This is a genomic window from Streptomyces sp. NPDC052687, assembly GCF_040678395.1.
GTDB lineage: Bacteria > Actinomycetota > Actinomycetes > Streptomycetales > Streptomycetaceae > Streptomyces.
Genome location: NZ_JBFATR010000001.1, coordinates 526,396 through 582,246 on the forward strand (window position 1 = coordinate 526,396; position 55,851 = coordinate 582,246).

Here is a 55,851-nt window from a genome sequence, read left to right on the forward strand (position 1 = left end):
CCACGTCGTCGTCGCGCCGGTCGGGGTCGTGCGGCCGGTGCGGCGGCCCAGGGCGTCGTACGTGTACGTCAGTGTCCTGCCGTCGACCGTTTCCGACAGCAGGCGGCCGAACTCGTCGCGTGACAGGGTGAGATTCGCACCCTCGGGGCCCGTGGCCTCGGCGAGTTGGTCCGCCGGGTCGTACGAGAACGTCGCGACCCGGCCCGCCGCGTTCTTGCGGATCACCTGCCCCAGTGCGTTGCGCTCGAAGGAGATCGTCTCGCCGAGCGCATTCGTCCGGGAGGTCAGGCGGCCCGCCGCGTCGTAGGCGTACGCCAGGGTGCGGTCGTCGAAGTCCGTCTCCGCCACCAGACGCCCGGCCGCGTCGTACTCGTACGTCCACGTCAGACCCTGTGGGTTCGTGACCTGCGTCAGCCGCAGTTCCAGGTCGTGGTCGAAGTCGTAGCGGACACCGTCCGGGCCCGTGCGGGACGTCAGCAGGTCGAAGTGGCTGTACGCGAAGTGGGTGACGCCGCCCAACGGGTCGGTGTGGGTGGTGCAGTTGCCCTCGCCGTCGTACGTCCAGGTCTCGGTGGTGCCGTCCGACGCCGTGCGGCGGGTCAGGCGGCCCTCCACCGTCCACTTTCGCGTCGGGCGGCGGCGGCCGCTTCCTCGACCTCCCCTTTGGCCTTCTGGATCCTGCCGACCAGTTCGGTCATCAGGGTCCTGCCCGGGTCGGCCTCCGGCGGCTTGGTGGCCGGCTTGTCCCCGGACCTCGCCGCCGCGTTGTAGTCGTCCACGGCCTTCTCGTACGTACGCGACAACTCGCGGGCCACCGGGGCGTCGTGGTCAATGATCTGCTGGGTGAGGCGCTGGGCCGCATCGAGGACGTTCCGGTAGGACAGCACCGCCAGACTCGCCGCGACGAAGGCGTCCAGCGCGGTGTCGAGTTCCTTCGGCAGCCGCTTGACGGTGTCGCGGAAGACCTCGGCCGCCTCCCCCTGCCAGGGGTCGGTGTTGAGCTTGCGCAACTGCTCCGCGCCCTGGCCGAAGTCCGCGGCCGCGCCGGCCAGTTTTTCGACCAGCGTGTCGAGTTCGGGCGGCTTGCCGGGCACCCAGTCCTGGACGGTGTCCTCCGCGGTGATCCACATCCGGCGGAAGAGAATTCTGTCGGTCATGTTGGGGGTGCCTGCTCCTCGCCGTTGCCCGGCTGCCCAGGGGGGTCGGTACGGCGTGCGAAGACGGCCTTCTTCTCCGTGATGCCGTATCCCTCCAGCCACGTCGTGACCGGATGGTCGTCCTCGTACTGCTGCTGCAGGCGGACCTGGCGTGCCTCGTAGGCCACCTTCGTGTCGGTGACGAGGAAGGTGTTGATCGCCGAGCTGAGCGAGGCCACGATCACCTCGGCGTCGTCGGCGATGCAGCCGAGGCCGTGGCTCCACTTGTCGAGGAACGTGTTCACGGCGTCCGTGATGTCGTCCGCGCCCGTCTTGTCGAGCGTGTTCAGCGCGAGGACGTCCATGCGCCGCTCCGCGCTTTCGCCGGCGAACGACCGCGCCGCCGCCGTCGATTCCCCCAGCGGACGCGCGATGGACTGGAGGAACCGGACCTCGTACCTGAACTCGCCGCCGTCGGCCCCCCTGGGGATCAGCCAGGCCTCACCGCCCACGTCGTCACTCCCCCCGGTTCCGGTACGAGATGCGCAGCACCGGCTCGGTGCCTACGGCTGCCGAGTTCAGTCGCACCGCGTGCTCGGCGGCCGGGTCCAGCCATATGTCCAGTCCGGGCGGCAGCAGATCGAGTACGTCGGCACCGGTCGTCGAGAACCAGGGGCCTTCGCCGAGAAACAGGGCGAACTGCCCCAGGGAGGAGAAGACGGGGACCAGGCCGTCCGCCGGGTTGCTCGCCGGTGCTCCGTCGACGAGGTCCGAGAGGCCGGAACGCGGCCCGGTGCCCTCATGCCCCACCGGGGGCGCGGGCACCGTCAGGAAACCTGGTTCCTCCGGGCGCTCGCAGTACACGCGCGCCCTGATGAACGCCTCGAAGACGGCCTGCGGCGGGGCCAGTCCTTCCCGTGCCCGCCGCACGACGTCGACCAGGTCTTCGGTCGTGTCCCCCGTACTCATGTTCACAAAGATCGCATGGGCCGTTCACGGAGAGCAAACGGCCCACGCGGTGGTGTCGTCGGTGGAGTGGCTACGGCAGCGCGTGCACGTGGGGGCCGACCGTGTTGGACCAGGCGTTGCCCGCCGTGGCGTCCCAGTTGGTGGACCAGGTCATCGCGCCCCGCAGGTCGGGGTAGGTCCGGGAGGGCTTGAAGGAGCCGCAGTTCGTGCCCTTCGTCAGGCAGTCCAGGGCGCTGTTGACGACCGACGGCGAGACGTAGCCGCCGCCCGCCGCCCGGGTCGAGGCCGGAAGGCCGAGGCCCACCTGGGACGGGGCCAGGCCGCCCTCCAGCTGGATGCAGGCCAGGGCGGTGAGGAAGTCGACCGAGCCCTGGCTGTAGACCTTGCCGTCGCAGCCCAGCATGGAACCGCTGTTGTAGTACTGCATGTTGACGACCGTGAGGATGTCCTTCACGTTCAGCGCTGTCTGGAAGTAGGAGTTCGACGTCGACTGCATGTCGATGGTCTGCGGCGCCATCGTGAGGATCATCGACGGGCCCGCCTTCGCGGACAGCGCCCGCAGCGCCTGCGTCATGTATGTCGCGTTGAGGCCGTTCTCCAGGTCGATGTCGACGCCGTCGAAGCCGTACTCCTGCATCAGCGCGTACACCGAGTCGGCGAAGTTCCTGGCCGAGGCCGCGTCGTTGACCGTGACCGTGCCGCGCTCGCCGCCCACCGAGATGATGACCTTCTTGCCGGCCGCCTGCTTGGCCCGGATGTCGGCCTTGAACTGGTCCACGGTGTAGCCGCCGAGCCCGGCCGAGTCCAGGGTGAAGGTCACGGCGCCCGGCGTGCCGGTCGCGTCCGCGAAGGCCACCGCGATGATGTCGTACTGGGACGGGACGTCCGACAGCTTCTGCACGGTCGCGCCGTTGTTGAAGTTCTGCCAGTAGCCGGTCACCACGTGCTTCGGGAGCGCGGGTCCGTTCCCGCCGCCGGAGGGCGCCGTGGTCGCCGTCACCGTGGCCGACTTCGGCGACTCGCCCGCCGCGTTCGTCGCCGTGACCTGGAAGGAGTACGACGTGGCGGCGGCGAGGCCGGTCACCGTCGCCGACGTGCCGGTCACCGCCGTGGCCTTGGTGCCGTTGCGGTAGACCGTGTAGCCGGTCGCGCCCGACACCGTGTTCCAGGTGAGGGAGACGGACGAGGAGGTCGTGCCGGAGACCCGGAGGCCGCCGGGGGCGCCCGGGATGGTCGGGGCCGGGTCGCCGCCTCCGCCGCCGTCGGGGCCGTGGACGGAGATGTCGTCCGCGTAGTACGCGGCCTGGCCGTACCAGCCGTGGGTGTACACCGTCACCGAGGTGGTCGAGGCCCCGGTGGTGAACGTCGTCCTCAGTTCCTTCCACGTCGTGGAGTCGGGGGTCCAGGTCGAGACGTCCGTCGTGCCGGTGCCGGTCGCGCCCAGGTAGGCGTAGCCGCCCTGGACCCACGCGCTCAGCGTGTACGTCGAGTTGGGCTTCACGGCCACCGTCTGCGTACAGCGGGCGTTGTCCTGTCCGGCGGGCGTGGCCTTCAGCGCGGCCGCGCCGCCGTGCACGGGGGAGGAGACGGCCGCACCGCTGCCGGCCGAGCAGGTCCAGTCGGCCAGGCCCGACTCGAACCCGGCGTTCCTGACGTTGTTGACGTCGGCCGCGGACGCCTCGGTGGCGGTCAGGAGGGAGAAGGGCAGGGCGAGGCCGAGGGCGGTGGTGACGGCACCGGACCAGAGGCGGATGCCGCGGTCACGGCGGATGCGGCGGATAGCGCGGTCGTCGCGCGGGGAGCGTGCGGGGCCGGTGCGGGATGACCGCCTGCCGCGTCTGCGTACGAGGTCCACTGGGGCCTCCGGTGGGGAGTGGGGGTCGTTCGGGACGACGGTGGCCACCGCTGGCCTCAAAGTTGGTCCAGACCAATTGGGTTGTCAAGAGGGGCGGATCAAGACGGGCGTCAGCGCGGCGGGCCGGCCGGGTCACCCGAAGGGGGCGGCTCCGCGCCGGTGCGTGCACAACCTGCCCCGATTTGACGCGACTTGCGCGAAGGCAGTTGCTCCCGAGCTACACAAACGCTGTTCTCCGGTCACAGAGCCGTGGATACAGTGCTGAGGTAGTCACGCAATGAAGTCACCTCGGTGTGCCGGAGTAACGCCGGCGGACCGACCGGCGTGAGACGGGGAGCTGCGCGTGCCAACTGCCATTGCCGTGACCAGCGCCGACCTGGCGCTGCCGCCGCAGGACCAGCGGACCCTGCCCGCCGTCGTCCTCGGCGACCTGGACCGGCGCCCGCTGGAGCAGGTCCTCACCGAGGTCACCGGCCTGCTGGAGACCCACGGTCATCTCGTCGTCGTCTACTCCTCCGCCGTCCCCGCCGCCGTCGAACGCCGGCTGCACACCGTCCGCTCCCTGCTGGAGAGCGACCGGATCGCCCTGTTCAGACCGGACCTGCCGCCGCTCGGCGTCGCCGTCCTCGCCCGGCAGCTGCGCCAGCTCGCCTCCTGCGACCTCGGCCCCGGCGTCCTCGCCTCCGCGGGCCGGCTGCTCACCCACTACGTCCACGCCGGCGCCCTGCTCGGCTCGGTCGCCCGCCTCGACCGCGTCCCCGTCGACCTCAAGGCGCACGCCAGGTCCTGGCTGCCGGGCAGTCAGTTCGCCGTCGTCGCGCATCCGCAGCCGCAGCTCGTCCGGCTCGGCGGACCCGGCGGCCACGGCCGGCAGAACGGCACGGGCCGGCAGAGCGGCACAGGCCGGCAGAGCGGCACAGGCCGGCAGAACGGGACCGGCGGGCACATCGGCACCGGGGGGCACAGCGGCGCCGGCCGGCAGAGCGCGCCCGGTCAGCCGGGTGGGCCGGAGGCCGCCCTCACCGGACCCGAGTTCGCCACCTGGATGCTCACCGCCAAGGGCCAGCTCCCATCCGACTGGGTCACCTCCACCCTCGCCCCGGCCTGGCAGGTGCAGGGGATGCGCGAGACACCGCTGCCCGCGGAGTCCGCCGTCTGGTGGGGGACCGGGAAGCTCGTCGAGTTCTGCTCCTACCTGCCCGACCTGTCCGTCCTCTACCAGCTGGTCGGCTCGGTCCGGCAGGGCGTATGCCACTGGTGCGGCATCGACGTCATCGGCGACCGCTGTGTCTTCTGCTCCGCCACCGCGCCGCCCCCGCCCGCCCAGCACCACCGGCTCACCGCCGGATAGGGCACAGCGCCCGAGAAGCCCCGACCGCCACCCCCCGATGAGGTTGCCCGCTTCATGAACTCCCGTCAGCGCCGCGGCGTGATACTGCTGCTCCTGTCCGTCCTGTGCGCCCTCGGCGCGTTCGCGGGCGTCCTGTCCGTCGTCAACGACGCGAAGTCCAAGGTCGGCCCCGAGGTCACCGCCTACCGGCTCCGGCAGAGGATCGAGCCGTACACCCCGCTGACCGCCGGGCAGTTCGAGAAGATCGCGATGCCCGAGCGCTGGCTGTCGCCCAACGCGGTCCGCGACCTGTCGGAGATCCGCGGCAAGATCGCCGTCACCACCCTCCAGAAGGGCTCCCTGCTCCAAACCGACATGATCGTCGCGCGGCCCGCCCTGCGCCCCGGCGAGCAGGAGGTCGCCATCATGATCGACGCGGCGACCGGCGTCGCCGGGAAGATCACCGCGGGTGCCCGGGTCAACGTCTACGCCACCTTCGAGGGCGAGCGGGAAGGCGACCCGGACCAGTCGAAGATCATCGTCACCGGCGCCCGGGTCCTCGACGTCGGCGAACTGACCGCCCTGCGGCCGGACGAGGACGACCGCGGCCGCGAGCCCACCGACGCCGTGCCCATCACCTTCGCCCTGTCCGCCCTCGACGCCCAGCGCCTCACCTACGCCGAGTCCTTCGCCGAGCGGGTCCGGCTCGCCCTGGTCGCGCCCGGCGGTGACTCCACGGTCCCCGAGAAGGACCGGACGTACGAACTCGCGAAGGACAAGTGAGACCCGCATGCCCACGAGGATCCTGCCGGCGGTCGGCGACGCGGACGCGGCCCGCTCCGTCACCACCCTGCTCAGCCAGCTCCCGGACGCCGAGCCGGTGGCCCCGGTGACGGACTCCACCCAGCTCGTCGACACCCTCGCCCGGCTCGCCGCCGACTCCGTCGACGAACTCCCCGAGGTCGTGGTCGTACACGAGCGGATCGGCCCCGTCCCCGCCCTCGAACTGATCCGCGAGGTCGCCCTGCGCTTCCCCGCGGTCGGCGTCATCCTCGTCACCTCCGACGCGAGCCCCGGCCTCTTCCAGGCCGCCATGGACTCCGGCGCCCGCGGCCTGGTCACCCTCCCGCTCGGCTACGAGGAACTCGCCAGCCGGGTGCAGGCGGTCTCGCAGTGGTCGGTCGGCGTCCGCCGCCATCTCGGGCACGGCGGGGACGTGTTCACCGGCGCCGGCGGCACCGTCGTCACCGTCAGCGGCGCCAAGGGCGGCGTCGGCACCACGGTCACCGCCATCCAGCTGGCCCTCGCCGCCCAGGCCTCCGGCCGCGCCACCGCCCTCGTCGACCTGGACCTCCAGGCCGGCGACATCGCCTCCTACCTCGACGTCCAGTTCCGCCGCTCGGTGGTGGACCTCGCCGCCATCACCGACATCTCGCCACGCGTCCTCGCCGACGCCGTCTTCCGCCACGACACCGGCCTCGCCCTGCTGCTCGCCCCCGGCGAGGGCGAACGCGGCGAGGAGGTCACCGACCGCGCCGCCCGCCAGGTCGTCAGCGCCCTGCGCTCCCGCTACGAGACGGTCGTCATCGACTGCGGCGCCCAGCTCACCGGCGCCGGCGCGGCCGCCGTCGAGATGGCCGACACCGCGCTGCTGGTCACCACCCCGGACGTGGTCGCCGTCCGCGGCGCCAAACGCGTGATGCGCATGTGGGACCGGCTCCAGATCCGCAAGGCGGAGGAGACCACCGTCGTCGTCAACCGTCACACGCGCGCCACGGAGATCCAGCCCGCCCTCATCCGCAAGATCACCGGTACGGCGGTGGCGGCCACCACCGTCCCCGCCCACTTCAAGGAACTCCAGGCCGCCGTGGACGCGGGCCGCCTGCACGAACTGGACAACCGCGGCACCGTCAAACAGGCCCTGTGGGCCCTCGCGGGCGAACTCGGCCTGGTGAAACCGGCGGCGGCGGACCGCCGGGCCGGCGGACGCCCGCGCGGCGACCGGGGCTCGGTGAGCTTCCGCAGGCGCAGGGACTCGGGGGGATGAGCATGCGGCGCGCGCGGTTACGCGAACGGATGTGCGAACGGATGCGTGAGCGGATGCGCGAGCGGGACAGCGGCCAGGTCACCATCGAGTTCCTCGGCATGACCCCGCTGATCCTCATCACGCTGGTCCTGCTGTGGCAGTTCGTGCTCCTGGGATACACCTACGTGCTCGCGGGTAACGCTGCCGACGAGGCGGTACGGGCCGCCACGGCGGCGGCACCGGGCGAACGCCAGGGCGTCTGCGAGACGGCCGGCCGGGACAAGCTGCCGGGGGCCTGGGAGGGGGACGCGAGCGTGGAGTGCGCAGGCGCGGGCTATGTCACGGCCCGCGTGACGCTGAGGGTGCCGGTCCTCTTCCCCGGCGCGGTCGGCTTCCCCTTCGAGGTACGCGGCCAGGCGGGCGCCGTCGAGGAGGAACGGGACTGACATGCCGTACGACGGGAAGCCACGCGATCGCGGCCAGGTCGCCCTCGAATACCTCGGATTCATCCCGGTCCTCGTCCTCGTCGCCCTGGCCGGCGTCCAGCTCGGGCTGATCGCGTACGCCGCCCAGCAGGCCGGCACGGCGGCCAGGGCCGGCGCGCGGGCCGCCTCCCTCGACCTGAGCGCCCAGGACGGCTGCGCGCGGGCGGTCAGCGGCTGGCTGGCCGACGGCACCGCGTGCGGGGAGGCACGGGGAGCCGACGAGGTGACCGTCACCGCCACCGTCGAGATCCCCTCCGTCGTCTTCGGCTGGGACTTCGACCCCGCCCGGAAGTCCGCCACCATGCCGCTCGACTCGACCACCGACGAAGACTGACGCGGGAACCGGGAGCACCGACCATGAGCCTGCGCGCACGCATCAACTCGCCCGAGGAACACGGCAGCCGGGGCGAGGACGGCCACCTCGTCGCCTCCTACCGCGCCAAGCTGCTGGAGGAGATCGACCTCGCCGAGATGAGCGCGCTGGCCGCCGCCGAGCGCCGGGCGCGCCTGGAGCGGGTGCTCGGGCACATCATCAGCCGCGAGGGCCCCGTACTGTCCACGGTGGAGCGGTCGCAGCTGATCCGCCGGGTGGTCGACGAGGCCCTCGGCCTCGGCATCCTCGAACCCCTCCTCGAAGACGCCTCGATCACCGAGATCATGGTCAACGGCCCCGACGCGATCTTCGTCGAACGCGGCGGCCGGGTGGAACAACTCCCGCTGCGCTTCGCCTCGAACGACCAGCTGATGCAGACGATCGAGCGGATCGTGTCCACCGTGAACCGGCGGGTCGACGAGTCCAACCCCATGGTCGACGCCCGCCTGCCCTCCGGCGAGCGCGTCAACGTCATCATCCCCCCGCTCTCCCTGACCGGCCCGACCCTCACCATCCGCCGCTTCCCGCGCTCCTTCACCCTCCACGAGCTGATCGGCTTCGGCTCCCTCGACGAGCACATGCTCTACCTGCTGGCCGGCCTGGTGCAGGCCCGGTTCAACATCATCGTCTCGGGCGCCACCGGCACCGGGAAGACGACCCTGCTCAACGCCCTCTCCGGCCTGATCCCCGAGACCGAGCGGATCATCACCATCGAGGACTCCGCCGAACTCCAGCTCCAGCAGCAGCACGTCATCCGCCTGGAGTCGCGCCCGCCGAACGTCGAGGGCAAGGGCCAGGTCACCATCCGCGACCTGGTCCGCAACTCGCTGCGGATGCGCCCCGACCGGATCGTCGTCGGCGAGGTGCGCGGCGGGGAGTCCCTGGACATGCTCCAGGCCATGTCCACCGGCCACGACGGATCGCTGGCGACCGTCCACGCCAACAGCGCCGAGGACGCCCTGATGCGGCTCCAGACCCTCGCCTCCATGTCGGACGTCGAGGTGCCCTTCGTGGCGCTCCACGACCAGATCAACAGCGCCGTCGACGTCGTCGTCCAGCTCACCCGCTTCGCCGACGGCGCGCGCCGCGTCACCGAGATCGCCGTCCTCGACAGCCACGGCGGGGAGCCGTACCGCCTGGCCACCGTCGCCCGCTTCGACGCCCGGCCGATGACGCCCGACGGCCGGGTCCACGGCGCGTTCCGGTACTTCCCGCTGCCCCGCCGCACCGCCGACCGCCTCTACATGGCGAGCCAGCCGATCCCGCAGGCCTTCGGCGTCGCCCACACCGAGGACCAGCTCGCCACCCGGACATGGAACTGAGGACGTGGGAGTGAGGACGCCGAACCGAGGACCTGGAACCGAGGACGTGGGAGTGAGCACGCCGAACCGAGGACCTGGAACCGAGGACGCGGGACTGAGGACATGGAACCGGACGCGGGACTGAGGACATGGAACTGAGGACATGGAACTGAACACCCTCGTTGCCCTGACGACCGGCGTCGCCCTGCTGACCTGCGTCCTCGCGGTCGCCGGCGTTCACGCCTACGCCTCGGGCCGGGCCCAGCGCCAGGCCCTGGTCGACCGCCTCACGGCCGCCGGCCAGGTCCCGTCCACCGGCCGCAGGCGCCGCTTCCGCACCCTGGACCGCCGCCTGCGCCGTACGGCGTTCGGGCGGCGCCTGGAACTGCGGCTCGCGGCGACCGGCCTGGACGTCACGCCCGGCGAGTTCTTCGCCGCGATGCTCGCCACCGTCGCGGGCCTGTGGCTGATCGGCCAGGCCACCCTCGCGCCCTTCTTCGGCCCGATCGCGGGCCTGACCGGCGTCTGGGCGGCGACCCAGTTCCTCAACTGGCAGCGCCAGAAGCGCATCGAGCGGTTCATCAACCAGCTTCCCGAACTGGCCCGCATCCTCGCCAACGCCACCCACGCCGGGCTCGCGCTGCGTACGGCCATCGGCATGGCGGCGGAGGAGCTGGAGGCCCCGGCGGGCGAGGAACTGGCCAAGGTGGCGAACCAGCTGGCGGTCGGCGCGTCCATGGACGACGCGCTCGGCGAACTCGCCGAACGGCTCCCGTCCCGCGAACTCGGGGTCCTCGTGACGACCCTCGTGCTCGCCAACCGCGCGGGCGGCCAGCTCGTCGGCGCGCTGCGCAACCTGACCGAGACGCTGGAGGAGCGCAAGGAGACCCGGCGTGAGATCCGCACCCAGCTCTCCCAGGTGAACATGACCTCGTACGCCGTCCCGGTCATGGGCATCGGCTCCCTCTTCCTGATGAACGGCGTGAAGGACGGCGCCCTGGACCGGATGACCGGCTCACCCGTCGGCCAGGCCTGCGTGATCATCGCGTTCGCGCTCTACGCGGTCGGCTTCGTCCTGATCCGCCGGATGTCCCGGATCGACGTCTGACGGCGCCGCAGGGAAGCCGAGGGACCGGGGAGCCCGAGGAAGTCAAGGAAGTCACGGAAGTCACGGAAGTCACGAGAGTCAAGGAACTGAGGGAGAGGAAAGGGGGTCCGAATCATGGCATTACTGCTGGCTCTGCTGATGGGCGTGGCCGTCTGGGGCGTCTTCGCCGGCATCCGCATGTACCGCGCGGACGCCAAACTGCCCACCGACCTGGCGCTCGCCCTGGAGGTCGGCGCCACCCGCACCGGCGCGGTCGACTCGCTCGTCGACCGCCTCGGCATGCGCTACGCGCCCGCCGTCCTGCGCCTCATGGGCCCCAGGCAGGTCGCGAAGTACCGCCGCAAGATCGACCTCGCGGGCAACCCGGGCGGCCTGACCATCGACCGCTACGCCGCCCGCCGCGCGGTCTACGGCGCGCTGGGCGCCGCGGGCGGCCTGGTCTTCCTGCTCCAGGGCAACGTCCTCATGACCGTGCTCCTGCTCGCCTTCGGCGCGTTCTGGACGGAGGTCGGGATCTGGTCGGCGATCCGGGTCCGCCGGGACGTCATCGAGCGCACCCTGCCGGACTTCCTGGACGTCCTCGCCGTCGTGGTCAGCGCCGGCCTCGGCTTCCGCCAGGCCCTGGACCGCGTGGCGTCGCGCTACGAGGGCCCCTGGGCGGACGAGATCCGCATCACCCTCCGCCAGATGGACCTCGGCATGAGCCGCCGCCAGGCCTTCGCGGAACTGCGCCGGCGCAACGACTCGGAACAGGTCGCCATGTTCGTGACCGCGCTCCAGCAGGGCGAGGAACTGGGTGCCCCGATCGTCGACACGCTCGTCGCCCTCGCCAAGGACATGCGGCGCACCGACGCCCAGAACGCCCGCCGCAAGGCGGCCCGGGCCGTCCCCAAGGCCACCATGATGATCACCACGTTCATGGTCCCGGCGACGATGCTGCTGCTGGGCGCGGGCCTGCTGCTGGGGTCCGGGACGGACTTCGGCACGATCACGGGTGAGTGAGCGGTGGCGACGATGTCGACGTGGACGGGGCGGGGTGGCCCGGCGGGGCGAGGCGGTCCGGCGGGGCGAGGCGGTCCGGCGGGGCGAGGCGGTCCGGCGGAGTGGGGCGGCCGGGTGCGGCGGGCCTTGCAGAAGGCACCGTCGGCCCCCGCGCACCCCTCGGCACACCCTTCGGCCCTCACCCACCCCCCGGCGCACCCCTCGTCCCTCACCCACCCCCCGGCGCACCCCTCGTCCCTCACCCACCCCTCGGCCCCCACCGCGCCCTCGACCCCCGCCGAGCGATCAGCCGCCCCCACCCTCTCCCTCCAGGTCAACGCCCTCCAGGCGCTGTGCCGCCAGGTCTTCGGCTTCCGCCTGGCCATGATCGCCCTGGCTGCCCCCGCCGCACTCCTGAACGCCTCGCCCGGCCTCGGCCAGAACCTGGTGGGCGCGGCGGTCGTGGTCACCTTCATGGGGTCGTACGCCCTCTTCCGGGACTGGGAACGCTTCGGCCCGCTGCTCCTGCGCCACCCCACCCTGCTCGCGGCGGACACCCTGTTCGGCTCACTGCTGCTGGTCTCGGCGGGCCCGGACACCACGCTGGCGTACGTCAGCGTCTGCACGCCCCTCCTCGCCGGCCTGGCCTACAGCTGGCGCGGGGCCGCCTGTTTCGCCTCGCTGCAGTCGCTGATCCTGCTCCTGGTGCAGGCGACCCTGGCCCGGACCGGGGACCGTACCCCGGCGGAGGCCCTGCTGGTCCCCGGCCTGTGTGTGATCACGGGGGCGGCCGGTTCGCTGTTGCGCAACCTCATGCTGCGCTTCGGCGAGGCGACGCGGGCCCTGACGGCCGTACAGGCCCGCCTCGCGGCGACGGAGGCGGTGGCGGAGGAACGCGCGCGGCTGGCCCGCGAACTGCACGACTCGGTGGCCAAGACGCTGCACGGCGTGGCGCTGGCCGCGGAGGGCCTGGCGGCCTCGGCGAACGCGCCGGCCCCGGACGCGGCGGTACTGCGCCGGCAGGCCGACCTGGTGGCCCGCGCGGCCCGCAGAGCGGCGACCGAGTCCCGCGAACTCCTCACGGACCTGCGCCGCGATCCCGGCGGCCCGGCGAGTGCGCTGGACCTGGAGGCGGAACTGAGGACCCGTACGCGCGACTTCACCGCCCGCACCGGCATCCCGGCGACGTACGAACCGACGGACGCGGACCGCCCCCTGCCCCCCGTCCCGCCCGCGGTGGGCCGCCAGCTCCTCACCATCACCGACGAGGCCCTGGAGAACGCCCACCGGCACGCTTCCCCCGCCTCGGTGCGGGTGACGGCGGGCGTGGCGGACGACCACCTGCTCCTGGCCGTGTACGACGACGGCCGCGGCCTCCCCCACGACGCCACGCTCGACCACCTGCGCGAGACGGGCCACTTCGGCCTCCTGGGCATGGTGGAGCGGGCCGCGTCCGTGGGCGCCCGCATCAGCATCGGCCGGGGCGCCCACCCGAGGGGCACGGAAGTCCGCCTGGAGCTCCCCCTGACGGCGCTGACGGCGCTGACGGTCCCCACGGCCCCCGACGACCCCGACCCAGGTGACGCAGCATGAGCGATGACGAGACGCCGTCCCCCTTCCGGGAGCCCCCGCCGCCACCGCCCCTGCGGGTGGTGGTCGCCGACGACAACCCGGTCGTCCGCGCCGGCCTGACCGCCCTCCTCACCGGCCGCCCCGACATCACGGTCGTGGCGGAGGCGGCCGACGGCCGCGAGGCGTACGAGGCGGCGCGCACCCACCACCCCGACGTGATCCTCCTCGACGTCCGCATGCCGGGCGTGGACGGCCTGTCGGCACTCCCGCACCTCGTCCGGCTCGCCCCGGTCATGATGCTGACCTACAGCCGCGAGTCGGACATCGTCCACGAGGCCCTGCGCCGCGGCGCGGGCGGCTACCTGGTCCACGGCGAGTTCACCGCGGACCAGCTGGTGACGGCCGTACGGGACATCAAGGAGGGCAGAGCGCACTTCACCGCCTCGGCGGCAGGCGCACTCCTGGCGCGGCTCCGGCAAGGCTCGCCCGTGCCCCTGCCTGCGGATGCAAACACTCCGGACACTCCAACGCGCCCTCCGATAGCGCCATTTTCCCCGGAACCGCTTTCGCAACTGCAACGAACTATGGCACAGTCGCGGTACCAACTCAGCGCAAGGGAGGCGGAGATCATGGACCTCATCGCGTCCGGCATGAACAACCAGCAGATCGCCGCCGCCTGCTTCATCAGCGAGAAGACGGTCAAGAACCACATCAACCGCATCTTCGCCAAGCTCCACAGCACCACCCGCGCCGAAGCCACCGCCAGGTGGCTGGGCACGGCCCCCGGCACCCCGGGAGGCCCCCGATGACCCCACTCCCTTGGGCCCGCCTTTGGGCCCCCGGACCCTCGGCCCCCACCCCCGCCCCGCCCTACCCTCCCGCCACCGACAGCGCGCCTTCCGGAGGGAACCCCCATGCACAAGTGGAACGACGACAAGGGCCAGACCGCGGTCGAGTACCTGGGCATCATCGCGGTGGTGGTGGCGATCGTGCTGGCCATCACGGGGACGGACATCGGGCAGTCGATCTACGACGCCATCGTGGAGAAGATCGACGAAGTCACCGGCTGATGAGACGCCGCAGGTACGGCGACGCAGGGCAGGCCTTCCCCATCTACATCACGGTGGTGGCGGGCCTGCTTTTCCTTGCGTTCGCCTACCTCGCGGTCGGCCAGGCCGCGGCCACCAGGAATGAGGCACAGACGGCCGCTGACGCTTCGGCTCTCGCGGCGGCGCTGGACGCCCGGGACCAGTTGGCGGGGGACTGGCTGGAGAACGTGCAGGATCCCGACCAGTGGCAGGACATCTTCGAAGGCGCCGTACCGGTGGAAGATCCCTGCTGGCGCGCCGACCAACTCGCGGCGCAGAACGACGCTCATGTCGACAGCTGTGTGCCGGACGGTCCCCTTGGCTACACGGTCGAGGTCACGACCGACGAGCCTGTCGGAGACACCATCATCCCCGAGACAGAGGCCATTTACGCGGAAGCGTCGGCCAAAGCTGTCATCGAGCCCCGCTGCACGTTCGAGCCGCTGGGAGAGGACGCGGGCGACGAAGAGTTGCCCACTCTCACCTGCGAGGACGAGAACTGGGAACTGTCTCCGGACGACCTCACCGACCTGCCGGATCCCGAGGATCTTTTCGACGTCCATCTGGCCGACTGACAAGCGAACGACGAGTGATGAAGGAAGACGCAGGCATGAGCATTCGGTTCACAGCGAAGGCCCGCAGGGGGATGGCCGCGTTGTCCGTGGTGGCCGGTCTGGCCCTCGGCGTGGCCGGATGCGGCGGCGGGGACGGCGAGGACAAGAAGCCGCAGCGTTCGGCGTCTGCGTCCCAGGACAGTGACTCCCAACCGACGGCCCAAGAGAAGACGAACGAAGTCCTGGCGGAGCTGAAAGGGGAGGACGGGCTGCTGCTGAGGATCACTTCGGCCACCCGAGACGCCGGCGGTTTCGTGACCGTGAGCGGAGAGCTGAAGAACGATGGAGACGAAGCCACCCGTGTGTCCGTCCGCACGGCCGGAGACGAGACGGAAATCATCAGGCACGGGTCTTCGCTCGGTGGGGCGACACTCGTCGACTCGGCGGGGAAGAAGCGCTACTACGTGCTCCGGGACACAGACGGCCGCCCCCTGACGACCACAGGCATGCCCAGGATCAAGGCCGGCGCTACCATCCCCGTCTTCATGCAGTTCCCCGCCCCACCGTCCGACACCACCGAAGTCACCTTCCAACTCCCCACGTTCGCCAGCGCCACCATTTCCCTCGCCGGGTGAGGCCACCGATGACCCGAACCCGACGCCTCCCCCTGACCCTCGCGACCACCGTCCTCCTCCTCACCGCCACCACCGCCCACGCCGACGACAACCCCAGCGTCCCGCCCGGCACCGAGGCCACCGCCGCCGCCCCGGTGGAACTCGACGCCAACGACCCGGACCTCAAACTCCCCGAAGGCGCCACGCTGGCCGAGCCGAAGGTCCTGGACATCAAGCAGGTGGTGGAGGACGAAAGCGGTGAGGAACGCCGGGAGGACACCAACGCGGACGTGAAGTTCGCCCTTCAGGCGGAGGTGCTGTTCCCGAGGGACAGCGCCAAACTCGGCGCGGAGTCCAAGGCCCGCATCCGGTCGATCGCCGAGGAGATCAAGGCCCAGAACGCCACCCGCATCCGCGTCTTCGGCTTCACCGACAACCTCGGCTCCTCAGCCCACGGCGACATCCTCTCCAAGCAACGAGCCAACGCCGTCCACGAAATCCTGTCCGCCGAACTCAACGACCCCGGCGTCACCTTCGAGGTCCGCGGCTACGGCGAGGACTACCCGATCGCCACCAACACCACGGAGGAGGGACGCAAGAAGAACCGACGGGTGGAGGTGTCGTTCCCGCGGGGGGAGAGCTGAGACCGACGCTCCTCTCAGTCGCCGGACTCATCGGCCTCGGAGTCGGCTCCCTGTCCGAAGCGGTCACCGGAGGGGCCAGTGGTGCCGATGGACAGAAGCGACGACGACCGTAGGCAAACGCCGGCGTGCGATGCGTAGGTTCGCCCTGATGGTTGGCTCAGAAACCAAGCGCGATGGCTGAATGCCTACTCTGTGGTGCCTGCCCCGAACGGTCAGTCACGGCCGACCAGTAAAGTGACGGGTGCGGTCTCGTCCGGTCTGGGGGCCGGACGGGAAAACGGGGAGGCACCAGTGCTGCCGAGCGATGTCGCGGTTCGGGGAGCGCGTCGACGGGCGCGACGGGCTCCTTCCGGCTGCCCGGTGTGTTCGACGCGGCGAGGGACACGGTTCAGGACCTTGCCACCGAGCTGTCGTCGTTCACGAAGTTCCGGCAGCGGGTCGACGAACTCAAATCCCGGCGACCCCGGGCCCGCGGATGTCTATCGGCTGCCCGACCTCCCGGCGGCGGCCTCCGCCTCGCCGTCCCCGGCGGCCGGCGCCCCCGGCATCACCGGAAGCGGGATCGGCGGCGGAGGACCACGACACGACCGGAGCGAACGCCACGGGGCACAGGACGACGACAAGTTGGCACGGGGAGGACACGCGTATGGCGTGGGAGGAGTGGGAACAGCTCAAGGCCTCGGCGGCGGAGCATCGTCCCACACGGATGCAGCTCAATCAGTACCCCGCCGACCAGGGGAGCACCCAGGGAGACCTCAAGGTCGGCAACCAGGATCTGGAAGCCGTGGGGAAGGCAGCCCGCGACCTGTTCAACGACTTCACCACCTACAGCGGACACGCACGAGTCGCCTCCGAGACGGCTGCGGACCGCCTCAAGAGTGAGGGGTTCGCTCTCGGCGGCGCACTCGAACATGTGACGGCGCGCTGGAGCGAGCAGACCAAGACACTCCTGGACGCCTGTGCCCACATCTCGAACCACCTCCGGTTCACGAAGAACCAGCACGCTGCCGACGACACCTACATCGCCGGCGCGGTCAGCAGCATCGCCACGCTCGACGAGGGATTCGACGACCGGAAGGGCCACTGACGCCGATGGACCTCGACGCCCTGCGCTACGGCAACTTCTCCCAGCTCGGTGAAGCGATCACCGATTGGGAACAGATGGCGAAGAAACTTGCCGATCTGAAGAAAGATGCCGAGGACAACTTAAAAGCCAGGGCCGACAAGGCCGCGTGGACGGGCGTCAACGCCACCGTCAGCCGTGAGTTCATCACGAAGACCGCCGCTGAGTTCGCTGACGCGCATGCCCAGGCGAACACGGTCGCCAAGATCCTCAAGGACACCCGACAGGAACTCATCGACTACCGGACCCAACTCAACGACGCCATCGACCGTGCCGCCAAGAAGCACCTGACCGTTGCCGACACCGGGAACGGCTCGTTCACGGTCGTCGCCAACACCCGTCCGGACTGGTCATCCGACCCGAGCGGCGAGCAAGCGGTCAGCCAGCAGGAGGTCGACGATGCTCGCGACGAGATCCAGCGCATCCTGGGCAAGGCCGCTCAGAGCGACTCCACCGCAGCGAAGGCACTGCGCCTCATCGTGGATCAGGCCGAGTACGGATTCTCTGGCGCCAGTTATGACAGCCGGGATTCCGCAGCCAAGGCCATCGCAGAAGCTGACAGGATGGCCAAGATCCTCGCGAAGGATCCTCGCGACGTGACGAGTGCGGAACTCGCTTCGCTCAACAGCGCCCTGGTCACGTACAAGAATGACCCGCTTTTCGCGGAGGAGTTCGCGACACAAGTAGGACCGAAGAAGGCGCTTGTTTTCTGGGCTGGTATAGCTGACCCGTACCAGGGGGAATACAACCACAACCCCGCACGGGACAAGCAGGCCAGGCAGCTGCAGAAAAACCTCGGAATCATTCTGGGTCGAGCCACACTCTCCGACAGTGACCAGATGACGAGCTGGAAGGACCAGATGATCAAACTGGGTCCGAACCAGCTCGGGATCGGCGATGCCGGAAACCCGACCGGCTACGCCGTCATGAGTAATCTCATGCGCTTCGGTGACTACGACGACGATTTCCTCTACCGATACGGTGACGAACTCCTCGCATACGACAAGCAGGTCAACGGACGGGCCGCCACTCCATGGGTCAATAACTGGAATACGGGAGATCTCAACCTGTGGGGCAATGAAAATGACCGTGGCCGGGACCCCGTCACAGGCTTCCTCGAGGCGTTGGGGCACGATCCTGGCGCTTCGGAGAAGTTCTTCGCCCGCCCGGACTTCTCGGATACTTCCATGCCGACGTTGGAAAGAGACACGGTCAACACCGAATCCGAGGTCAACGAGCATCTCAAGTATCTGACCAGTGAACGTCTCTGGCTGCCCGATACCACGATGGACGGTAAAGAAGGCTACGTGGCCGGGCGCGACGCACTCGGTCACGCGTTGGAGGCGGCGACGACTGGATACCCGTACGACGCCGACGCGAAAGACACCGTGGCAGGTGGTGACCGCCGTACGGCGAACACCGCAGCTGTCTTCGAACAGGTCGCGTACCTCTACGGAGGCGAGGGCGGCCCCAAATTGCTGCACACGCAGCCCGAACTCGCTGACAGCTTGGGGAAGATCGGCGGTGCGTACATCGACGATATCGACTACGAGCTTTCCGGCATCGGCGATCACGAAAAGGATCCGGGTGACTTGCCGGCCCGTTACGACGGCCGGGCGAGCATTGGCAATCAAGGGGCCATCGACTTCCTGAGCGTCCTCGGCCAGAATGAGGACTCACACAAAATCGTCACCGCGGCGCAGCACATGTACACCCTGAGCCTCTTGGATGCCAACCCGGCCACCAGCGAGGAGAACATGAACCGCGCCAGAGATGCCATGTCTGTCGGCGCGGAAGCCCGAGGAATCCTTGATCACTCTCGCGTGCAGCAGGCAGCCACGACTTACGGTGAGGAATCCGAGGAAGCAAACAAGGAGCTCGCCCGCTCGTCCGACTGGAAGAAGCTGATGGCGGGTGCGGTGGTGGCCGGCGGAGTCGCCGCTGTCCCTCTTCCTGGTTCCACTGCTGCCGCCCTGGTGATTGCTCCTGTAGCTGCGGATCAGATCGTCAACGCAGCCAATACGCTGCTCGGTCATGAAATCGATAAGGCGACGGAAGAAGCGGCAGCCGATCCCAGTGGTCCTTCGCAGATGACGAGTCGAAAATTCTTCGATCAAGGGACGGACGGCCTGGGGAAGATTTATGCCGCGTATTTCGAGGGCCACCCGAAAGCTGGCGAAAAGGCAGATGAAGAGCAATGGATCGAGGGTCTGGAGGGTAGCTACCTGGGTACGGGACCGAATCAGAACGATTACCGGGGTCGTCCCCCGTTCAAGGACTGAGGTTGGCGTGAAAATGCTTCCACTGGTAGAGGGTGGCAAGTCGAGGATTGCGCTCTTCATCGCGGTCGCTGCACTACTTACGAGCGGTTGCAGTGGCGGATCTGATTCGGATGGGCGGAGCAAAGCTCAGAAGGGGATTCCTGCACACGAGATCTGTGATGGGACGCTCGACCCGTCGGCAGCTGCAGCCCTCAAGCGTATGTCCGGCACGAACAGGTTTGAAGAGCTTGCTGGAGCTAATCAAGCAGGCGAGCCGGACGAATTCTCGGTGAGCAGGTCGGTCAAGCATCTTCATGACGATTACCTCAAGCAGAGTGAGTGCTCGGTGTATAAGGCGGACGACGGCAGTGTGCAGCCGCTGTTCGAGGTTCGGTTTTCAGCGTCTAGGTACTACCCCTCAGGAAAAGCACATTCGAGTGACAGGAAGGTTCGATACCCGCTTGGTGTTTTTGCGCAGGTGGGCCTCAACGGGGCTGACCTCTTCTTTCGTTGTTCGACCAAGGCATCGACCAAGGATGCTCACATTGGGGACGCGGACTATGTGAAGGCCGAGATGTATGCATCCATCAACCGGCTCCGTGGGGACGACAAAGCAAGAGACGTCATGGTCATCCTCAACTCAATGGCACGGGCGGTCGCCGAGGCCGCGGGCTGTGCGTCGCAGGCCGGTTTGCCGACTCGAGTGCCGGATGCCGTATGACTTAAGTCCGTCCAGGCACCGGCGCTTCCGGTGGCGGAGGGGATGACATCTTCGGGAGGATGGCGCTCGCCGAGGGCGACCGGGTGAGCTCCGATGCCGGCTTCGGCGGCATCGGTCCCAACCACGGGATTTTTCGTGCCCGTTGCCTTCAGACAGGCACGACGGTGTTCCTCGTACAGGTCAATGGCAGCGGTATGAGTGCTGTCGTACGCACCCTCTTCCCCCGCTACGTCGAGGCCGAGGCCGAGGCCGCCCGTCTCGGCTGCGGCCCGCTGAAGCTGAAACTGCCCAGCCCGCAGGGAGCCGCTGACTACCCGTCCGGCAGACGGAGCCTGACGCTTACTCATCGCCCCGTGCTTCCCCTTGCTCTCCCCGAGCCACGATCCTCACCGCCACCCCCGCGCTCAACCCCCACCCCTCCATCACACCTGCCTCCGCCTCCACCACATGCCGAGCCCGAAGCCGGGGCATCCCCATGCGGCCCGGGCGCATGGTGCGTACGGCGATGACACGGAGCCCGCGGTCGAGGTAGGCGACATCGATGGGGATGCGCATGCCGAGCGTGTGGATGCTGCCGGCGGGGGAGAGGAGCATCGCGCCGTTCACGGTGTCCCGGCCGAGCAGGCCTCTGGTGCGGGCCCGGTAGGACGTCGCGATCTCCAAGGGGACTCGGACCTCGCCCCTGACCCCGTGGATCACCAGCGTTCCCCGCCCGTCGCGCCACCTTCGGCCCATCCGAGTCCACCTCCCGTTGCGGCACGATTCCGGCGGAACAGACTGTCATCATGCGCAGGATCCGCAGGCTCCCGCTCCAGGTTTCGGTGCCCCCGACGGATACATCCAAGGTTCCGGCCAGGACATCAGCCGGGAAACGATCCCGTGGTGTCCGATGCGGCACCAGGTCGGGTGGGCCGTGACGGTTAATCAGGCGGCGGCCCAAAAGAGTTGTCCGCGTGCGTCGTTCCGGTTAGGAAGTGTTCATGACTGGACTCGGTGCAGTGTTCCGCCCGCAGCTTCCCCCCGAGCGGCTGCGTGCCCTCGCGCGTCTCGCCGACGACTCCGGGCTCGACGAGCTGTGGCTGTGGGAGGACTGCTTCCTTGAGGGCGGGATCTCCACGGCCGCCGCCGCGCTCGCCTGGACCGAGCGGGTGAAGGTGGGCATCGGGTTGCTGCCCGTGCCGTTGCGCAACGTCGCCGTCACCGCCATGGAGACGGCCACCCTGCACCGCATGTTCCCCGGCCGGGCGATCGTCGGCGTCGGGCACGGCGTGCAGGACTGGATGGGGCAGGTGGGCGCCCGGGCCGAGTCGCCGGTGACGTTGCTGCGGGAGTATCTGGTCGCACTGCGCGCCCTGCTGCGCGGCGAGCGGGTCAGCACCGAGGGGCGGTACGTGCGACTGGACGACGTCGCGTTGGACTGGCCCCCGCTCACCCCGGCGGAGGTACTGGCCGGGGTCACCGGTCCGCGCTCCCTGCGGCTGTCGGGCGAGGCCGCCGACGGCACCATCCTGACCGTGGCCACGCCTCCGGACGGCGTACGACGGGCCCGGCGGCTCATCGAGGAAGGGCGCGCGGCGGCCGGCCGGGGGGACGGCGAGCCGCATCGGATCGTCGTGTATCTGCTGACCGCCACCGGTCCCGGCGCCTTCGACCGGCTGCGTGCCGAGCTGGCCGCCGAAGGGCTCGCCGACGTGCCCGGTCTCGGTGTCGCGGGTGACGCGGCGGACGTCGCCGAGGCCGTACGGCGGATGGCCGAGGCCGGTGCCGACTCCGTCGTCCTGCAGCCGACCGCCGACGAGCCCGACCCGGAGGGGTTCGTCCGGTTCGCGGCCGAGCAGGTCAGGCCGCTGGTCGACTGACCGGCAGCCGGGAGGTCCGCCGTCAGCGGCCGGCTATTCGTTGGCCGCGCTCCGCCGCGTTCGCGACGATCAGTTCATGGACAGGGAACACATCCCCAGCGAGCACGTCCCCAGTCAGCACACCCCCACTCAGCACCCCCCCACCTTCGACGAACTCGTCGCCGAGGGAGCCTCCGTCCCCACCGAGGGCTGGGACTTCTCCTGGTTCGAGGGCCGGGCCACCGAGGCGCGGCCCTCCTGGCGGTACGCCGAGTCGCTGGCCGGGCGGCTCGGCGCCGCGACCGCCGTACTGGACATCCAGACCGGAGGAGGGGAGGGCCTGGACTTCGCGCTCGGCCGGGCGGCCTCCGCACCGGCGCTTCTCGCCGCCACCGAGGGCTGGCCGCCGAACGTCGCCAAGGCCACCGCCCTGCTCGGGCCGCGCGGTGTCGTGGTCGTGGCCGCCCCGGAGGACGCGCCGCTGCCGTTCGCGGACGGCGCCTTCGACCTGGTCGTCAGCCGGCACCCCGTCACACCGCACTGGGCCGAGATCGCGCGGGTGCTCCAGCCCGGCGGCACGTACTTCGCCCAGCACGTCGGGCCGGCCAGCGTCTTCGAGCTGGTGGAGTACTTCCTGGGGCCCCAGCCCGAGGAGGTACGCCGCGGGCGCGACCCGGAACGGGAGCGCGCCGACGCCGAGGCCGCCGGGCTGGAGGTCGTGGATTGGCGGGCGGAGCGGATGCGGGTCGAGTTCCACGACATCGCCGCCGTCGTGCGCTTCCTGCGGAAGGTGGTGTGGATGGTGCCCGGCTTCACCGTCAAGGCGTACGAGCCGCGACTGAGGGCGCTGCACCAGCTGATCCAGGCGGAGGGCGCGTTCGTCGCCCACAGCACCCGGCACCTGTTTTTTCGTGGCCCGGAAGCCCACCTGCCCGTGAGCCCGCTTGCGCCCGGAAGTCCGCCTGCGCCTGTAAGCCCGCCCGCCCCGTAAACCCACCCGCCCGTCAGCCTGCCTGGTTGCCTTGATTGCTTCTCCACTCCCACCAGCCACTTTGTTCACAGTGTTTTCACATTGTTATGGGAAACGGCTCGATCCACCCCCTCCCCTCACGTAAGTTCAGACCAAGGCAATTCGCGTGAGCAAAGCTGCGCGGCGGGACCGCGCAGTGGAGGGGGCTGTGCGGTGCCCGGCCTGACCTCCGCTTTCCCTTCCCCCGCCACGCGGCGAGCCCTCGCCGGCCGCGCGTCAAGCGGATGCCGTCGCGTTCGTGTCGCCCGCAAGGGGGACCCCGCGAGGGTCCGGCCCGAAGGTGTGAACCGGCCGGAACCCCTTGTGAAAGGCGCTTTCCGCGACCAGCGGGGCGTCGCCGGGCAACTTCGGAGAGTAGTTGTGGCGCGCCGATGTGCGCGCCGGCCCTTACGAAGGGTTATGGTGGAAACCCCCCCTCGGGCCGGTCCGTCTCCCCCCCACGGACCGGCCCGTTTCTTTTCCCCTCCGCCGGGCCCCGGAAACGGCTCCGCCCGCCGCAGGAGTAGGCTTCGCCCCCGGGGACCGCCATACGGACAGGGGCGCACCCGTATCCGCGCCCGGCCATCAGGCGCCGCAGGCGCGCCGTGCCCGTCCCCTGTCCGATCCGCACCGGAGGGGCTGACAATCACGTGAACCTGCGCGACAAGCTGCGCGGCCTGCTGGTCAGGCTCTACGCACGCCGGGTGGAAGGCCACCTGGACCACGCTCAGGTGCCCAAGCACATCGGCGTGATCATGGACGGCAACCGCCGCTGGGCGAAGGCGGCGGGCTCCAGCACCGTGCACGGCCACCGGGCCGGCGCCGAGAAGATCGAGGAGTTCCTCGGCTGGTGCACCGAGACGGACGTCGAGGTCGTCACGCTCTGGCTGCTGTCGACGGACAACTTCGACCGGCCGCGGGAGGAACTGGTCCCGCTGCTCGGCATCATCGAGGACGTCGTGCGCACCCTCGCCGCCGACGGCCGCTGGCGGGTGCACCACGTGGGCACCATGGACCTGCTGCCGGCGGGCATGCAGACCACCCTGAAGGAGGCCGAGGAGGCCACCGCCCACATCGACGGGATACTGGTCAACGTCGCCATCGGCTACGGCGGCCGGCAGGAGATCGCCGACGCGGTCCGCTCGATGCTGCACGAGGCGGCCGAGCAGGGCACCTCCCTGACGGAGCTGGCCGAGGCGGTCGACATCGACATGATCGGCCGTCACCTGTACACCGGCGACCAGCCCGACCCCGACCTGGTCATCCGCACCAGCGGCGAGCAGCGGCTGTCCGGATTCATGCTGTGGCAGACCGCCCATTCGGAGTACTACTTCTGCGACGTCTTCTGGCCGGCCTTCCGCAAGGTCGACTTCCTGCGCGCCCTGCGCGACTACGCGGCACGCCACCGGCGTTACGGCGGCTGACGCACGAAAGTCCCCCTGAGGGGGGTACGGGTACCCCTTCCGGCGCGGGGCAAACGCCGGCAAGACGGCGCATGTCACCAGGAGTTCACCGGCGCGCCGTCATATGCCGTGGCATGGCATCGCCTGTTCGAGGGCATAGAGCAGACAGGTCGACGCCCGAACCACGGGTGTCGGATCTCAGCGGGCGGCACGGGGTCGTCCGCCCGGGAGGTCCTTTGCACCAGCCTCACCGTGCGGTCTCGGCACGGAAGCAGCGGCGGAGGGCCGGTTTCCGGCCCGCGGTGCACGAGGGCCGTCGACCGGCCTGGATCTCTCCCGCCTCCCGGCCCAGCTTCCGCTCCGTCGCTCCCCGACCTCATCCGAGGGGGTACGTCCTTCCGTGGTGACCAGCGCACAGCGCCACAAGCCAGACCGGCGCACCTATGTTCTCGACACCAGCGTCCTGCTGGCCGACCCGAACGCTTTGAGCCGCTTCGACGAGCACGAGGTCGTGCTCCCCGTCGTCGTGGTGACGGAGCTGGAGGCCAAGCGGCACCATCCCGAACTCGGCTACTTCGCCCGGCAGGCCCTGCGCCTGCTCGACGACCTCCGGGTGCGGTACGGGCGTCTCGACGCCCCCATCCCCACCGGCGACCTCGGCGGGACCGTGCGTGTCGAGCTCAACCACTCGGACCCCAGCGTGCTGCCCAGCGGCTACCGCCTGGGGGACAACGACTCCCGCATCCTCGCGGTCGCCCGCAACCTGCAGGCCGAGGGGTTCGACGTCACCGTCGTGTCGAAGGACCTGCCGCTGAGGATCAAGGCCTCCTCGGTCGGCCTGCTGGCCGAGGAGTACCGCGCGGAGCTCGCCATCACGGACTCCTCCGGCTGGACCGGGATGTCCGAACTGACCCTGGCGGCCGAGCAGGTGGACATCCTCTTCGAGGAAGGGCACATCCACGTCCCCGAGGCGGCGGACCTGCCCGTGCACACGGGCCTGACCATCCACTCCGAGCGCGGCCGGGCCCTCGGCCGGGTGACGCCGGACGGCATGGTCCGGCTGGTGCGCGGCGACCGGGAGGCGTTCGGCATCAAGGGGCGCAGCGCCGAGCAGCGCATCGCGCTCGACCTGCTGCTCGACCCGGAGGTGGGGATCGTCTCGATGGGCGGCCGGGCCGGCACCGGCAAGTCGGCGCTGGCGCTGTGCGCGGGCCTGGAGGCGGTGCTGGAGCGCCGCCAGCACGAGAAGATCATGGTCTTCCGCCCGCTGTACGCGGTCGGCGGGCAGGAGCTGGGCTATCTGCCCGGCACCGAGGCGGAGAAGATGAGCCCCTGGGCGCAGGCCGTCTTCGACACCCTCTCGGCGGTCACCAGCCGCGAGGTCATCGAGGAGGTCACCGCGCGCGGCATGCTGGAGGTGCTGCCGCTCACCCACATCCGCGGGCGCTCGCTGCACGACGCGTTCGTCATCGTGGACGAGGCCCAGTCGCTGGAGCGGAACGTCCTGCTGACCGTCCTGTCGCGGATCGGGGCGAATTCCCGGGTGGTGCTCACCCATGACGTGGCCCAGCGGGACAACCTCCGGGTCGGGCGCTACGACGGTGTCGTCGCCGTCGTCGAGAGACTGAAGGGGCATCCGCTGTTCGCGCACGTCACCCTCAACCGGTCCGAGAGGTCCCAGATCGCCGCGCTTGTGACCGAAATGCTGGAGGAAGGGCAGATCTGATCCGCTTGTGACCCTCTGATCCACTCGCCCATCCGCGGGCGATTGAGGGTGACTTGGCGCCGTCCGGAAAGGCGAAGAGCCTAGCCGGACGGCGCCTTCGCTTGTGCGGAAACCACGAAATCCCCGGGGCCGAACGGGATGTGAGCTTTCACACGCAACTCGGAATTGCCTCACGGCGTCGCCTTGCGGCAGAGTCTCACTCCTGTCAGGCCCCGCATACGACACACCTGTATCCGTACCCCCAGCGGTGCGGGACAACTGAAGTACCCCGCTAACTCCATAGCAACCGTCGTATGCCGCCCGAGCACCATGCGGCGCTCCCCGCGAGGGAGTTGCCCACCGGGCCCGCGCCTCCCGTGACCCCGTAGTTGGGGAGGCCAGTGCCAGGGGCACGATTGCGTCCGCCAGGGTCACCGAAGCGGGCGATGCTGGAAGGAAACCGTGTGAGCCGGATTTCGGTCCGGGGACTCGCAGTGGCCTCGGCCACCGCGGTCACCGCAGTCGGAAGCGTCGTCGGCGTTGCCTCGGGCAGCACCGCGCAGAACAACGACGCCGAGGCGGCGGCAACCGACCTGACGCTCCTCGCGGACATACCCGCGGGCCAGCAGGCCCAGGTGCAGACCGCCTCCCTGACGCAGCAGGCCGACGTCCAGGCCATCGCCGCGGACGCGAGCGCCAAGAAGGACGCCGAGGAGGCGGCCCGCAAGAAGGCCGCCGAGACCGCGATCGCGAAGAAGGAGCAGGCCGAGAAGGCCGCTCAGGAGGCCAAGGAAGCCAAGGAGCGCGAGGAGGCCGAGCAGAAGGCCAGCCGCGACGCCGCCCGGGCCGACGCCTCCACCTTCGCCGTCCAGAGCTCGTACTCCATCGCGCAGATCCAGTCGATGGCGCGCCAGATGGTGCCCGGCGACCAGTGGACCTGCTTCAGCAACATCGTGGACCACGAGTCCGACTGGAACTACCGCGCGGTCAACCCCTCTTCCGGCGCCTACGGCCTCTTCCAGGCACTGCCCGGGTCCAAGATGGCGTCCGTCGGCGCCGACTGGCAGACCAACCCGGCCACGCAGATCAAGTGGGGCCTCAACTACATGAACGAGCGCTACGGCAGCCCCTGCGGCGCCTGGTCGTTCTGGCAGGCCAATCACTGGTACTAGGCCGCCCCCCGCGACCTGCGGTTTGCACCCCGCTCGGCTTCGCGCAGCCCCTCGCCGTTCTACGGTGAGGGGCTTTCGCCCTGTACGGTCTGTCGGGACGACTCCAGGGAGGAGTGGTGGGGACCCGACGGGGGAGAGGGACGGAACATGTCGCGAGTGCCAGGGTGGCTCGGCCGGCTGGGCGCCGGACTGAACCGCATGGGCAGACAGTGGGAGGAACGCCGCGCGGAGGCCGAGCGGGAGCACGCGGACACCGCACGTGAGCCGGCCGGAACGCCGGCGCAGGTGCCGCCGCCCCCCGGATACGCCCCGGCCGTCGCGCCCCGCCCCGACCCGGCGCAGGCCGTGCCGTGGGGCGTCAGGGTCGCCGCCGAGGCCGGCTGGCGGCTGCTGGTGCTGGCGGGCACCGTCTGGGTGCTCATGCGGGTCATCAGCGCCGTCCAGCTCGTGGTGCTGGCCTTCGTCGCCGCGCTGCTGATGACGGCGCTGCTGCAGCCGACCGTCGGCCGGCTGCGCCGCCTCGGGGTGCCGCGCGGCCTGGCCACCGCGCTGGCCGCGCTGCTCGGGTTCGTGGTGATGGGCCTGGTCGGCTGGTTCGTGACCTGGCAGGTCATGGAGAACATCGACGACCTCTCCGACCAGGTGCAGGACGGCATCGACGAGCTGCGCCGCTGGCTGCTGGACAGCCCGTTCCACGTCACCGACAAGCAGATCAACGACATCGCGGAGAACCTGCGCGAAGCGATCGGCGCCAACACCGACCAGATCACCTCGGCCGGCCTGGAGGGCGTGACGGTCGTCGTCGAGACGCTGACCGGCATCCTGCTCGCCGTCTTCTCCACGCTCTTCCTGCTCTACGACGGCCGGCGCATCTGGGAGTGGACGCTGAGGCTGGTCCCGGCCGCCGCCCGGCCCGGTGTGGCGGGCGCGGGACCGCGGGCCTGGCGGACGCTGACGGCGTATGTGCGCGGCACGGTGATAGTGGCCCTGATCGACGCCATCTTCATCGGCCTCGGCATCTACTTCCTGGATGTGCCGATGGCCGTGCCGCTGGCGGTGTTCATCTTCCTGTTCGCCTTCATCCCGCTGGTCGGCGCCGTGGTCTCCGGGGCGCTGGCGGTGGTCGTCGCGCTGGTCACCCAGGGCGTGTTCACCGCCGTGATGACGCTGGTCGTGGTGCTCGCGGTGCAGCAGATCGAGGGGCACATCCTGCAGCCGTTCATCCTCGGGCGGGCCGTGCGGGTGCATCCGCTCGCCGTGGTGCTGTCGGTCGCGGCGGGCGGCATGGTCGCCGGGATCGGCGGGGCGGTGGTCGCCGTACCGCTGGTGGCGGTGACGAACACGGTCGTCGGCTATCTGCGGGCGTACTCCACGGAGTCCGCGCTGCGGCACTCCCCGCCGCCGCACGGTGCCACGGCGACCGACGCGGCGCCGGGCGTGCCGCCCTCCGAGCCGGACGCCTGACCCTTCCCGGGAACGGCGAAGGCCCCGTCCACCGGTGGGTGGACGGGGCCTTCGGCGCTTGGTCAGCGAACCGGCCGGGTCACTCGGCCAGGACCGCCTCGGCGTCCAGCGTGACGCCGACCGCCTGGATCACGGAGGCGATCTTGAAGGCCTCCTGGATCACGTCGCGGTCGAGGCCCGCCTTGCGCAGCACCTGCTCGTGCGAGTCCAGGCACATGCCGCAGCCGTTGATCGCGGACACGGCGAACGACCACAGCTCGAAGTCGACCTTGTCGACGCCGGGGTTGCCGATGACGTTCATCCGCAGACCGGCGCGCAGGGTGCCGTACTCGTGGTCGGACAGCAGGTGGCGGGTGCGGTAGAAGACGTTGTTCATCGCCATGATGGCCGCCGCGGACTTGGCCGCGGTGTAGGCCTCCGGCGTGAGGTTCGCCTTCGCCTCCGGCTCCAGCTCACGCAGCACGATCGGGGAGCGCGAGGCGATGGCGGTCGCCAGCACGGTGCCCCACAGCTGCTGGGCGGGGAGGTCGGAGTTGCCGATGACCGAGCCCAGGTTGAGCTTCAGGTCCTTGGCGTAGTCCGGTATACGGGACTTCAGCGCGTCGAGCGACATGGGTCACTCACCAGCCAGCAGCGCGACCGGGTCCAGGGTCTCGTCGCCCTTGTTCCAGTTGCAGGGGCACAGCTCGTCCGTCTGCAGGGCGTCGAGGACCCGCAGGACCTCCTTGGGGTTACGGCCGACGGAGCCGGCGGTCACCATGGTGAACTGGATCTCGTTGTTCTGGTCCACGATGAAGACCGCGCGCTTGGCGAAGCCCTCCTCGTCCTCGATGCCGAGGGCACGCATCAGCTCGTGCTTGGAGTCGGCCATCATCGGGAACGGCAGGTCGCGCAGGTCGTCGTGGTCCTTGCGCCAGGCGTGGTGGACGAACTCGGAGTCGCCGGAGAAGCCGAGGACCTGGGCGTCACGGTCGGCGAACTCGTCGTTCAGCTTGCCGAAGGCCGCGATCTCGGTCGGGCACACGAAGGTGAAGTCCTTGGGCCAGGCGAAGATCACCTTCCACTTGCCCTCGTAGGTCTTGTGGTTGATCTTCTCGAACTCCTTGCCCTTCTCCAGCGAGACGCAGGCGGTCAGTTCGAACTCGGGGAACTTGTCACCGACAGTGAGCACTAGCTCTCCTTGCAGCGCAGCGAAGAAACACCCGCTTTTGACGGGTGTTTCCCATGGGTTGGACGAGCATGATCGTGGCACAGCGCGCATTGATTAGTGAAATAGCTACACTTGGTCGCGTTGATCGGAGGTAGCTATTAGTGACTGTAGGTAACGTGAACCCCATGGGTCATGCCGGCAAGCGGCGCCAGCCCAGTCTCGCCCAGCTGAGGGCCTTCGCCGCCGTCGCCGAGCATCTGCACTTCCGGGACGCCGCCGCGGCGATCGGCATGAGCCAGCCCGCGCTCTCCGGCGCCGTCTCCGCCCTGGAGGAGGTGCTGGGAGTGACCCTCCTCGAGCGTACGACCCGCAAGGTGCTGCTCTCGCCCGCCGGCGAGCGCCTAGCCGTCCGCGCGAAGGCGGTCCTGGAGGAAGTGGGCGCGCTGATGGAGGAGGCCGAGGCGGTGCGGGCGCCCTTCACCGGGGCGCTGCGGCTCGGCGTGATCCCCACGGTCGCGCCGTATCTCCTGCCGACCGTGCTGCGCCTCGTCCACGAGCGCTACCCCGACCTCGACCTCCAGGTCCACGAGGAGCAGACCTCCAACCTCCTCGACGGCCTCACCAGCGGCCGCCTCGACCTGCTGCTGCTCGCGGTGCCGCTGGGGGTGCCGGGGGTGGTGGAACTGCCGCTGTTCGACGAGGACTTCGTCCTGGTCACCCCGCTCGACCACCGGCTCGGCGGCCGGGAGGGCATCCCGCGCGAGGCGCTGAAGGAACTCAACCTGCTGCTCCTGGACGAGGGCCACTGCCTGCGCGACCAGGCCCTCGACATCTGCCGCGAGGCCGGCCGCGAGGACGCCCCCGTGACGACCACCGCCGCCGGCCTGTCCACCCTCGTCCAGCTGGTCGCGGGCGGCCTCGGCTGCACGCTGCTGCCGCGCACCGCCCTCAAGGTGGAGACCAGCCGCAGCAACCAGCTCCTCACCGGCTACTTCGCCGACCCCGCCCCCACCCGCCGCATCGCCCTGGCCATGCGAGCGGGCGCCGCCCGCGGCGCCGAATACACAGAACTGGCCTCCGCCCTACGCGACGCCCTGCGCCCCCTGCCGGTAAGGGTGGTGGAGGAAACAGGCTGAGCCGCCTCCGGCACGGGGCACTGGAAAGCAAGGCCCAGTCACCCCACCCCCGGGGGCGCGGGGAACTGCGCGCCCAGCCCCCACCGGCCCGCAGCCGCCCGCGACCCCGAACCACCCCCTCGGACGGCCCCCGTCACACGCTGCCGCAACAGCCGAGCCCCAGTCACCCCACCCAGGGCCGCGGGGAACTGCGCGCCCAGCCCCCACCGCCCCACAGCCGCCCGCAACCCCGAACCACCCCCTCGGACGGCCGGCGTCACACGCTGCCGCAACAGCCGAGCCGCAGTCACCCCACCCAGCGGCGCGGGGAACTGCGCGCCCAGCCCCCACCGGCCCGCAGCCGCCCACGACCCCGAACCACCCCCCCGTGGGCGCCCAGGCCCGCGGAGCTACTCCGTGCGCAGACCATCCGGCCGCATCAGCCGAATCAGCGGCGGCATGCTGAGCAGCGTGACGACAAGCACCACCCCCGCACCCATCCCCGTCATCGCCAGCACACTCGCCCAGTCCACCCGCACCGCGGTGTCCGTCATCTTCAGCAGCACCGTGCCCAGCGTCAGCCCCACCACGCAGGCCAGCGCGAGACCGAGCGCGATCGGCACCGCCGTCTGCCACAGCACCGACAGACTCAGCGTCGAGCGCCGCGTGCCGAAGGCGACCAGTGAGGACAGCAGCTTGCGGCGTTCCCGCAACTGCTCCAGCTGGGAGACGAGCAGACTCGCCCCGATCAGCAGCAGCACACAGCTCGCGCCGACGAACAGGCCGGTGCGGATGGCCGCGAACCGGTTGCTCTGCTCGGCGGCCACCCAGGTCATCGGCTCGACGAACGGGTCGATGTCCGCGGCGGTGTTGCGCACGTGTTCCCGGGCGTCCGGTACCGACCCGTCCAGCCGCAGATAGAGCTGTCCGGGCACGGCCGCCGCGGCCTCGCGGGGCAGGGCGCCCGGGGTGAGCAGGATGCCGCCGCGCCGGACGCCGGTGGGGTCCGGGACCGCGCGGGCCCGCTGGATGTCCTCCGGCACGGGCCAGGCGACCGGCGTCGCCTCGTCGCCGGACGAGGTGGTGTTGAAGTACAGCGTGGCGCCCGGCCGGGCCAGCGCGGGTCCGTCGGTGTCGTACTCGGCGCCCTCCAGCACGAACACGTCGCCGTCCCGGCAGGAGGGCAGCGCGGCCAGCTCCCGCAGGGACCCGCAGTCGCCGACGGCGACCTGCGTGAACCGCTCCGGCTCCTCGGCGCGGTCGCCGACCATGCCCTCGGAGAAGCCGTACACCCGGGTGACGCCCTCGGTCGCCTCGAAGCGGGCGCGGGCGGCGTCGAGCGAGAGGCCCGCCGGGACGCCGACCTGCATCTGGGCGCGGGTGAGGTCCTGCCCGGTGTTCTTCGTGTAGTCGTCCTCGACGCCCGCGAACAGCATCTGCAGCGCGATCGCCCCGGCCACCGCCACCGCGATGCCGTTGACCATGCGGGCCGCCGAGCCGCTGCTCAGCTGGAGCCGCCGTACGGCGAGCTGCCAGGACACCGCACCCGCGCCGAGCCGGGCGACGACGGCCTCGACGATCCACGGCAGCAGCGCGGTCACGCCGACCAGCAGCAGCAGCACACCGCCGGTGACGAGGTACTGGTTGAACTCGCCCTCGTCCCGCCCGTTGCCGATCATCGGGTAGAGCATCGCGAGGCCCGCCAGCGGCAGCAGCAGCCGCCACCACAGCCGGCGCCGCGCGGGCCGTGCCGTGCGCACCACCCCGAGGGGTTCGATCACCACGCCGCGCAGCGCGGCCTGGGTGACCAGCACGGCCGCGGCCGGCACCGCGACGGCGACCAGCAGCGCGAGCAGCGGCGAGGGGTCCAGGTAGCTGGGGAAGGCGCTGAACCGGAACACCTCCACCGACCCCGCCCACTGGCGGCCGATCAGGAAGAACCCGGTGCCGAAGACCAGCCCGAGCAGCGCTCCGGCCATCGCCTCGCCCGCCGCCACCCGCCGCGTCATCCGGCTGTCGGCGCCGACCAGCCGCAGGGCGGCCAGCCGCCGGTCGCGGCGCTCGCCGCCGAACCGCACGGCCGTGGCGACGAAGACGCCGACCGGCATCAGCAGCACCACGAAGATGACCAGGATCAGCAGGAGCAGCACCGGGTCCATCCGCTCCGTCGACGGCAGCGGATCACCGAACCGGTCGATCCGGGACGCCCCGTCGTCCAGCCGTGCCGCGAGCCCCTCGCCGCCCCGGTAGAAGGCCAGTTCCTGCGAGCCGATCAGCCCGCTCTCCCCGATGGTGCCGGTGATCCGCTGCGGCAGCCGGTCGCGCAGCAGCTTCCCCCCGTCCGACTCCAGCAGCCGCTTCAGGGCGGGCGAGACGACCATCTCGTCCACGCCGGGGAGCCTGTCCAGGCCGGGCGGCACGGGAGCGTGCGGCCCCTCCGGCTCCAGCACCCGTCCGCGGATGTCCTTGTCGCGGAAGGTCGTACCGGCGTTGGCGACGAGCAGGGTGTCGTCGCCCTTCTCCAGCTCGGTCTGGCCGAACCGGAGGTCCGAGCGGGCGCTCTCCCGGTCGTGCCGTGCCTCCAGCGCGTTCGGGATCGCGGTCGTGAGCAGCAGCAGCGCCACCCCGAGCCCGACTCCGACGGCGGTCAGCAGGGCGCGGATCCACCCTTCCCGCCCGCCGGCGAACGCGAACCGGAACCCGAGTCCCAGGTCCCTCGCCCACTGCCGCAGGTTCATACGATCCGCTCCATGTCCCGTGACTTGCCGTCCCGTACGACGATCTCGCGGTCGGACCAGGCGGCGACCCGCGCCTCGTGGGTGACGAGCACGACGGCCGCGTTGGCCGACCGGGCCGCGTCCGTCAGCAGCTCCATCACGCGCTCGCCGTTGAGGGAGTCGAGCGCGCCCGTCGGCTCGTCGGCGAACAGCACCCGCGGGCCCGTCACCAGCGCCCGCGCCACGGCGACGCGCTGCCCCTGCCCGCCGGAGACCTCGCCGGGCCGCTTCTTGGCGATGCCGTCGACCTCCAGCCGGGCCATCCACTCCAGCGCCGTGCGCTCGGCGGCCCGGCGGGGCGTGCCGTTCAGCCGCAGCGGCAGCGCCACGTTCTCCACGCAGGTCAGCTCCGGCACCAACTGCCCGAACTGGAACACGAACCCGAACTCGCTGCGCCGCAGCGCGCTGCGCCCGGCGTCGCTCATGGTGGCCAGCTCCCGCCCGGCGTACGTGATCGACCCGGCGTCGGGGGTGACGATCCCGGCGAGGCAGTGCAGCAGGGTGGACTTTCCGGACCCGGAGGGGCCCATCACGGCGACGACCTCGCCGGGGTGGATGGAGAACCCGGCGCCGTCCAGCGCCGTCGTCGGCCCGTACGTCTTGCGCAGCCCTTCGGCCACGAGCAGGGCTCCGGCGGGGGCGCTCACTCGGACACCACCGCCGCGGCCAGCTTGTCGAGACGCGCGGCGGTCAGCTCCAGCCAGCGCAGGTCGGCCTCCAGGTGGAACAGGGCGTGGTCGCAGATCAGCTGGTCGGCGAGGTCGCCCTTGCGCTTGCGGTCGGTGAGGATCCGCATCATGCGCAGGTGTTCGGCGCGCTGGCCGTCGAGGATGTCGGCGGCGTCGCGGTGGGTGAGGAGGGCGAGGACGACCTTGGTGTAGAGGGTCGACTGCAGGTACGGCTCGGGCTTCTCCGGGGTGGCGAGCCAGCGTTCGACATCGGTGATCCCGGCGTCGGTGATCGCGTACCGCTTGCGCTCCGGGCCGCCGCCGGGCTCGATGCCGTCGACTTCGACGAGCCCGTTCTTCAGCAGGCGGGACATCGTCGAGTAGACCTGGCCGTAGTGCAGCGGCCGGTCCTGACCGAACTTCGCGTCGAAGGCGCGCTTGAGGTCGTAGCCGTGGCGGGGGCCGGACTCGAGCAGGCCGAGAAGAGTGTGACCGATGGACATGGCGGCCACTCTACACACCATGTATACGTCGTGTGTATACGCCCCGTGTCTAGTTGTCGCTCCGCTCGCCCCGGCCGCCCGCCGGGCCCTTGGGCGGCCGGCCCCGACGCGGGATCGGCCCCGCCTCGCCGGGCAGCCGGCCGGACTCGGCCAGTGCCCGGCGCAGCAGGAACTCGATCTGCGCGTTGGCCGAGCGCAGCTCGTCACCGGCCCAGCGGGCCAGCGCCTCGTACACCAGCGGGTCGAGCCGCAGCAGCACCTGCTTGCGCTCCTGCCGCGGCCGGCGCCGGGGAGCGGGTCCCTCCGCGGAGTCCGTCACTGGTAGAGCGTCCCGGTGTTGAGGACCGGCTGCGCGGAGCGGTCCCCGCACAGCACCACCATGAGGTTGGACACCATCGCCGCCTTCCGTTCGGAGTCGAGTTCCACGATGTCCCGCTCGGCGATCCGGTCCAGGGCCGCCTCGACCATGCCGACCGCGCCGTCCACGATCTGCCGCCGCGCCGCGACCACCGCGCCGGCCTGCTGGCGCTGGAGCATCGCCGAGGCGATCTCGGGGGCGTAGGCGAGGTGCGTGAAGCGGGACTCGATGATCCGCACGCCGGCCGCCTCGACGCGCGCCTGCAGCTCGACGGCCAGCTTCTCGGTGATCTCCTCGGCGTTGCCGCGCAGCGAGAGCCCGTCCTCGTCGTGGGCGTCGTACGGGTACTCGATGGCGATGTGCCGGACGGCCGCCTCGGTCTGGGTGGAGACGAACTCGATGTAGTCGTCCACCTCGAAGGTGGCCTGCGCGGTGTCCTCGACCTTCCACACCACGACCGCGGCCAGCTCGATCGGGTTGCCGTAGGCGTCGTTGACCTTCAGGACGGCGGTCTCGTGGTTGCGGACCCGCGTCGAGATCTTGGTGCGGGAGGTGAGCGGGTTCACCCAGCGCAGTCCGTCCTGGCGGATCGTGCCCCGGTAGCGCCCGAAGAGCTGCACCACGCGGGCCTCGCCCGGCGCCACCATGTTCAGCCCGCACATGGCGACGAACGCGGCGACGCCGGTCAGGACGCCGAGGGCGATCAGCGCGGCCTTGGCGCCGGCGGCCGTCACGGTCGTCGCGGCGACGACCATGGCGATGCCGCCGAGCAGCCCGAGCAGGCCCAGCAGCAGGGCGAGTCCGCCGCCGATGCTGTGCGCGGTGAACTCCCGGACGCGCGGCTCGGGCATGTCGGGCAGATCGGCGACGGCGGCGGTGTCGTGTGTGGCCATGGGTGGCCCCCCGTTCTCGTACGGCTTAGCTTCGATCTAGCTAAGTGATATCACTTTACCCCGTCACGGCAACCACAGCCCCCTCTCAAGCGTCGGTTCCGGTGGGGCGGGTGCTGATTGTCACGTCCAGAAAAGGCCGGATCGAACCGACTTGGTCACATAGAGCGGTGTTAGCTTTCAGAGCTGACCTGACGCACGCGACTTGTGTGACAACCGAGAACGAAGCGGAGCAGACGCACTCATGGGACGAGCGGAAGAGAGACGAGCGCGACAGCGCGGTGGCCGCCGCGCGGCGCCCCGGCGCCGCCGTTCGTCGGGGGCGGCGGGCGCGACCGGCAAGAGCGGCATACGCCGGCTGTTCACCTGGAAGAAGATCCTCGGCACGTTCCTCGGGACGTGCCTGCTCGGCATCGGCGCGTTCGTCGTGCTGTACCTGATGATCGACATCCCCCAGGGGAACGCCCTCGCCAAAGAACAGGGCAACGTCTACAAGTACAGCGACGGCGCCACCCTCGCCCGCAAGGGCCTCAACCGTGAGGTCGTCGACCTCGCCGAAGTGCCCAAGCCCGTCCAGAAGGCCTTCGTCGCCGCCGAGAACAAGTCCTTCTACAGCGACTCCGGCGTCGACCTGAAGGGCACCGCCCGCGGTGTCCTCAACACCCTCTCCGGCAAGGGCAAGCAGGGCGGCTCGACGATCACCCAGCAGTACGTCAAGAACTACTACCTCACCCAGGACCAGACGGTCAGCCGCAAGCTCAAGGAGCTGGTCATCTCCCTGAAGGTGGACCGCCGGATGTCGAAGGACGAGATCCTCGCGGGCTACATGAACACCAGCTTCTACGGCCGCGACGCCTACGGCATCCAGGCCGCCGCCCAGTCGTACTACCGCGTCGACGCCGCCGACCTCAGCCTCGAACAGGGCGCCTACCTGGCCGCGCTGCTCCAGGCGCCCAACTCCTACGACTGGTCGATCGCCTCCCCCACCGGAAAGAGGCTGGTCCGCGAGCGCTGGGACTACGTCCTCGACAACATGGTCGAGGAGGGCTGGCTCGACGCCGGCAAGCGCGCCGCCATGACGTTCCCGGTGCCCAAGGACCCCAAGGCCGCCCCCGGGATGGAGGGCCAGAACGGCTACATCGTCGAGGAGGCCAACCGGGAACTCGCCCGGCAGCTGGTCGCCCAGGGCTCCGCCGCCGACATGGAAGAGGCCCTGACCAAGATCAAGCGCGGTGGCTGGACCATCACGGTCAACATCGACAGCAAGAAGCAGAAGCTGCTGGAGAAGGCCGTCGAGGACCAGCTGACCAGCAAGCTGGACCCGAAGAAGCGGGACGTCGACGCCGACGTCCAGGCCGGCGCCGTCTCCGTCGACCCGAAGACCGGCAGGGTCCTCGCCATGTACGGCGGCACGGACTACGTCGAGCACTACACCAACAACGCCACCCGCGACGACTACCAGCCCGCCTCCACCTTCAAGCCGATGATCCTGGCCGCCGCCCTGGAGGAGGGCGCCACCACCCAGGACGGCACCCCCATCACCGCGAGCACGGTCTACGACGGCGACAGCAAGCGCCCCGTCGTGGACAACGGCACCCGGGTCGGCTTCGCCCCGGAGAACGAGGACGACGTCGACTACGGCGACATCACCGTCCAGACGGCGATGAACAAGTCCGTCAACTCCGTCTTCGCGCAGATGGGCGTGGACGTCGGCATGCAGAAGGTGCTCGACGTCGCGGGCGAGCTGGGCATGGACACCGAGGAGCTGGAGGCCGTACCCGCCCAGACCCTCGGCTCGATGGGCGCGAGCCCGCTGGAGATGGCCGGCGCCTACGCCACCCTCGCCAACCACGGCAAGCAGGTCACCCCGACCCTGCTGAAGTCCGCCGAGCACCGCGCCACCACGGTCGACCTGCCCGACCCGGTCGGCGAGCGGGTCATCAGCCGCGAGGCCGCCGACACCGTCACCTCGGTCCTCACCGGCGTGGTCGACGACGGTACGGCCCGCCGCTCGGTCCGCGAGAACCCGCTGCGCAACGGCCAGCAGGTGGCCGGCAAGACCGGCACCTCCGACGACAACAAGTCGGCCTGGTTCACCGGCTACACCCCCGACCTGGTCACCTCGGTCGGCCTGTTCGGCGAGGACGACAAGCCCCCGCACGCACAGGTCCCGATGTACAAGGCCGGCGGCGAACCCCGCGTCAACGGCGGTGGCTTCCCGGCGCAGATCTGGGCCCAGTACACCTTCGGCGCGATGGACAAGGTGACCCGGTTCGACCTGAACACCACCCAGGGCGCCGCAGTCCGGCCCACCCCGACCCCGACGCCCACCCCGACCCCGTCCGAGGAGCCGACGACGCGGTCCCCGTCGCCGTCCGCCAGCGTGTCGGAGTCCCCGTCCCGGACGCCGTCGCAGACCCCGAGCCAGACGCCCACCCCGACCCCGACGCCGACCCCGACGCGAACGACGCCCACGGCGACCCCGCCGGCGAACGGCGGCGGAGACAACGGTGGCGGCGGTGGCCTGCCCGACAACCCCTTCGACCCCGAAGAGGACGATCAGTAAGAGGGCGACCAGCAAGGCTCTTGCGCCGCACCCGCCGGACGACGACGTCATCCGGCGGGTGCGGCGCTGTATCCGGTCCGCTGTATTCGGTTCCGCTATATCCGGTTCAGCTCGAACCAGACGACCTTCCCGGTGCTGAGCCGGGTCGCTCCCCACCGCCGAGCCATCCGGTTGACGAGATACAGCCCGCGCCCGCCTTCGTCGGTGGCCCGGGCCTGCCGCAGCCGCGGCAGCTGCGGCACGTCGTCGCCGACCTCGCAGCGCAGCACGTCGGTGCGCAGCAGCCGCAGCGTGACCGGCCGCGTGGCGTACCGCACCGCGTTGGTGACGACCTCGCTGACCAGCAGCTCCACCGAGTCGGTCAGCTCCTCCAGCCCCCACCGGGCCAGCGCCCGGCGGGCCAGCCGCCGGGCCCGGCCGGGCGCGGCGTCCTCCGGCTCCAGGTACCAGTAGGCGACATCGCTCGGCGCGATCCCGTCGAAGCGTGCCGCGAGCAGCGCGATGTCGTCGTCCCGGTCGCCCGGCCCGAGCATGTCCAGCACCTCGTCGCACAGCGCCTCCAGCGGCGGCGGGTGGTCGGGCCCGGTGAGCTGCGCGGTCGCGGCGAGCTTCTCGCGCAGCTGCTCTATGCCGGTCCACACGTCCCGCAGCCGGGACTCGACCAGACCGTCGGTGTAGAGCAGCAGCGTCGCCCCGGCGGGCGCGTCCAGCTCGACGGCCTCGAAGTCCACGCCGCCCACCCCGATCGGGGCGCCCGCGGGCACCCGCAGCACCTCCGCGCGCCCGCCCAGGTGCAGCAGCACGGGCGGCGGATGGCCGGCGTTGGCGATGGTGATGCGGTGCGAGACCGGGTCGTAGACGGCGTACAGGCAGGTCGCCATCCGGTCGGTGCCCAGCCGCTGGGCCTGCTCGTCGAGGTGGTGCAGCACCTCCTGCGGCGGCAGGTCAAGCCCGGCGAGGGTCTGCGCGGTCGTCCGCAGCTGGCCCATGATCGCGGCGGAGGTCATGGAGTGGCCCATGACGTCACCCACCACGAGCGCCACGCGGCTGCCGGGCAGCGGGATCGCGTCGTACCAGTCACCGCCCACCCGCGCGGTCTCCGCGGCGGGCAGATAGCGCGAGGCGAGCCGCACGCCGGTCGGCTGCGGCAGCGTCTCCGGGAGCATGGTGCGCTGCAGCTCGTCGGCGATGTACGCCTCCCGGCCGTACAGCACCGCCTTGTCGATGCCGAGCGCGCTGTGCGTGGCCAGCTGCGCGGCCACGAGGAGGTCGTCCGCCTCGAACGCGACCCGCTCCGGGCCGCGCAGGAACACGGCCGCGCCGATCACCCGGCGGCGCCCGCGCAGCGGCGCGAGGATGGCCCGCTGGCCGCCCGGGACGAGCGACTCGCCGTCCTCGCCGAGGAGTTCGGGCAGCGCGGCACGGGCGGCGGGCGCGTCCGCGAACACCGGACGCACGCCGCGCAGCACCTCGTTGAGGGCGCCGCCGGGGCGCACCTCGCACAGCTCCGCGGTGAGCGCGGACAGCTCGGACGGCTCCGGCTGGAACACCGGCAGGAAACCGCCCTCGGTGTCCCGCTCCTCCGGGATGCGGTCGGTGCGGCGCAGCCGCAGCACCACCGGGCCGGTGGGCCGCTCGTCGCCGACCGGCAGCGGGTCGCGCAGGTAGACCAGGATCGCGTCGGAGAAGGTCGGCACGGTCGCCCGGCACAGCCCCATCACGATCTCGTCCAGGTCGATGCCGCGGGCGATCCGCCGGGTCGCGGCGCCCACGAAGCGCAGCCGGTCGCCGTCCCGGCGCATGGGCGTGGGCCGGCCGGGCGGCAGGCCCTGGCCGGTACGGCGCTCCTGCTCCAGCCCGGGCGGCTGGACCGGGATGGCGTCCGGCGCCGACGCGGGACGGGGGCGGTGTTCCCCCACGCCCGGCTTCGCCCGCACGGGGGGCGCGCCCATCGACTCGGCGGCGGCCGGCTGGGAGTGCTCGGGTCCGGTGCCGTCGGACACCGCGGCCACCGGCGCGCCCGGAGGCGTCTCACCGGCACCGCGGGCCTGGGCCTGTGCCTGGGCCTGGGGTAATCCGGCGGCGCCGGGCGCGGGGCGCTGTGGCCCCGGGGCACGCAGGAGCGCCCCGCGGGGATCCGCGGGGTCGGTGCCCGCCTGGGGGCGCTCGAAGGAGGTCGGCTGCTCCGTCACGCGTGTCGCATCCATCCGTCCGGGGCTGCGCGCCGCGCGTTCCGCGTGCGCCGCTGCAGTTCGTCCCGCAGGAAGGCCGATACCCCGAATACGTGCCCGGGGAACGGATTTCCCGCGTGGTCAGAGGTTGTTCCCGTGCCACTCGCGGACCGGCCGCGGCCCGCACGGCCAGTGCGCTCGTACCCCTCGCTCACGTCCTGCCGCCCCTCGGTGACATGTGGTCAGGCCCGTTGCGCGCCCCGGGAGTTGCCGCCGCGCGCTCTTGCGGAGGACGATCCTACGTTTCTTGCCCGGGGGCGCATCAAGGGTCTCATGAGGACAGGTGCGCGGGCGTGCGATCCCAGTCGTCCGGGAGGACGGGGACGGACCAGGACGGATCCGGGCGCCAGTGCTGCCAGCCGTCCGAGAACGGCGGGCCCCAGGCACGGATCACCTCCACCGCGTCCCGCCCCGCCGCCCGCACCCGCTCGGCGAGCCGGTCGTCCACCAGGCCGTCCCGCTGCGCCTGGGCGAACTCGTCCTCGTCGCGCCAGTGCCAACTGCGGTCCGGGTGCACGGAGATGTCCAGGAAGTGGTCGGTGGAGTCGACCCCGCCGTCCCAGCGGGCCAGCGGCTCCTCCAGGTTCACGTACCAGTTCTTGAACCGCCAGCCCGGCTCCCAGAACAGCCACACCGACCACGGCTCGCCCGGCCGGGCCAGCTTCAGCACGCCGGTGCCGAACCAGCGGTCGCGCTGCACGGTGCGCGGCTTGGTGTAGCGGGTCTCCAGCGGCTCCAGATGCACGGGCGTGCCGTCGGCGAGCACCGGCTTCACACACTCGGTGCCGGGCGCCATCCAGACGGCCAGCACCTCCTCGTCGTCGCGTACGACGGTGACGGGGCGCGCGATGTGGAAGCGTTCGCCGGAGTTCTCCCGGTACCGCCACAGGATCTGACTCCCGGGCGCCCAGAAGGCCTTCGCGCCGCCCGCTTCCACGTCTCTCACCGTTCCGTCGTCCGCCATGCACAGATATTAGGTGCCGTTGTCATACGACGCTGCGGTACGCGTCACGGTTCACACGCGCGGAACCCACGGTCACGGACGTGTCATCCGCAGGACGTCCAGCGCCTCGTCGAGCTGCTCGACGGTGAGGTCGCCGCGCTCGACGTAGCCGCTCTCCAGCACCACCTGCCGGATCGTCTTCCGCTGCGCGAGCGCCGTCTTGGCGACCTTGGCGGCCTCCTCGTATCCGATGTACTTGTTGAGCGGGGTGACGACGCTGGGCGACGACTCGGCGTACTCGCGGGCGCGTTCGCGGTGGGCGACGATGCCGTCGACGGTGCGGTCGGCGAGCAGCCGCGACACGTTGGCGAGCAGCCGGACGGACTCCAGCACGTTCTTCCCGATGACCGGCAGCATGACGTTGAGTTCGAAGTTGCCGGCGGCTCCCGCGGCGGCGATGGTGGCGTCGTTGCCCATGACCTGCGCGGCGACCATGAGGGTGGCCTCGGGGATGACCGGGTTGACCTTGCCGGGCATGATCGACGAGCCCGGCTGGAGGTCGGGCAGGGAGATCTCGGCGAGCCCGGTGCGGGGGCCGGAGGCCATCCACCGCAGATCGTTGGCGATCTTCGTCAGCGACACGGCGATGACCCGCAGCTGACCGCTGGTCTCCACGATCCCGTCGCGGGCGCCCTGCGCCTCGAAGTGGTCGCGGGCCTCGGTGAGCGGCAGCCCGGTGGCCCGGGCGACCTCCTCGATGACGGCGGCGGAGAAACCGGGCGGCGTGTTGATGCCGGTGCCGACGGCGGTTCCGCCCAGGGGCAGTTCGGCGAGCCGGGGCAGGGACGCCCGCAGCCGCTCCACCCCGTACCGCACCTGCGCGGCGTAGCCCGCGAACTCCTGGCCCAGCGTCACCGGCGTCGCGTCCATCAGGTGCGTCCGCCCCGACTTCACGACGTCCGCGAACTCCTCCGCCTTGCGGGAGAGGGCGGCGGCGAGGTGCTCCAGCGCGGGGATCAGGTCACGGGTGACGGCGGCGGTGGCGGCGATGTGGATGGAGGACGGGAAGACGTCGTTGGAGGACTGCGAGGCGTTGACGTGGTCGTTGGGGTGCACCGGCTTGCCCAGCCGCTCACTGGCGAGGGTGGCGATGACCTCGTTGGTGTTCATGTTCGACGAGGTCCCGGACCCCGTCTGGAACACGTCCACGGGGAAGTGCTCGTCCCAGCGCCCCTCCGCGACCTCCGCGGCCGCCTCCTGGACGGCCTGCGCGATGTCCTCGTCCACCACTCCCAGCCGGGCGTTCACCTTCGCCGCCGCGGCCTTGATCCGCGCCAGCGCCTCGATGTGCGCCCGCTCGATCCGCTGCCCGGAGATCGGGAAGTTCTCCACCGCCCGCTGCGTCTGCGCCCGCCACTTCGCGTCCGCGGGGACCCGGACCTCGCCCATGGAGTCGTGCTCGATGCGGTATTCGCTCATACCGGCTATAGCGATCGACGCCGGTGTGATGTTCCGGGGGGCTCGGGCCGCCCCCCGGAAGGGCTAGGAAGAAGTTGCCCAGGGGGCGGAGACCCCTGGGCGGGACCGAAGGGGCGGCAGCCCCGTGGGGAGGGGACGGGCAGGGGCGGCGGGGGCGAGATCCGTCCCCGCCGCGACCCACGGCACTACGCCAGCCCGGGGCCCCGCACCGGGATGTGGGTGAACGTCGGCTCCGGAGCCGGGTTCTGGAAGAAGTCGTTGCCCTTGTCGTCGACCACGATGAACGCGGGGAAGTCCTCGACCTCGATCTTCCAGACCGCCTCCATCCCCAGCTCCTCGTACTCGACGACCTCGACCTTCTTGATGCAGTCCTGGGCGAGCCGGGCCGCCGGGCCGCCGATGGAGCCCAGGTAGAACCCGCCGTGCGCGGCGCACGCGTCGGTGACCTGCTTGCTGCGGTTGCCCTTCGCCAGCATCACCTTGGAGCCGCCGGCCGCCTGGAACTGCTCGACGTAGGAGTCCATCCGCCCGGCCGTCGTCGGCCCGAACGAGCCCGACGCGTAGCCCTCGGGCGTCTTCGCGGGCCCGGCGTAGTACACCGGGTGGTCCTTCAGGTACTGCGGCATCTCCTCGCCCGCGTCCAGCCGCTCCTTGATCTTCGCGTGCGCGATGTCCCGCGCCACCACCAGCGGACCGGACAGCGACAGCCGCGTCTTGACCGGGTACTTCGTCAGCTCGGCCAGGATGTCGTCCATCGGCTGGTTCAGGTCGATCTTGACGACGTCCCCGGCCTCCTCCAGCTGCGCGTCCGTCGTGTCCGGCAGGAACCGCGCCGGGTCGGTCTCCAGCTGCTCCAGGAACACGCCCTCGGCGGTGATCTTCGCGACGGCCTGCCGGTCGGCGGAGCAGGAGACGGCGATGGCGACGGGGCAGGACGCGCCGTGCCGCGGCAGCCGGACCACCCGCACGTCGTGGCAGAAGTACTTGCCGCCGAACTGCGCCCCGATCCCGATCTTCTGGGTCAGCTCGAAGACCTTCTCCTCCAGCTCCTTGTCCCGGAAGCCGTGCCCGAGCGGCGAACCCTCGGTGGGGATCTCGTCCAGGTAGTGCGCGGAGGCGTACTTCGCGGTCTTCAGCGCGTACTCCGCCGACGTACCGCCGACGACGATCGCCAAGTGGTACGGCGGGCAGGCGGCCGTGCCGAGCGAACGGATCTTCTCCTCCAGGAACTTCATCATGGAGGCCTCGTTCAGGACGGCCTTCGTCTCCTGGTACAGGAAGGACTTGTTGGCGGAGCCGCCGCCCTTCGCCATGAACAGGAACTTGTAGGCACCGCCGTCGGTGGCGTACAGCTCGATCTGCGCCGGCAGGTTGGAGCCGGTGTTCTTCTCCTCCCACATGGTGAGCGGAGCCATCTGCGAGTACCGCAGGTTGAGCTTGGTGTAGGCGTCGTAGATGCCGCGCGACAGGGCCTCCTCGTCGCGGCCCTCGGTCAGCACGTTCTGCCCGCGCTTGCCCATGACGATCGCCGTGCCGGTGTCCTGGCACATCGGCAGCACGCCCGCGGCCGCGATGTTCGCGTTCTTCAGCAGGTCCAGCGCCACGAACTTGTCGTTGCTCGACGCCTCGGGGTCGTCGATGATCCGCCGCAGCTGCGCCAGGTGCGCCGGGCGCAGGTAGTGCTGGATGTCGTGGATCGCCTCCTCGGCCAGCTTCCGCAGCGCCTCCGGCTCCACCTTCAGGAACGTCCGCCCGTCCGGCCCCTCGACCGTCGAGACACCCTCGGAGGTCACCAGCCGGTACGGGGTGGTGTCCTCTCCCATGGGGAGCAGATCGGTGTACGCGAACTCAGGCATCCTCGCCCATTCCTCACTCACGACAGACAGCGGCTGGCCTCCATTGGCAGCGTCCCCCAGCGTAGAACCTGGCTCCGACGGCGGGTCTGTGAGGTAAGGCTCAGTTCCCGGCCGTGCGGGGCTGTCGCGATCTATCGTGTTTCGCTACGCTGCTGTCGTGGACCTTCAGAAGCAGACCGCGCCGGCCTCCCGACGCGCCTCGCAGCTGCGCGACCCCGGCCGCCCCGACCCCGGACTGCGCGCCTCCGACGCCGACCGTGACCGCGTCGCGGACCTCCTCGGCCAGGCCCTCGCCGAGGGCCGCCTCACCCCCGAGGAGCACGCCGAGCGGGTCGCGGAGGCCTTCCGGGCCCGGACGGTCGGCGAGCTGGACCCGCTGGTGCGCGACCTGCCCGGCGGCCACCGGCAGCGCGCGGCCGCGAGCCCGTACGGCCTCGCGCCGGACCGCCCCACCGCCGCCCTGCCGCCCTACCCGGACGAGAACGTGGTGGCGGTGTTCAGCGCCGCGCTGCGCAAGGGCCGCTGGCGGGCCGGACGCCGGATCCACGCGTACGCGGTCTTCGGCAGCGTCGAGATCGACCTCAGCGAGGCGCTGTTCGAGTACCAGCAGGTCGTGGTGAAGGCCTTCTCGCTCTTCGGGCACGTCGAGGTCACCGTCCCCGAGAACGTCTCGCTGCGCGGCACCGGCGGCGGTGTGCTCGGCCAGTTCGAGGTGGACTCGCTGGACGCGGAGGACCCGGACGCGCCGGTCGTCTACGTCGACGGCTGGGCGGTCCTGGGGAACGTCGAGGCCCGTCCCCGGCGGGGAAGGACCGTCGCGGACATCCTCGACCGCGTCCGGCGCACGGCCGAGCGGGGTTTGCGGGGGCGCCACAACCGTTGACGGATGTGAATCGGGCCCCGGCGCGGGAGACCGACCAGGCGGTCGGGGACTCCCTGCATAGGCGCGCGTACAGCGGGTAGACCTTGCTGCATCGTCTCTCGCTCGCGAAGCCGTCGTCAGGAGTAGACCGTGCTGCAACCGCCGCCTTCGTCCCTGCAGGTAGCTGCTGTACCGGCCCCGCGGGTGCCGGCGCGAGACAGGGACCAGGACGCCCCCTGGCACACCGAGGCGGTGTGCCGGCGCGACGAGGCCGGACTGTTCTTCGCGCCCTCCAAGGAACCCACCGCCGCGCGCCTGTCGCGCGAGGAGGCGGCCAAGCGCGTGTGCGCGCGCTGCCCGGTGATGGTCGAGTGCCGCGAGCACGCCCTTCTCCAGCCCGAGCCGTACGGCGTGTGGGGCGGCCTGACCGCCGCCGAACGCCGCGTCGTCCTGGCCCGGCGCCGCCGCCGCGACCTGGAACTGAAGAAGGCGGCGCGGGCGGCGAGCCAGATAGCGGCGGCGGGCTGACCGCCCGCACACGCGAAACGGCACCCCCTCCGCACAGGGGGCGCCGTTCTCTTTGCGCGTGGCCGACGCTTTTCGCCGGGGGACCGCTCGACGCCGGGCGAGAGGTCCCACCCTCAGGGTCGCGGGGCTCGGAGGCCGCTCGAAGCCCCCTGAACAACCGTTACTTCGCGCGGTCGAAGTCGATCGCGCTGTACGCGCGCAGCTTGCTCAGCCGGTGCTCCGAGTCGATCCGCCGCACCGTCCCGGACTTCGACCGCATCACGATCGAGTCGGTCGTCGCCGTCTCCGACCGGTACCGCACACCCCGCAGCAGCTCACCGTCGGTGATGCCGGTGGCGACGAAGAACACGTTCTCCCCGGTGACCAGGTCCTCGGTGGTCAGCACGCGGTCGAGGTCGTGCCCCGCGTCGATCGCCCGCTGCTTCTCCTCCTCGTCCTTCGGCCACAGCTTGCCCTGGATGGTGCCGCCGAGGCACTTCACCGCGCAGGCCGAGATGATGCCCTCGGGCGTACCGCCGATGCCGAGCAGCAGGTCCACGCCCGTGCCCTCGCGCAGCGCCAGGATGGAGCCGGCGACGTCGCCGTCCGAGATCAGCTTGATCCGCGCCCCGGTCTCCCGGATCTCCTGGATGATCCCCTCGTGCCGCGGCCGGTCGAGGATGACGACCGTCACGTCCTCCGGCGTGGACCGCTTGGCCTTGGCGACGCGGCGGATGTTGACCGCCACCGGCGCGTCGATGTCGACGAAGTCGGCCGCCTCGGGTCCGGTGACCAGCTTGTCCATGTAGAACACGGCGGACGGGTCGAACATGGACCCGCGCTCCGCCGCCGCCAGCACGGCGATCGCGTTCGGCATGCCCTTGGCGGTCAGGGTGGTCCCGTCGATCGGGTCGACGGCGATGTCGCACTCGGGCCCGGTCCCGTCACCGACCCGCTCCCCGTTGAAGAGCATCGGCGCCTCGTCCTTCTCGCCCTCGCCGATGACGACGACGCCGTTCATGGAGACGGTGGAGACGAGGGTCCGCATGGCACGCACCGCGGCACCGTCGGCGCCGTTCTTGTCGCCGCGTCCCACCCAGCGGCCGGCGGCCATCGCCGCTGCCTCGGTCACGCGGACGAGTTCCAGGGCGAGGTTGCGGTCGGGAGCCTCGGAGGGGACATCGAGCTCGGACGGCAGATGATGCTCGGTCATCGGAGCGCACCTTTCTGATACGACGACGGCCGGATGAGGGTGTTGGCCATGACTCTATCGTCAGGGCGACAAAATGAGCAGGGCACCCCACGGATGAGCGGACCGGGGCACCTGCGACGATAGAGGTGTGGCAGGTACGAACGGCAAGCAGAAGACGGCCCGGAGCATGATGTTCTCCCTGGGCGTGACCTTGCTCGCGGGAGGGGTCATGTACCTCTTCATCCCGCACGAGGACAAGGAACCGGTGCTGAAGCCGGTCGACTACCGCGTCGAGCTGCTCACGGCCCGCCGCGCGGCGCCGTACCCGGTGGCCGCGCCGGAGGGCCTGCCGGCGGACTGGAAGGCGACCTCGGTGCGGTACCAGGGGGCCGAGAACGACACCTGGCACCTGGGCTTCCACACGCCCGACGGCGAGTACGTCCAGGTCAAGCAGTCCACCGAGAAGCCGTCGAAGTTCATCGACGAGGCGACCAAGGGCGCCCACGCGACCAAGGTCACCGAGCGGATCGACGGCCGCACCTGGACGCGCTGGACCGGCGGCCGCTACGACGCGCTGGTGCTCCCGGCGGACGCGAAGGGCGCCGGCGGCGCGACGACCGTCGTGGCGGGGACGGGCTCCTTCGCCCAGCTGAAGCAGATGGCGGCGGCGCTGAAGCCGGCGTGAGCCGGCGGGCGCGGGCCGCCGCGACAGACGAAGGGCCCCGGCGGGTGCCGGGGCCCTTCGTGTGTCCGTCCCGACGTCCGTGCGCCGCCGCGGCGGACTGAGACGGTGGCGGACTCAGACGGTGGTGACGACCTGCTCGTACGACAGCCGCGGGGAGCGCGGGAACCAGGCGTCCGGGCCCGGCTTGCCGATGTTGACCACCATCAGCGGGGTGTGGTCGTCGTCCAGGAACTCCTTGCGGACGCCCTCGAAGTCCAGCCCGGTCATCGGGCCGGCGGCGAGACCGGCGGCGCGGACGCCGATGATGAAGTACGCGGCCTGCAGGGCGGCGTTCAGCGCGGCGGCGTTCTCCCGCACCGGGCGCTCGGCGAAGAAGACGTCCTTGGCCTGCGGGAAGTGCGGGAAGAGCGCGGGCAGCTCCTCGTGGAACTCGTTGTCCGCGGAGAGGATCGCGACCAGCGGGGCGGTGGCCGTCTTGGGCTGGTTGCCCTCGGCCATGTGCCGCACCAGGCGCTCGCGGGCCTCGGCGGAGCGGACCAGGGTGATGCGCAGCGGGGACTGGTTGAACGCGGTCGGGCCGTACTTGACCAGGTCGTAGATCGCCCGGACCTGCTCGTCGGTCACCGGCTCGTCGGTGAAGGTGTTCGCGGTGCGGGCCTCACGGAAGAGCAGGTCCTGGGCGGCGGGGTCAAGAACGAGGGACATGGTCGAACCTTTTTCCACGGGTGGTGCTGAACGACGTCGACCTTACGTCGTTGAAGTTCAACGTTCAACCAAAAGGGGAGCGTGGTGATCCGCTTCACAGCCCGCACTGCCGCAATTCCGGCGCCGAACGGCCGCCGCTACTCCCGCTCGGCCTCCGCCTCCTCCGCCGCGGCCTCCTCCGCCAGCGCCGCGTCCAGCCGCGCCCGCGCCCCCTCCAGCCAGTGCCGGCACACCTTGGCCAGCTCCTCGCCGCGCTCCCAGAGCGCCAGGGACTCCTCCAGCGTCGTACCGCCCGCCTCCAGCCGGCGTACGACCTCGATCAACTCGTCCCGGGCCTGCTCGTACCCGAGCGCCTCATCCACCTTGCTGGTCATCCACTCACCCTAGGTTCGACTCGTACGGAGAACTCGCCCTCGGCCACCCGCGCGCGCAGCGGCTCGTCCGCCGCGACCTCGCCGGGATCGCGGACCACGTGCCCGTCGGCCTTCTGGAGCACGGCGTACCCCCGCTGGAGCGTGGCCGCGGGCGACAGGGCCACCACGCGCGCGTGGGTGTGGGCCAGCTCGGACTCGGCGCGGTCCAGGAGGTGGCCCAGGCAGCGGCGGCCCCGCTCGGTCAGCGAGTCCACCAGGTCGGCGCGCTCGTCGATCATCCGGTGCGGATTCTGTATGGCCGGCCGCGCCAGCGCGTGCGCCAGGCCCCGCTCCTCCCGGTCGACGAAAGCCTCCACACAGCGCCGCGCGCGGCCGCGCAGCTGCCGCACCCGCTCCAGCTCCTCGCCGACGTCCGGCACGACCTTCTTGGCCGCGTCGGTCGGGGTGGAGGCGCGCAGGTCCGCCACGTAGTCGAGGAGCGGGTTGTCGGGCTCGTGGCCGATCGCCGACACCACCGGCGTCCGGCACGCGGCCACCGCGCGCACCAGCTGCTCGTCGGAGAACGGCAGCAGGTCCTCCACGCTGCCGCCGCCGCGCGCGACGATGATCACGTCGACGTCGTCGATCTCGTCGAGCTCCTTCACCGCCTGCACCACCTGCGGCACGGCGTGCACGCCCTGCACCGCGACGTTGCGCACCTCGAAGCGCACGTGCGGCCAGCGGTGCCGGGCGTTCTCCAGCACGTCCCGCTCGGCCGCCGACGCCCGGCCGCAGACCAGGCCGATCAGCTGGGGCAGGAAGGGCAGCGGCTTCTTGCGCTCCGGCGCGAACAGCCCCTCACCGGCCAGCGCCTTCTTCAGCTGCTCCAGCCGCGCCAGCAGCTCGCCGACGCCCACGGGCCTTATCTCGGTCGCGCGCAGCGACAGCTGGCCCCGCGGCGCGTACCACTCCGGCTTCGCGAGCACCACCACGCGGGCGCCCTCGCTCACCACGTCGGCCACCGCGTCGAACACCTGCCGGTAGCACGTCACGCTCACCGAGATGTCGTACGACGGGTCGCGCAGGGTCAGGAACACCACGCCGGCGCCCGGCCGCCGGGACAGCTGGGTGATCTGCCCCTCGACCCACACCGCGCCGAGCCGGTCGATCCAGCCCCCGATGAGCCGCGACACCTCACCGACGGGGAGCGGGGATTCCGCGGACGTGTTCACAGCCATGTCCGTGAGCGTAACGGCAGTGACTGACAATCCGGGGTGGCGCGTCCCGGTGCCGTGGTACGTGCCGCCACGACCGGGGGCGTCCTCCGCGCGCACGGCTCGGCCCTCCGCGCCGGAGCCCGCGCGGCCCCGCCGGACGACCAGCCCCACCGGCCCCACCGCCGGGCTGGACGGCGCCCGCGACGCGCGCCGCCTCCGACGCCTCCACGTTCACGGCGACGGTGATCGCCGCGCACAGCAGCGCCCCGCGCGGCACCGCGGCGTCCCTGCGGGACAGACCCCGGGGACCAGCTCCTCCAGCGCGATCCCGGCGACCGGACAGGCGACCGGCGGACAGGCCGGCATCGCCATCCGGCCGGCGACGAGTCCCCGCGGCGGCGACGAGTCCCCGCCCGCTCTCCCCGCGTGCACCGCTCGCACCCTCCCGCCGGTCTCCCCGGGGACGCGGCGGGCACGCGATCTCCGACCGCCGAACGCGGCCTTACGATGGGTGCCATGACTGCTTCGCCTGGCCGCCGTGTCCTGCTCGCCGCCCCCCGTGGTTACTGCGCGGGTGTGGACCGCGCCGTGATCGCCGTCGAGAAGGCCCTGGAGCAGTACGGGGCTCCGATCTACGTCCGGCACGAGATCGTCCACAACAAGTACGTGGTGCAGACCCTGGAGAAGAAGGGCGCGATCTTCGTCGAGCGGACCGAGGAGGTGCCCCCGGGGAACATCGTGATGTTCTCGGCGCACGGGGTGGCGCCCGTCGTGCACGAGGAGGCCAAGCGCGGCCGGCTCGCCACCATCGACGCGACCTGCCCGCTGGTCACCAAGGTCCACAAGGAGGCCGTCCGCTTCGCCAAGGAGGACTACGACATCCTCCTGATCGGTCACGAGGGCCACGAGGAGGTCATCGGCACCTCCGGCGAGGCCCCCGACCACATCCAGCTGGTCGACGGCCCGGGCGACGTCGCGAAGGTCGAGGTCCGCGACCCGTCGAAGGTGGTGTGGCTGTCCCAGACCACCCTCTCCGTGGACGAGACCATGGAGACCGTCGACGCCCTGAAGGAGAAGTTCCCGCAGCTGATCTCCCCGCCGAGCGACGACATCTGCTACGCCACGCAGAACCGCCAGCTCGCGGTGAAGCAGATGGGCGCCGAGGCCGACCTGGTGATCGTCGTCGGCTCCCGCAACTCCTCCAACTCCAAGCGGCTGGTGGAGGTCGCCAAGCTCGCCGGCGCCCGCGCCGCGTACCTGGTGGACTTCGCCGACGAGATCGACGAGGCCTGGCTGGAGGGCGTCACCACGGTCGGCGTCACCTCGGGTGCCTCCGTGCCAGAGGTGCTGGTCGAGCAGGTGCTGGAGTGGCTGGCGCAGCGCGGCTTCGAGGACGTCGAGATCGTCAAGGCGGCCGAGGAGTCCATCACCTTCTCGCTGCCGAAGGAGCTGCGCCGGGACCTGCGCGAGGAGGCGGCGGCGCTGGCGGCCGAGCGCGGCGGGGCGGGTCCGGCGGTGAGCGCCGCCGGGGAGTGACCCTCGGCGGGGGAGCGACCGCCGGCAGGGGACCCTCGGCGGGGAAGTGACCGTCCGCGGGGAAGTGCGGTGAGCGGTGGAGTGACTGTCAGTCGTCCGTCGTAACGTGGAGCCATGCAGATCTTCGGCGTGGACATCGGCGGATCGGGCATCAAGGGTGCCCCGGTGGACCTGGACAGGGGCGACCTGGCGGAGGAGCGCCACAAGGTGTTCACTCCGCACCCGGCGACGCCCGACGCGGTGGCCGACGCGGTCAAGCAGGTCGTCGACCACTTCGGCTGGACCGGGCCCGTGGGGCTGACCTTCCCGGGAGTGGTCACCGGCGGAGCCACGGTGCGTACGGCGGCGAACGTCGACCGGAGCTGGATCGACACCGACGCCCGCGCGCTGATCTCCGGGCGGCTCGGCGGCCTGCCGGTGACGGTGGTGAACGACGCGGACGCGGCGGGCGTCGCCGAGGTCGCCTTCGGCGCGGGCCGCGACCGCAGGGGCACGGTGATCCTGCTGACCTTCGGCACCGGCATCGGCAGCGCCGTCTTCACCGACGGCAGGCTCCTGCCCAACACCGAGCTGGGCCACCTGGAGCTCGACGGCCACGACGCGGAGAAGCGGGCCTCCAGCAAGGCCAAGGACGACCACGACCTGTCCTGGCAGGAGTGGGCCGCCCGCGTGCAGCGCTATCTCGCCCACGTGGAGATGCTGTTCTCGCCCGAGCTGTTCATCATCGGCGGCGGCGTCAGCCGCAAGGCGCACAAGTTCCTGCACTACATCGAGGGCATCAAGGCCGAGATCGTCCCGGCCGGGCTGCAGAACAACGCGGGCATCGTGGGAGCGGCGATGCACGCGGCGCAGGACGGAGCGAGCGGCGGCAGGCGGGCCTGACCGGCCGGACGGAACCGGCCGACCGGCCTCGCGGGCGCGGGGGCGTCGCCACAGGGCGGACGCCCCCTTAGGCGCCGGTGGCCGGTCGGCGGCGGGCCACCGCGGCCCGCTGGGCCATCAGCCTCACCTTCCGCACGGTGACGATCGAACCGACGATCAGCGTGCCGCCGTACAGCCAGCCGGCCTGCGTGGCCAGCGCGGTGAACAGGGCCATGAGGCGGGAGCCGAAGCCGTCGGCGTGGGTGATCGGGAACAGGCCGAGGGCGAAGGCGATCGGGACGGCGACCGGCGCGGTCACCAGGTCGCCGCGGCGCACCCAGAGCCCGGTCAGCGCGCACACCGGCAGGAACAGCACGCCGTACACGAGGGGCGAGGCCCCGAAGAGCAGCCGGTCGAGGAAGCCGAGGGTGAGCATCAGCGTGCCGCAGAACAGGCCGCAGCCCAGCCCGGTCAGCCGCGGATTGGGCAGCCGGAGCGGCGCCTGGGCGGGCGGGGGAGCGGACCGGCGGACGGACCCCGCGTCGCGCTGCGGCGCGGGCCGCCCGGACCGTGGTGGACGGGCCGGCGAGGCCGGACGCGCCGGCGGCCGCGGCGGCTGCGAACGCGGCTGCCGGGGCTGCTGTGCGCCTTGTCGCGGCTGTTGCGCGCCCTGCTTCGGCTGCTGTGCGCCCTGCCGGGGGGCGGGCGTACGGCCCCCGCCGCCTCGTGTCGCCTGCGGCGGCAGGGGCGGCGAGGTGCCGCGGCGCGGTCCGTGCTGCTGAGGGGAACGTGTCCTGTGTTGCTCCACTGGCCCAACTTAGGTCGTTTTATGTGCCGAATAGCCCGTCCGACACGCCGTGCGCCCGGCTCGGCGCAGCGTCCGACGCATCGCCGGTCCCGGACAGGTACCCCGTAGACTGGTGGATCGGCCCACTCTGCCAGTCCTCATCTCTCACGTACGGGAAGTCGCAACGTGTCGCTCACGATCGGAATCGTCGGTCTGCCGAATGTCGGCAAGTCGACCCTGTTCAACGCCCTGACCAAGAACGACGTGCTGGCGGCCAACTACCCGTTCGCCACGATCGAGCCCAACGTCGGTGTGGTCGGCGTCCCCGACCCCCGCCTGGCGAAGCTGGCCGAGATCTTCAAGTCGGAGCGCGTCCTGCCGGCGACGGTCGACTTCGTGGACATCGCGGGCATCGTGCGCGGGGCGTCCGAGGGTGAGGGCCTGGGCAACAAGTTCCTCGCGAACATCCGCGAGTCCGACGCGATCTGTCAGGTCATCCGCGCCTTCAAGGACGAGAACGTCGTCCACGTCGACGGCAAGGTCTCGCCGAAGGACGACATCGAGACGATCAACACCGAGCTGATCCTCGCCGACCTCCAGACCATCGAGAAGGTCCTGCCCCGCCTCCAGAAGGAGTCGCGGATCAAGAAGGACGTCGCGCCCAAGGTCAAGGCCGTCGAGGAGGCCAAGGACATCCTGGAGAAGGGTGACACCCTCTTCGCGCACGGCATCGTCCAGGGCAGCGAGCGCGCGGAGCTCCTGCACGACCTGCACCTGCTCACCACCAAGCCGTTCCTCTACGTCTTCAACGTCGACGAGGACGAGCTGACCGACGAGGACTTCAAGAACGAGCAGCGCGCCCTGGTCGCCCCGGCGGAGGCGATCTTCCTGAACGCCAAGCTGGAGGCGGACCTCGCCGAGCTGGACGAGGCGGACGCCATGGAGTTGCTGGAGTCCGTCGGCGCCACCGAGCCCGGCCTCGCCACCCTCGCCCGCGTCGGCTTCGACACCCTGGGCCTGCAGACCTACCTCACGGCCGGCCCCAAGGAATCCCGCGCCTGGACCATCAAGAAGGGCGCCACCGCCCCCGAGGCCGCCGGCGTCATCCACACCGACTTCCAGAAGGGCTTCATCAAGGCCGAGGTCATCTCCTTCGACGACCTCGTCGAGGCCGGCTCGGTCGCCGAGGCCCGCGCCAAGGGCAAGGCGCGCATGGAGGGCAAGGACTACGTGATGCAGGACGGGGACGTGGTGGAGTTCCGCTTCAACGTGTAGCGGCAGCCGGTCGTGCGGTCCGGGCCCGGTGCGGAAGAACTTCGACGCACGATCACCGCATGACGCCCAATGTGGTGATCACGCACCCCGCCGCCACGGCCATGGCCGGCACCGAGGGCAGCCGCAGGGGCGTCGTGCCCGCGCCGAAGCACGCGAACGGCGGGTGCATCAGCGGTAGTAGCAGCCGTGCACCACGTCCACGTTCTCCAGCAGGTGGCGGATCTCGCGGTGGAACGCCGGGCCACCTGCCAGGTCGCGGCCTCGTCGCGCCCTACGCGGCCCTGCCGCGACAGCCCTCACAGGCCCAGGGCGAGCGTCCACAGCACCGGCAGCGGCCACACGGGAGCGCGCCGCCCCGGGGCGGCGCCGCCGGTCCGTGGCGCGACGGACGAACCGGATGATCCTCGGGAAGTGCACAGGGGGGAAGAGGGGGAGTCGCCCGCGCTCGTTCACCGGCCGGACGCGGCACCGCGGGCTCCCCGGTGACGCGCTCCCGAGTCCCGCACCCGCCGGCACGCCTGCGCGTACCCCCGCACCAGCGCCCGCCCGCCGTCCGTGCGCCGCCAGGCCAGGGCGTAGCGGGTCGGGCCGATGCCGCGGACC

Annotated in this window: 53 protein-coding genes and 2 pseudogenes (2 of these 55 cut by a window edge); 31 read left to right on the forward strand and 24 right to left on the reverse strand. The window is 71.0% G+C overall.

Annotated features, from left to right (window positions below; all coding sequences use genetic code 11):
* The 5 genes and pseudogenes from AB0K92_RS02495 to AB0K92_RS02515 form a co-directional block, all read right to left on the reverse strand.
* Positions 1-624 (reverse strand): annotated as a pseudogene (locus AB0K92_RS02495) (RHS repeat-associated core domain-containing protein); its annotated part reaches 1,503 nt to the left of the window's first position; the annotation flags it as partial.
* Positions 600-1,157 carry a putative T7SS-secreted protein gene (locus tag AB0K92_RS02500; protein WP_365918608.1) on the reverse strand — a complete coding sequence of 186 codons (558 nt, stop codon included), beginning with the start codon at positions 1,155-1,157 and terminating at the stop codon, positions 600-602. The pseudogene AB0K92_RS02495 and the gene AB0K92_RS02500, both read right to left, overlap by 25 nt.
* Positions 1,154-1,648 carry a hypothetical protein gene (locus AB0K92_RS02505; RefSeq protein WP_365918610.1) on the reverse strand — a complete coding sequence of 165 codons (495 nt, stop codon included), beginning with the start codon at positions 1,646-1,648 and terminating at the stop codon, positions 1,154-1,156. The genes AB0K92_RS02500 and AB0K92_RS02505 overlap by 4 nt, the downstream gene beginning before the upstream one ends.
* A 4-nt stretch (positions 1,649-1,652) precedes the next feature.
* Entirely contained in the window at positions 1,653-2,105 is a 453-nt protein-coding gene (locus tag AB0K92_RS02510) for a hypothetical protein (protein ID WP_365918612.1), read from the reverse strand.
* A gap of 70 nt (positions 2,106-2,175) precedes the next feature.
* The gene (locus AB0K92_RS02515) at positions 2,176-3,858 is read right to left on the reverse strand and encodes a glycoside hydrolase family 18 protein (RefSeq protein ID WP_365918777.1); all 1,683 of its coding nucleotides are present in this window, start codon (positions 3,856-3,858) and stop codon (positions 2,176-2,178) included.
* 445 nt (positions 3,859-4,303) lie between these two features.
* On the opposite strand from AB0K92_RS02515, the gene AB0K92_RS02520 reads away from it, so the two are divergent.
* From AB0K92_RS02520 to AB0K92_RS02600, 17 genes are all read left to right on the forward strand, one after another.
* Positions 4,304-5,311, forward strand: coding sequence for a hypothetical protein (locus tag AB0K92_RS02520; RefSeq protein ID WP_365918614.1), 1,008 nt, complete (start codon positions 4,304-4,306; stop codon positions 5,309-5,311).
* 54 nt (positions 5,312-5,365) lie between these two features.
* Complete coding sequence (cpaB, locus tag AB0K92_RS02525) at positions 5,366-6,073, forward strand: Flp pilus assembly protein CpaB (RefSeq protein WP_365918616.1); 708 nt, start codon at positions 5,366-5,368, stop codon at positions 6,071-6,073.
* A 7-nt stretch (positions 6,074-6,080) separates the two neighbouring features.
* Positions 6,081-7,337 carry an AAA family ATPase gene (locus tag AB0K92_RS02530; protein ID WP_365918618.1) on the forward strand — a complete coding sequence of 419 codons (1,257 nt, stop codon included), beginning with the start codon at positions 6,081-6,083 and terminating at the stop codon, positions 7,335-7,337.
* Positions 7,338-7,339: 2 nt separating this feature from the next.
* The gene (locus AB0K92_RS02535; protein WP_365918779.1) at positions 7,340-7,762 is read left to right on the forward strand and encodes a TadE/TadG family type IV pilus assembly protein; all 423 of its coding nucleotides are present in this window, start codon (positions 7,340-7,342) and stop codon (positions 7,760-7,762) included.
* 1 nt (position 7,763) lies between these two features.
* Entirely contained in the window at positions 7,764-8,135 is a 372-nt protein-coding gene (locus AB0K92_RS02540; protein ID WP_365918620.1) for a TadE/TadG family type IV pilus assembly protein, read from the forward strand.
* A gap of 23 nt (positions 8,136-8,158) precedes the next feature.
* Positions 8,159-9,496, forward strand: a complete 1,338-nt coding sequence (locus tag AB0K92_RS02545; RefSeq protein ID WP_365918622.1) for a CpaF family protein — start codon at positions 8,159-8,161, stop codon at positions 9,494-9,496.
* 142 nt (positions 9,497-9,638) lie between these two features.
* Positions 9,639-10,583, forward strand: a complete 945-nt coding sequence (locus tag AB0K92_RS02550) for a type II secretion system F family protein (RefSeq protein ID WP_166002037.1) — start codon at positions 9,639-9,641, stop codon at positions 10,581-10,583.
* Positions 10,584-10,697: 114 nt separating this feature from the next.
* A complete protein-coding gene (locus AB0K92_RS02555; RefSeq protein ID WP_365918625.1) occupies positions 10,698-11,585 on the forward strand; it encodes a DUF5936 domain-containing protein in 888 nt (295 codons plus the stop codon).
* A gap of 330 nt (positions 11,586-11,915) precedes the next feature.
* Positions 11,916-13,157 (forward strand): histidine kinase, encoded by a 1,242-nt coding sequence (locus AB0K92_RS02560; protein WP_365918781.1) that lies wholly within the window; start codon positions 11,916-11,918, stop codon positions 13,155-13,157.
* Positions 13,154-13,945: a response regulator transcription factor gene (locus AB0K92_RS02565; RefSeq protein WP_365918627.1), complete on the forward strand. Its 792-nt coding sequence runs from the start codon at positions 13,154-13,156 to the stop codon at positions 13,943-13,945. The genes AB0K92_RS02560 and AB0K92_RS02565 overlap by 4 nt, the downstream gene beginning before the upstream one ends.
* Before the next feature lie 105 nt (positions 13,946-14,050).
* The gene (locus AB0K92_RS02570) at positions 14,051-14,206 is read left to right on the forward strand and encodes a hypothetical protein (RefSeq protein WP_365918629.1); all 156 of its coding nucleotides are present in this window, start codon (positions 14,051-14,053) and stop codon (positions 14,204-14,206) included.
* On the forward strand, positions 14,206-14,799 hold the full coding sequence (locus tag AB0K92_RS02575; RefSeq protein ID WP_365918631.1) for a flp pilus-assembly TadE/G-like family protein: 594 nt from the start codon (positions 14,206-14,208) through the stop codon (positions 14,797-14,799). The genes AB0K92_RS02570 and AB0K92_RS02575 overlap by 1 nt, the downstream gene beginning before the upstream one ends.
* Before the next feature lie 35 nt (positions 14,800-14,834).
* Positions 14,835-15,413 carry a hypothetical protein gene (locus AB0K92_RS02580; RefSeq protein WP_365918633.1) on the forward strand — a complete coding sequence of 193 codons (579 nt, stop codon included), beginning with the start codon at positions 14,835-14,837 and terminating at the stop codon, positions 15,411-15,413.
* Positions 15,414-15,421: 8 nt separating this feature from the next.
* Positions 15,422-16,036, forward strand: a complete 615-nt coding sequence (locus AB0K92_RS02585; protein ID WP_365918635.1) for an OmpA family protein — start codon at positions 15,422-15,424, stop codon at positions 16,034-16,036.
* 646 nt (positions 16,037-16,682) lie between these two features.
* Positions 16,683-17,123: a hypothetical protein gene (locus AB0K92_RS02590; protein WP_365918637.1), complete on the forward strand. Its 441-nt coding sequence runs from the start codon at positions 16,683-16,685 to the stop codon at positions 17,121-17,123.
* Positions 17,124-17,128: 5 nt separating this feature from the next.
* Complete coding sequence (locus AB0K92_RS02595) at positions 17,129-19,441, forward strand: hypothetical protein (protein ID WP_365918639.1); 2,313 nt, start codon at positions 17,129-17,131, stop codon at positions 19,439-19,441.
* A 7-nt stretch (positions 19,442-19,448) separates the two neighbouring features.
* Positions 19,449-20,141 (forward strand): hypothetical protein, encoded by a 693-nt coding sequence (locus AB0K92_RS02600; RefSeq protein WP_365918641.1) that lies wholly within the window; start codon positions 19,449-19,451, stop codon positions 20,139-20,141.
* Between the two features lie 339 nt (positions 20,142-20,480).
* On the opposite strand, the gene AB0K92_RS02605 is transcribed toward AB0K92_RS02600, so the two are convergent.
* Complete coding sequence (locus tag AB0K92_RS02605; protein ID WP_365918643.1) at positions 20,481-20,876, reverse strand: DUF192 domain-containing protein; 396 nt, start codon at positions 20,874-20,876, stop codon at positions 20,481-20,483.
* A gap of 245 nt (positions 20,877-21,121) precedes the next feature.
* Here AB0K92_RS02605 and AB0K92_RS02610 point away from each other — a divergent pair, with 245 nt between their 5' ends.
* The 6 genes from AB0K92_RS02610 to AB0K92_RS02635 all read left to right on the forward strand — a co-directional run bounded on the left by AB0K92_RS02610 (position 21,122) and on the right by AB0K92_RS02635 (position 28,732).
* Positions 21,122-22,000, forward strand: coding sequence for an LLM class flavin-dependent oxidoreductase (locus tag AB0K92_RS02610; protein ID WP_365918645.1), 879 nt, complete (start codon positions 21,122-21,124; stop codon positions 21,998-22,000).
* A 76-nt stretch (positions 22,001-22,076) separates the two neighbouring features.
* Positions 22,077-22,970 carry a class I SAM-dependent methyltransferase gene (locus AB0K92_RS02615; protein WP_365918647.1) on the forward strand — a complete coding sequence of 298 codons (894 nt, stop codon included), beginning with the start codon at positions 22,077-22,079 and terminating at the stop codon, positions 22,968-22,970.
* A 668-nt stretch (positions 22,971-23,638) separates the two neighbouring features.
* On the forward strand, positions 23,639-24,412 hold the full coding sequence (locus tag AB0K92_RS02620) for an isoprenyl transferase (RefSeq protein WP_365918649.1): 774 nt from the start codon (positions 23,639-23,641) through the stop codon (positions 24,410-24,412).
* A 379-nt stretch (positions 24,413-24,791) separates the two neighbouring features.
* A complete protein-coding gene (locus AB0K92_RS02625) occupies positions 24,792-26,117 on the forward strand; it encodes a PhoH family protein (protein ID WP_166002051.1) in 1,326 nt (441 codons plus the stop codon).
* A 443-nt stretch (positions 26,118-26,560) separates the two neighbouring features.
* Positions 26,561-27,268: a transglycosylase SLT domain-containing protein gene (locus AB0K92_RS02630; RefSeq protein ID WP_365918652.1), complete on the forward strand. Its 708-nt coding sequence runs from the start codon at positions 26,561-26,563 to the stop codon at positions 27,266-27,268.
* Positions 27,269-27,415: 147 nt separating this feature from the next.
* Positions 27,416-28,732, forward strand: coding sequence for an AI-2E family transporter (locus AB0K92_RS02635; RefSeq protein WP_365918654.1), 1,317 nt, complete (start codon positions 27,416-27,418; stop codon positions 28,730-28,732).
* Positions 28,733-28,811: 79 nt separating this feature from the next.
* Here the strand turns inward: AB0K92_RS02635 and AB0K92_RS02640 are convergent, their stop codons facing one another.
* Positions 28,812-29,345 carry an alkyl hydroperoxide reductase gene (locus AB0K92_RS02640; RefSeq protein ID WP_166002054.1) on the reverse strand — a complete coding sequence of 178 codons (534 nt, stop codon included), beginning with the start codon at positions 29,343-29,345 and terminating at the stop codon, positions 28,812-28,814.
* 3 nt (positions 29,346-29,348) lie between these two features.
* Complete coding sequence (locus tag AB0K92_RS02645; protein ID WP_166002055.1) at positions 29,349-29,903, reverse strand: peroxiredoxin; 555 nt, start codon at positions 29,901-29,903, stop codon at positions 29,349-29,351.
* Positions 29,904-30,067: 164 nt separating this feature from the next.
* On the opposite strand from AB0K92_RS02645, the gene AB0K92_RS02650 reads away from it, so the two are divergent.
* Positions 30,068-31,018 carry a LysR substrate-binding domain-containing protein gene (locus AB0K92_RS02650; protein WP_365918656.1) on the forward strand — a complete coding sequence of 317 codons (951 nt, stop codon included), beginning with the start codon at positions 30,068-30,070 and terminating at the stop codon, positions 31,016-31,018.
* A gap of 389 nt (positions 31,019-31,407) precedes the next feature.
* On the opposite strand, the gene AB0K92_RS02655 is transcribed toward AB0K92_RS02650, so the two are convergent.
* Genes AB0K92_RS02655 through AB0K92_RS02675 form a run of 5 tightly spaced genes read right to left on the reverse strand, consistent with a single transcriptional unit; the run spans position 31,408 to position 36,196 of the window.
* Complete coding sequence (locus AB0K92_RS02655; protein ID WP_365918658.1) at positions 31,408-33,735, reverse strand: FtsX-like permease family protein; 2,328 nt, start codon at positions 33,733-33,735, stop codon at positions 31,408-31,410.
* Entirely contained in the window at positions 33,732-34,421 is a 690-nt protein-coding gene (locus tag AB0K92_RS02660; protein ID WP_365918660.1) for an ABC transporter ATP-binding protein, read from the reverse strand. Before AB0K92_RS02660 ends, AB0K92_RS02655 begins: the two co-directional genes overlap by 4 nt.
* Positions 34,418-34,945, reverse strand: a complete 528-nt coding sequence (locus AB0K92_RS02665) for a PadR family transcriptional regulator (RefSeq protein WP_166002059.1) — start codon at positions 34,943-34,945, stop codon at positions 34,418-34,420. Before AB0K92_RS02665 ends, AB0K92_RS02660 begins: the two co-directional genes overlap by 4 nt.
* A gap of 49 nt (positions 34,946-34,994) precedes the next feature.
* The gene (locus AB0K92_RS02670; RefSeq protein ID WP_365918662.1) at positions 34,995-35,264 is read right to left on the reverse strand and encodes a hypothetical protein; all 270 of its coding nucleotides are present in this window, start codon (positions 35,262-35,264) and stop codon (positions 34,995-34,997) included.
* Positions 35,261-36,196 (reverse strand): SPFH domain-containing protein, encoded by a 936-nt coding sequence (locus AB0K92_RS02675; RefSeq protein WP_166002061.1) that lies wholly within the window; start codon positions 36,194-36,196, stop codon positions 35,261-35,263. Before AB0K92_RS02675 ends, AB0K92_RS02670 begins: the two co-directional genes overlap by 4 nt.
* A gap of 241 nt (positions 36,197-36,437) precedes the next feature.
* Between AB0K92_RS02675 and AB0K92_RS02680 the strand changes: the two genes are divergently transcribed.
* Positions 36,438-38,759, forward strand: a complete 2,322-nt coding sequence (locus AB0K92_RS02680; protein ID WP_365918665.1) for a transglycosylase domain-containing protein — start codon at positions 36,438-36,440, stop codon at positions 38,757-38,759.
* Between the two features lie 95 nt (positions 38,760-38,854).
* On the opposite strand, the gene AB0K92_RS02685 is transcribed toward AB0K92_RS02680, so the two are convergent.
* From AB0K92_RS02685 to AB0K92_RS02700, 4 genes are all read right to left on the reverse strand, one after another.
* Complete coding sequence (locus tag AB0K92_RS02685) at positions 38,855-40,966, reverse strand: SpoIIE family protein phosphatase (protein ID WP_365918667.1); 2,112 nt, start codon at positions 40,964-40,966, stop codon at positions 38,855-38,857.
* A 295-nt stretch (positions 40,967-41,261) separates the two neighbouring features.
* Complete coding sequence (locus AB0K92_RS02690) at positions 41,262-41,954, reverse strand: DUF402 domain-containing protein (protein ID WP_365918669.1); 693 nt, start codon at positions 41,952-41,954, stop codon at positions 41,262-41,264.
* Positions 41,955-42,026: 72 nt separating this feature from the next.
* Entirely contained in the window at positions 42,027-43,412 is a 1,386-nt protein-coding gene (locus tag AB0K92_RS02695) for a class II fumarate hydratase (RefSeq protein WP_365918671.1), read from the reverse strand.
* Positions 43,413-43,597: 185 nt separating this feature from the next.
* Positions 43,598-45,268 (reverse strand): fumarate hydratase, encoded by a 1,671-nt coding sequence (locus AB0K92_RS02700; RefSeq protein ID WP_365918673.1) that lies wholly within the window; start codon positions 45,266-45,268, stop codon positions 43,598-43,600.
* Between the two features lie 205 nt (positions 45,269-45,473).
* Here AB0K92_RS02700 and AB0K92_RS02705 point away from each other — a divergent pair, with 205 nt between their 5' ends.
* Positions 45,474-46,151, forward strand: coding sequence for a DUF1707 domain-containing protein (locus AB0K92_RS02705; protein WP_365918783.1), 678 nt, complete (start codon positions 45,474-45,476; stop codon positions 46,149-46,151).
* Between the two features lie 129 nt (positions 46,152-46,280).
* Positions 46,281-46,658, forward strand: coding sequence for a WhiB family transcriptional regulator (locus AB0K92_RS02710; RefSeq protein ID WP_365918675.1), 378 nt, complete (start codon positions 46,281-46,283; stop codon positions 46,656-46,658).
* 160 nt (positions 46,659-46,818) lie between these two features.
* Here the strand turns inward: AB0K92_RS02710 and glpX are convergent, their stop codons facing one another.
* Positions 46,819-47,850, reverse strand: coding sequence for a class II fructose-bisphosphatase (gene glpX / locus AB0K92_RS02715; protein WP_166002068.1), 1,032 nt, complete (start codon positions 47,848-47,850; stop codon positions 46,819-46,821).
* A gap of 127 nt (positions 47,851-47,977) precedes the next feature.
* On the opposite strand from glpX, the gene AB0K92_RS02720 reads away from it, so the two are divergent.
* Positions 47,978-48,514 (forward strand): DUF4245 domain-containing protein, encoded by a 537-nt coding sequence (locus AB0K92_RS02720; RefSeq protein WP_365918677.1) that lies wholly within the window; start codon positions 47,978-47,980, stop codon positions 48,512-48,514.
* A gap of 114 nt (positions 48,515-48,628) precedes the next feature.
* On the opposite strand, the gene AB0K92_RS02725 is transcribed toward AB0K92_RS02720, so the two are convergent.
* From AB0K92_RS02725 to xseA, 3 genes are all read right to left on the reverse strand, one after another.
* The gene (locus AB0K92_RS02725; RefSeq protein WP_166002070.1) at positions 48,629-49,219 is read right to left on the reverse strand and encodes a malonic semialdehyde reductase; all 591 of its coding nucleotides are present in this window, start codon (positions 49,217-49,219) and stop codon (positions 48,629-48,631) included.
* A 137-nt stretch (positions 49,220-49,356) separates the two neighbouring features.
* Positions 49,357-49,593 (reverse strand): exodeoxyribonuclease VII small subunit, encoded by a 237-nt coding sequence (locus AB0K92_RS02730; RefSeq protein WP_166002071.1) that lies wholly within the window; start codon positions 49,591-49,593, stop codon positions 49,357-49,359.
* Positions 49,590-50,810: an exodeoxyribonuclease VII large subunit gene (xseA, locus tag AB0K92_RS02735; RefSeq protein WP_365918680.1), complete on the reverse strand. Its 1,221-nt coding sequence runs from the start codon at positions 50,808-50,810 to the stop codon at positions 49,590-49,592. The genes AB0K92_RS02730 and xseA overlap by 4 nt, the downstream gene beginning before the upstream one ends.
* Before the next feature lie 486 nt (positions 50,811-51,296).
* Between xseA and AB0K92_RS02740 the strand changes: the two genes are divergently transcribed.
* Entirely contained in the window at positions 51,297-52,325 is a 1,029-nt protein-coding gene (locus AB0K92_RS02740; RefSeq protein ID WP_206313126.1) for a 4-hydroxy-3-methylbut-2-enyl diphosphate reductase, read from the forward strand.
* Between the two features lie 114 nt (positions 52,326-52,439).
* Complete coding sequence (ppgK, locus tag AB0K92_RS02745; protein ID WP_365918682.1) at positions 52,440-53,207, forward strand: polyphosphate--glucose phosphotransferase; 768 nt, start codon at positions 52,440-52,442, stop codon at positions 53,205-53,207.
* Between the two features lie 67 nt (positions 53,208-53,274).
* On the opposite strand, the gene AB0K92_RS02750 is transcribed toward ppgK, so the two are convergent.
* Positions 53,275-53,994 (reverse strand): DUF6542 domain-containing protein, encoded by a 720-nt coding sequence (locus AB0K92_RS02750; protein WP_365918684.1) that lies wholly within the window; start codon positions 53,992-53,994, stop codon positions 53,275-53,277.
* A gap of 165 nt (positions 53,995-54,159) precedes the next feature.
* Here AB0K92_RS02750 and ychF point away from each other — a divergent pair, with 165 nt between their 5' ends.
* Entirely contained in the window at positions 54,160-55,248 is a 1,089-nt protein-coding gene (gene ychF, locus AB0K92_RS02755; RefSeq protein WP_365918686.1) for a redox-regulated ATPase YchF, read from the forward strand.
* 64 nt (positions 55,249-55,312) lie between these two features.
* Here ychF and AB0K92_RS02760 read toward each other — a convergent pair.
* Together AB0K92_RS02760 and AB0K92_RS02765 are read right to left on the reverse strand one after the other, a co-directional pair.
* A pseudogene (locus tag AB0K92_RS02760) lies at positions 55,313-55,589 on the reverse strand (hypothetical protein); the annotation flags it as partial.
* 108 nt (positions 55,590-55,697) lie between these two features.
* On the reverse strand, positions 55,698-55,851 hold the 3' end of the coding sequence (locus AB0K92_RS02765) for a LysR family transcriptional regulator (protein ID WP_365918688.1). It continues 791 nt past the right edge of the window; only the last 154 of its 945 coding nucleotides appear in the window; the start codon falls outside the window, past its right edge; the stop codon is at positions 55,698-55,700.

What these genes read in the sequence shown, in the direction of transcription:
- AB0K92_RS02530 (WP_365918618.1), top strand. Translation starts at nt 6,081, where the DNA reads ATGCCCACGAGGATCCTGCCGGCGGTCGGCGACGCGGACGCGGCCCGC.
- cpaB (WP_365918616.1), top strand. Translation starts at nt 5,366, where the DNA reads ATGAACTCCCGTCAGCGCCGCGGCGTGATACTGCTGCTCCTGTCCGTC.
- AB0K92_RS02580 (WP_365918633.1), top strand. Translation starts at nt 14,835, where the DNA reads ATGAGCATTCGGTTCACAGCGAAGGCCCGCAGGGGGATGGCCGCGTTG.
- AB0K92_RS02695 (WP_365918671.1), bottom strand. Translation starts at nt 43,412, where the DNA reads ATGAGCGAATACCGCATCGAGCACGACTCCATGGGCGAGGTCCGGGTC.
- AB0K92_RS02740 (WP_206313126.1), top strand. Translation starts at nt 51,297, where the DNA reads ATGGGTGCCATGACTGCTTCGCCTGGCCGCCGTGTCCTGCTCGCCGCC.
- AB0K92_RS02730 (WP_166002071.1), bottom strand. Translation starts at nt 49,593, where the DNA reads ATGACCAGCAAGGTGGATGAGGCGCTCGGGTACGAGCAGGCCCGGGAC.
- AB0K92_RS02555 (WP_365918625.1), top strand. Translation starts at nt 10,698, where the DNA reads ATGGCATTACTGCTGGCTCTGCTGATGGGCGTGGCCGTCTGGGGCGTC.
- AB0K92_RS02570 (WP_365918629.1), top strand. Translation starts at nt 14,051, where the DNA reads ATGCACAAGTGGAACGACGACAAGGGCCAGACCGCGGTCGAGTACCTG.
- AB0K92_RS02565 (WP_365918627.1), top strand. Translation starts at nt 13,154, where the DNA reads ATGAGCGATGACGAGACGCCGTCCCCCTTCCGGGAGCCCCCGCCGCCA.
- AB0K92_RS02575 (WP_365918631.1), top strand. Translation starts at nt 14,206, where the DNA reads ATGAGACGCCGCAGGTACGGCGACGCAGGGCAGGCCTTCCCCATCTAC.
- AB0K92_RS02550 (WP_166002037.1), top strand. Translation starts at nt 9,639, where the DNA reads ATGGAACTGAACACCCTCGTTGCCCTGACGACCGGCGTCGCCCTGCTG.
- xseA (WP_365918680.1), bottom strand. Translation starts at nt 50,810, where the DNA reads ATGGCTGTGAACACGTCCGCGGAATCCCCGCTCCCCGTCGGTGAGGTG.
- AB0K92_RS02650 (WP_365918656.1), top strand. Translation starts at nt 30,068, where the DNA reads ATGGGTCATGCCGGCAAGCGGCGCCAGCCCAGTCTCGCCCAGCTGAGG.
- AB0K92_RS02585 (WP_365918635.1), top strand. Translation starts at nt 15,422, where the DNA reads ATGACCCGAACCCGACGCCTCCCCCTGACCCTCGCGACCACCGTCCTC.
- AB0K92_RS02700 (WP_365918673.1), bottom strand. Translation starts at nt 45,268, where the DNA reads ATGCCTGAGTTCGCGTACACCGATCTGCTCCCCATGGGAGAGGACACC.
- AB0K92_RS02545 (WP_365918622.1), top strand. Translation starts at nt 8,159, where the DNA reads ATGAGCCTGCGCGCACGCATCAACTCGCCCGAGGAACACGGCAGCCGG.
- AB0K92_RS02590 (WP_365918637.1), top strand. Translation starts at nt 16,683, where the DNA reads ATGGCGTGGGAGGAGTGGGAACAGCTCAAGGCCTCGGCGGCGGAGCAT.
- AB0K92_RS02655 (WP_365918658.1), bottom strand. Translation starts at nt 33,735, where the DNA reads ATGAACCTGCGGCAGTGGGCGAGGGACCTGGGACTCGGGTTCCGGTTC.
- glpX (WP_166002068.1), bottom strand. Translation starts at nt 47,850, where the DNA reads ATGACCGAGCATCATCTGCCGTCCGAGCTCGATGTCCCCTCCGAGGCT.
- AB0K92_RS02610 (WP_365918645.1), top strand. Translation starts at nt 21,122, where the DNA reads ATGACTGGACTCGGTGCAGTGTTCCGCCCGCAGCTTCCCCCCGAGCGG.
- AB0K92_RS02665 (WP_166002059.1), bottom strand. Translation starts at nt 34,945, where the DNA reads ATGTCCATCGGTCACACTCTTCTCGGCCTGCTCGAGTCCGGCCCCCGC.
- AB0K92_RS02605 (WP_365918643.1), bottom strand. Translation starts at nt 20,876, where the DNA reads ATGGGCCGAAGGTGGCGCGACGGGCGGGGAACGCTGGTGATCCACGGG.
- AB0K92_RS02635 (WP_365918654.1), top strand. Translation starts at nt 27,416, where the DNA reads ATGTCGCGAGTGCCAGGGTGGCTCGGCCGGCTGGGCGCCGGACTGAAC.
- AB0K92_RS02640 (WP_166002054.1), bottom strand. Translation starts at nt 29,345, where the DNA reads ATGTCGCTCGACGCGCTGAAGTCCCGTATACCGGACTACGCCAAGGAC.
- AB0K92_RS02680 (WP_365918665.1), top strand. Translation starts at nt 36,438, where the DNA reads ATGGGACGAGCGGAAGAGAGACGAGCGCGACAGCGCGGTGGCCGCCGC.
- AB0K92_RS02540 (WP_365918620.1), top strand. Translation starts at nt 7,764, where the DNA reads ATGCCGTACGACGGGAAGCCACGCGATCGCGGCCAGGTCGCCCTCGAA.
- AB0K92_RS02535 (WP_365918779.1), top strand. Translation starts at nt 7,340, where the DNA reads ATGCGGCGCGCGCGGTTACGCGAACGGATGTGCGAACGGATGCGTGAG.
- AB0K92_RS02675 (WP_166002061.1), bottom strand. Translation starts at nt 36,196, where the DNA reads ATGGCCACACACGACACCGCCGCCGTCGCCGATCTGCCCGACATGCCC.
- AB0K92_RS02595 (WP_365918639.1), top strand. Translation starts at nt 17,129, where the DNA reads ATGGACCTCGACGCCCTGCGCTACGGCAACTTCTCCCAGCTCGGTGAA.
- AB0K92_RS02685 (WP_365918667.1), bottom strand. Translation starts at nt 40,966, where the DNA reads ATGGATGCGACACGCGTGACGGAGCAGCCGACCTCCTTCGAGCGCCCC.
- AB0K92_RS02615 (WP_365918647.1), top strand. Translation starts at nt 22,077, where the DNA reads ATGGACAGGGAACACATCCCCAGCGAGCACGTCCCCAGTCAGCACACC.
- ppgK (WP_365918682.1), top strand. Translation starts at nt 52,440, where the DNA reads ATGCAGATCTTCGGCGTGGACATCGGCGGATCGGGCATCAAGGGTGCC.
- AB0K92_RS02690 (WP_365918669.1), bottom strand. Translation starts at nt 41,954, where the DNA reads ATGGCGGACGACGGAACGGTGAGAGACGTGGAAGCGGGCGGCGCGAAG.
- AB0K92_RS02510 (WP_365918612.1), bottom strand. Translation starts at nt 2,105, where the DNA reads ATGAGTACGGGGGACACGACCGAAGACCTGGTCGACGTCGTGCGGCGG.
- AB0K92_RS02725 (WP_166002070.1), bottom strand. Translation starts at nt 49,219, where the DNA reads ATGTCCCTCGTTCTTGACCCCGCCGCCCAGGACCTGCTCTTCCGTGAG.
- AB0K92_RS02500 (WP_365918608.1), bottom strand. Translation starts at nt 1,157, where the DNA reads ATGACCGACAGAATTCTCTTCCGCCGGATGTGGATCACCGCGGAGGAC.